This window comes from Curtobacterium sp. MCSS17_011 (genome assembly GCF_003224275.1).
In the GTDB taxonomy this organism is placed as follows: Bacteria; Actinomycetota; Actinomycetes; order Actinomycetales; family Microbacteriaceae; genus Curtobacterium.
In genome coordinates this window covers 1-56077 of record NZ_QKLE01000003.1, presented here as the reverse complement: position 1 = coordinate 56077, position 56077 = coordinate 1, and the positions used below count along the sequence as shown (strand labels likewise).

55 protein-coding genes (1 of these 55 cut by a window edge) are annotated in these 56077 nt (G+C 71.9%); 25 read left to right on the top strand and 30 right to left on the bottom strand.

Annotated elements, in window-relative coordinates:
- On the bottom strand, positions 1 to 249 hold the 5' portion of the coding sequence (purF, locus tag DEJ17_RS02900; RefSeq protein WP_027465037.1) for an amidophosphoribosyltransferase. It extends 1209 nt beyond the left edge of the window; the window shows 249 of its 1458 coding nt (coding positions 1-249); it begins with the start codon at positions 247 to 249; its stop codon lies beyond the left edge, outside the window.
- 73 nt (positions 250 to 322) lie between these two features.
- On the opposite strand from purF, the gene purM reads away from it, so the two are divergent.
- Positions 323 to 1438 (top strand): phosphoribosylformylglycinamidine cyclo-ligase, encoded by a 1116-nt coding sequence (gene purM / locus DEJ17_RS02895; protein WP_110891986.1) that lies wholly within the window; start codon positions 323 to 325, stop codon positions 1436 to 1438.
- Between the two features lie 490 nt (positions 1439 to 1928).
- Here the strand turns inward: purM and DEJ17_RS02890 are convergent, their stop codons facing one another.
- Positions 1929 to 2147 carry a DUF3073 domain-containing protein gene (locus DEJ17_RS02890; protein WP_017886249.1) on the bottom strand — a complete coding sequence of 73 codons (219 nt, stop codon included), beginning with the start codon at positions 2145 to 2147 and terminating at the stop codon, positions 1929 to 1931.
- A 158-nt stretch (positions 2148 to 2305) separates the two neighbouring features.
- On the opposite strand from DEJ17_RS02890, the gene DEJ17_RS02885 reads away from it, so the two are divergent.
- Positions 2306 to 3448 carry an NAD(P)-binding domain-containing protein gene (locus tag DEJ17_RS02885; protein ID WP_110891985.1) on the top strand — a complete coding sequence of 381 codons (1143 nt, stop codon included), beginning with the start codon at positions 2306 to 2308 and terminating at the stop codon, positions 3446 to 3448.
- Between the two features lie 127 nt (positions 3449 to 3575).
- Here the strand turns inward: DEJ17_RS02885 and DEJ17_RS02880 are convergent, their stop codons facing one another.
- The 4 genes from DEJ17_RS02880 to DEJ17_RS02865 form a co-directional block, all read right to left on the bottom strand.
- Positions 3576 to 4016, bottom strand: coding sequence for a DoxX family protein (locus tag DEJ17_RS02880; RefSeq protein WP_110891984.1), 441 nt, complete (start codon positions 4014 to 4016; stop codon positions 3576 to 3578).
- Positions 4017 to 4125: 109 nt separating this feature from the next.
- Positions 4126 to 4401 carry a DUF3072 domain-containing protein gene (locus tag DEJ17_RS02875; protein ID WP_110891983.1) on the bottom strand — a complete coding sequence of 92 codons (276 nt, stop codon included), beginning with the start codon at positions 4399 to 4401 and terminating at the stop codon, positions 4126 to 4128.
- Positions 4402 to 4517: 116 nt separating this feature from the next.
- On the bottom strand, positions 4518 to 5270 hold the full coding sequence (locus DEJ17_RS02870) for a hypothetical protein (RefSeq protein ID WP_110891982.1): 753 nt from the start codon (positions 5268 to 5270) through the stop codon (positions 4518 to 4520).
- An 11-nt stretch (positions 5271 to 5281) separates the two neighbouring features.
- Entirely contained in the window at positions 5282 to 7507 is a 2226-nt protein-coding gene (locus DEJ17_RS02865; RefSeq protein ID WP_110891981.1) for an APC family permease, read from the bottom strand.
- 130 nt (positions 7508 to 7637) lie between these two features.
- Here DEJ17_RS02865 and DEJ17_RS02860 point away from each other — a divergent pair, with 130 nt between their 5' ends.
- Positions 7638 to 8090, top strand: a complete 453-nt coding sequence (locus DEJ17_RS02860; protein ID WP_110891980.1) for a MerR family transcriptional regulator — start codon at positions 7638 to 7640, stop codon at positions 8088 to 8090.
- Between the two features lie 142 nt (positions 8091 to 8232).
- Here the strand turns inward: DEJ17_RS02860 and DEJ17_RS02855 are convergent, their stop codons facing one another.
- From DEJ17_RS02855 to DEJ17_RS02845, 3 genes are all read right to left on the bottom strand, one after another.
- Positions 8233 to 8814: a PadR family transcriptional regulator gene (locus tag DEJ17_RS02855; protein ID WP_110891979.1), complete on the bottom strand. Its 582-nt coding sequence runs from the start codon at positions 8812 to 8814 to the stop codon at positions 8233 to 8235.
- Positions 8811 to 9677, bottom strand: coding sequence for a DUF4097 family beta strand repeat-containing protein (locus DEJ17_RS02850; protein WP_110891978.1), 867 nt, complete (start codon positions 9675 to 9677; stop codon positions 8811 to 8813). Before DEJ17_RS02850 ends, DEJ17_RS02855 begins: the two co-directional genes overlap by 4 nt.
- 145 nt (positions 9678 to 9822) lie before the next feature.
- Entirely contained in the window at positions 9823 to 10527 is a 705-nt protein-coding gene (locus DEJ17_RS02845; protein ID WP_110891977.1) for a YitT family protein, read from the bottom strand.
- 61 nt (positions 10528 to 10588) lie between these two features.
- Here DEJ17_RS02845 and DEJ17_RS02840 point away from each other — a divergent pair, with 61 nt between their 5' ends.
- The 3 genes from DEJ17_RS02840 (at position 10589) to DEJ17_RS02830 (ending at position 16445) form a co-directional block, all read left to right on the top strand.
- Complete coding sequence (locus DEJ17_RS02840) at positions 10589 to 12040, top strand: PLP-dependent aminotransferase family protein (protein WP_181421011.1); 1452 nt, start codon at positions 10589 to 10591, stop codon at positions 12038 to 12040.
- Between the two features lie 123 nt (positions 12041 to 12163).
- Positions 12164 to 12838, top strand: a complete 675-nt coding sequence (locus tag DEJ17_RS02835; protein ID WP_110891975.1) for a DUF6518 family protein — start codon at positions 12164 to 12166, stop codon at positions 12836 to 12838.
- A 139-nt stretch (positions 12839 to 12977) separates the two neighbouring features.
- On the top strand, positions 12978 to 16445 hold the full coding sequence (locus DEJ17_RS02830; protein ID WP_110891974.1) for an efflux RND transporter permease subunit: 3468 nt from the start codon (positions 12978 to 12980) through the stop codon (positions 16443 to 16445).
- Here DEJ17_RS02830 and DEJ17_RS02825 read toward each other — a convergent pair.
- Positions 16442 to 16738 carry a hypothetical protein gene (locus tag DEJ17_RS02825; RefSeq protein ID WP_110891973.1) on the bottom strand — a complete coding sequence of 99 codons (297 nt, stop codon included), beginning with the start codon at positions 16736 to 16738 and terminating at the stop codon, positions 16442 to 16444. The genes DEJ17_RS02830 and DEJ17_RS02825 overlap by 4 nt on opposite strands.
- A 97-nt stretch (positions 16739 to 16835) precedes the next feature.
- Positions 16836 to 17852, bottom strand: coding sequence for an alpha/beta hydrolase (locus DEJ17_RS02820; protein WP_146239589.1), 1017 nt, complete (start codon positions 17850 to 17852; stop codon positions 16836 to 16838).
- 106 nt (positions 17853 to 17958) lie between these two features.
- Between DEJ17_RS02820 and DEJ17_RS02815 the strand changes: the two genes are divergently transcribed.
- The gene (locus DEJ17_RS02815) at positions 17959 to 18813 is read left to right on the top strand and encodes a polyphosphate kinase 2 family protein (protein WP_181421010.1); all 855 of its coding nucleotides are present in this window, start codon (positions 17959 to 17961) and stop codon (positions 18811 to 18813) included.
- A 270-nt stretch (positions 18814 to 19083) separates the two neighbouring features.
- On the top strand, positions 19084 to 21099 hold the full coding sequence (locus tag DEJ17_RS02810) for a DEAD/DEAH box helicase (protein WP_110891971.1): 2016 nt from the start codon (positions 19084 to 19086) through the stop codon (positions 21097 to 21099).
- Between the two features lie 185 nt (positions 21100 to 21284).
- On the opposite strand, the gene DEJ17_RS02805 is transcribed toward DEJ17_RS02810, so the two are convergent.
- On the bottom strand, positions 21285 to 21794 hold the full coding sequence (locus tag DEJ17_RS02805; protein WP_110891970.1) for a DinB family protein: 510 nt from the start codon (positions 21792 to 21794) through the stop codon (positions 21285 to 21287).
- Positions 21795 to 21830: 36 nt separating this feature from the next.
- A complete protein-coding gene (locus DEJ17_RS02800) occupies positions 21831 to 22409 on the bottom strand; it encodes a MarR family winged helix-turn-helix transcriptional regulator (protein WP_110891969.1) in 579 nt (192 codons plus the stop codon).
- A 208-nt stretch (positions 22410 to 22617) separates the two neighbouring features.
- Between DEJ17_RS02800 and DEJ17_RS02795 the strand changes: the two genes are divergently transcribed.
- The 4 genes from DEJ17_RS02795 (at position 22618) to DEJ17_RS02780 (ending at position 28719) form a co-directional block, all read left to right on the top strand.
- A complete protein-coding gene (locus tag DEJ17_RS02795; protein ID WP_110858866.1) occupies positions 22618 to 23217 on the top strand; it encodes a hypothetical protein in 600 nt (199 codons plus the stop codon).
- A 68-nt stretch (positions 23218 to 23285) separates the two neighbouring features.
- Positions 23286 to 24485 carry a S24/S26 family peptidase gene (locus tag DEJ17_RS02790; RefSeq protein ID WP_110891968.1) on the top strand — a complete coding sequence of 400 codons (1200 nt, stop codon included), beginning with the start codon at positions 23286 to 23288 and terminating at the stop codon, positions 24483 to 24485.
- 62 nt (positions 24486 to 24547) lie between these two features.
- A complete protein-coding gene (locus tag DEJ17_RS02785) occupies positions 24548 to 25711 on the top strand; it encodes an exonuclease SbcCD subunit D (RefSeq protein WP_110891967.1) in 1164 nt (387 codons plus the stop codon).
- Complete coding sequence (locus DEJ17_RS02780) at positions 25711 to 28719, top strand: AAA family ATPase (protein WP_110891966.1); 3009 nt, start codon at positions 25711 to 25713, stop codon at positions 28717 to 28719. Before DEJ17_RS02785 ends, DEJ17_RS02780 begins: the two co-directional genes overlap by 1 nt.
- Before the next feature lie 12 nt (positions 28720 to 28731).
- Here DEJ17_RS02780 and DEJ17_RS17650 read toward each other — a convergent pair whose 3' ends face one another.
- Together DEJ17_RS17650 and DEJ17_RS02775 are read right to left on the bottom strand one after the other, a co-directional pair.
- Positions 28732 to 28908 carry a hypothetical protein gene (locus DEJ17_RS17650; protein ID WP_156463787.1) on the bottom strand — a complete coding sequence of 59 codons (177 nt, stop codon included), beginning with the start codon at positions 28906 to 28908 and terminating at the stop codon, positions 28732 to 28734.
- Entirely contained in the window at positions 28905 to 29714 is an 810-nt protein-coding gene (locus tag DEJ17_RS02775; RefSeq protein ID WP_258366630.1) for a class E sortase, read from the bottom strand. Before DEJ17_RS02775 ends, DEJ17_RS17650 begins: the two co-directional genes overlap by 4 nt.
- 94 nt (positions 29715 to 29808) lie before the next feature.
- On the opposite strand from DEJ17_RS02775, the gene DEJ17_RS02770 reads away from it, so the two are divergent.
- Positions 29809 to 30267, top strand: coding sequence for a GNAT family acetyltransferase (locus tag DEJ17_RS02770; RefSeq protein WP_110891965.1), 459 nt, complete (start codon positions 29809 to 29811; stop codon positions 30265 to 30267).
- A 40-nt stretch (positions 30268 to 30307) separates the two neighbouring features.
- Here the strand turns inward: DEJ17_RS02770 and DEJ17_RS02765 are convergent, their stop codons facing one another.
- On the bottom strand, positions 30308 to 31234 hold the full coding sequence (locus tag DEJ17_RS02765; protein WP_110891964.1) for an EamA family transporter: 927 nt from the start codon (positions 31232 to 31234) through the stop codon (positions 30308 to 30310).
- Positions 31235 to 31270: 36 nt separating this feature from the next.
- Here DEJ17_RS02765 and DEJ17_RS02760 point away from each other — a divergent pair, with 36 nt between their 5' ends.
- The 6 genes from DEJ17_RS02760 (at position 31271) to DEJ17_RS02730 (ending at position 37506) form a co-directional block, all read left to right on the top strand.
- Positions 31271 to 32419: a CPBP family intramembrane glutamic endopeptidase gene (locus tag DEJ17_RS02760; RefSeq protein WP_146239588.1), complete on the top strand. Its 1149-nt coding sequence runs from the start codon at positions 31271 to 31273 to the stop codon at positions 32417 to 32419.
- A gap of 9 nt (positions 32420 to 32428) precedes the next feature.
- A complete protein-coding gene (recQ, locus tag DEJ17_RS02750; RefSeq protein ID WP_110891962.1) occupies positions 32429 to 34297 on the top strand; it encodes a DNA helicase RecQ in 1869 nt (622 codons plus the stop codon).
- 87 nt (positions 34298 to 34384) lie between these two features.
- Positions 34385 to 35131, top strand: a complete 747-nt coding sequence (locus DEJ17_RS02745) for a 1-acyl-sn-glycerol-3-phosphate acyltransferase (RefSeq protein ID WP_110891961.1) — start codon at positions 34385 to 34387, stop codon at positions 35129 to 35131.
- Positions 35132 to 35263: 132 nt separating this feature from the next.
- Positions 35264 to 35608: a hypothetical protein gene (locus DEJ17_RS02740; protein ID WP_110891960.1), complete on the top strand. Its 345-nt coding sequence runs from the start codon at positions 35264 to 35266 to the stop codon at positions 35606 to 35608.
- Positions 35609 to 35972: 364 nt separating this feature from the next.
- Entirely contained in the window at positions 35973 to 36596 is a 624-nt protein-coding gene (locus DEJ17_RS17645; RefSeq protein WP_181421009.1) for a M23 family metallopeptidase, read from the top strand.
- Positions 36597 to 36657: 61 nt separating this feature from the next.
- Positions 36658 to 37506 (top strand): NAD(P)-dependent oxidoreductase, encoded by an 849-nt coding sequence (locus DEJ17_RS02730; RefSeq protein WP_258366628.1) that lies wholly within the window; start codon positions 36658 to 36660, stop codon positions 37504 to 37506.
- A gap of 32 nt (positions 37507 to 37538) precedes the next feature.
- Here DEJ17_RS02730 and DEJ17_RS02725 read toward each other — a convergent pair whose 3' ends face one another.
- Positions 37539 to 37742, bottom strand: a complete 204-nt coding sequence (locus tag DEJ17_RS02725) for a hypothetical protein (protein ID WP_110891957.1) — start codon at positions 37740 to 37742, stop codon at positions 37539 to 37541.
- A 10-nt stretch (positions 37743 to 37752) separates the two neighbouring features.
- Positions 37753 to 38271 carry a MarR family winged helix-turn-helix transcriptional regulator gene (locus DEJ17_RS02720; protein WP_110891956.1) on the bottom strand — a complete coding sequence of 173 codons (519 nt, stop codon included), beginning with the start codon at positions 38269 to 38271 and terminating at the stop codon, positions 37753 to 37755.
- 132 nt (positions 38272 to 38403) lie between these two features.
- Here DEJ17_RS02720 and DEJ17_RS02715 point away from each other — a divergent pair, with 132 nt between their 5' ends.
- On the top strand, positions 38404 to 39297 hold the full coding sequence (locus DEJ17_RS02715; RefSeq protein WP_181421008.1) for an alpha-E domain-containing protein: 894 nt from the start codon (positions 38404 to 38406) through the stop codon (positions 39295 to 39297).
- Between the two features lie 169 nt (positions 39298 to 39466).
- Here the strand turns inward: DEJ17_RS02715 and DEJ17_RS02710 are convergent, their stop codons facing one another.
- Complete coding sequence (locus DEJ17_RS02710) at positions 39467 to 40804, bottom strand: MFS transporter (RefSeq protein WP_375342552.1); 1338 nt, start codon at positions 40802 to 40804, stop codon at positions 39467 to 39469.
- The gene (locus DEJ17_RS02705; protein WP_110891953.1) at positions 40801 to 41211 is read right to left on the bottom strand and encodes a MarR family winged helix-turn-helix transcriptional regulator; all 411 of its coding nucleotides are present in this window, start codon (positions 41209 to 41211) and stop codon (positions 40801 to 40803) included. The genes DEJ17_RS02710 and DEJ17_RS02705 overlap by 4 nt, the downstream gene beginning before the upstream one ends.
- A 95-nt stretch (positions 41212 to 41306) precedes the next feature.
- Here DEJ17_RS02705 and DEJ17_RS02700 point away from each other — a divergent pair, with 95 nt between their 5' ends.
- The gene (locus DEJ17_RS02700; protein ID WP_110891952.1) at positions 41307 to 42059 is read left to right on the top strand and encodes an SDR family NAD(P)-dependent oxidoreductase; all 753 of its coding nucleotides are present in this window, start codon (positions 41307 to 41309) and stop codon (positions 42057 to 42059) included.
- A 180-nt stretch (positions 42060 to 42239) separates the two neighbouring features.
- Here DEJ17_RS02700 and DEJ17_RS02695 read toward each other — a convergent pair whose 3' ends face one another.
- The 3 genes from DEJ17_RS02695 to DEJ17_RS02685 form a co-directional block, all read right to left on the bottom strand.
- Complete coding sequence (locus DEJ17_RS02695; protein WP_110892145.1) at positions 42240 to 43202, bottom strand: acetamidase/formamidase family protein; 963 nt, start codon at positions 43200 to 43202, stop codon at positions 42240 to 42242.
- A gap of 111 nt (positions 43203 to 43313) precedes the next feature.
- The gene (locus tag DEJ17_RS02690; protein WP_110891951.1) at positions 43314 to 43583 is read right to left on the bottom strand and encodes a hypothetical protein; all 270 of its coding nucleotides are present in this window, start codon (positions 43581 to 43583) and stop codon (positions 43314 to 43316) included.
- Positions 43584 to 43594: 11 nt separating this feature from the next.
- Positions 43595 to 44752 (bottom strand): inorganic phosphate transporter, encoded by a 1158-nt coding sequence (locus DEJ17_RS02685; RefSeq protein ID WP_110891950.1) that lies wholly within the window; start codon positions 44750 to 44752, stop codon positions 43595 to 43597.
- Between the two features lie 87 nt (positions 44753 to 44839).
- On the opposite strand from DEJ17_RS02685, the gene DEJ17_RS02680 reads away from it, so the two are divergent.
- From DEJ17_RS02680 to DEJ17_RS02670, 3 genes are all read left to right on the top strand, one after another.
- The gene (locus DEJ17_RS02680; protein WP_110892144.1) at positions 44840 to 45709 is read left to right on the top strand and encodes an alpha/beta hydrolase; all 870 of its coding nucleotides are present in this window, start codon (positions 44840 to 44842) and stop codon (positions 45707 to 45709) included.
- A gap of 131 nt (positions 45710 to 45840) precedes the next feature.
- The gene (locus tag DEJ17_RS02675; protein WP_027465073.1) at positions 45841 to 46890 is read left to right on the top strand and encodes a biotin/lipoate A/B protein ligase family protein; all 1050 of its coding nucleotides are present in this window, start codon (positions 45841 to 45843) and stop codon (positions 46888 to 46890) included.
- A 234-nt stretch (positions 46891 to 47124) separates the two neighbouring features.
- Positions 47125 to 47388 carry a hypothetical protein gene (locus DEJ17_RS02670; RefSeq protein ID WP_146239586.1) on the top strand — a complete coding sequence of 88 codons (264 nt, stop codon included), beginning with the start codon at positions 47125 to 47127 and terminating at the stop codon, positions 47386 to 47388.
- A gap of 37 nt (positions 47389 to 47425) precedes the next feature.
- Here the strand turns inward: DEJ17_RS02670 and DEJ17_RS02665 are convergent, their stop codons facing one another.
- Positions 47426 to 47716, bottom strand: a complete 291-nt coding sequence (locus DEJ17_RS02665; protein ID WP_027465074.1) for a GNAT family N-acetyltransferase — start codon at positions 47714 to 47716, stop codon at positions 47426 to 47428.
- Positions 47717 to 47809: 93 nt separating this feature from the next.
- Between DEJ17_RS02665 and DEJ17_RS02660 the strand changes: the two genes are divergently transcribed.
- Positions 47810 to 48694, top strand: a complete 885-nt coding sequence (locus DEJ17_RS02660) for a site-specific DNA-methyltransferase (protein WP_110891948.1) — start codon at positions 47810 to 47812, stop codon at positions 48692 to 48694.
- A gap of 193 nt (positions 48695 to 48887) precedes the next feature.
- Here DEJ17_RS02660 and DEJ17_RS02655 read toward each other — a convergent pair whose 3' ends face one another.
- The 6 genes from DEJ17_RS02655 to DEJ17_RS02630 all read right to left on the bottom strand — a co-directional run bounded on the left by DEJ17_RS02655 (position 48888) and on the right by DEJ17_RS02630 (position 55784).
- Entirely contained in the window at positions 48888 to 51347 is a 2460-nt protein-coding gene (locus tag DEJ17_RS02655; protein ID WP_110891947.1) for an MDR family MFS transporter, read from the bottom strand.
- A gap of 222 nt (positions 51348 to 51569) precedes the next feature.
- On the bottom strand, positions 51570 to 53189 hold the full coding sequence (gene pgm, locus DEJ17_RS02650) for a phosphoglucomutase (alpha-D-glucose-1,6-bisphosphate-dependent) (RefSeq protein WP_110891946.1): 1620 nt from the start codon (positions 53187 to 53189) through the stop codon (positions 51570 to 51572).
- A gap of 145 nt (positions 53190 to 53334) precedes the next feature.
- On the bottom strand, positions 53335 to 53580 hold the full coding sequence (locus DEJ17_RS02645; RefSeq protein WP_110891945.1) for a hypothetical protein: 246 nt from the start codon (positions 53578 to 53580) through the stop codon (positions 53335 to 53337).
- Between the two features lie 121 nt (positions 53581 to 53701).
- Complete coding sequence (locus tag DEJ17_RS02640; protein ID WP_110891944.1) at positions 53702 to 54364, bottom strand: bifunctional 2-polyprenyl-6-hydroxyphenol methylase/3-demethylubiquinol 3-O-methyltransferase UbiG; 663 nt, start codon at positions 54362 to 54364, stop codon at positions 53702 to 53704.
- Positions 54361 to 55038: a DUF2064 domain-containing protein gene (locus tag DEJ17_RS02635; protein ID WP_258366626.1), complete on the bottom strand. Its 678-nt coding sequence runs from the start codon at positions 55036 to 55038 to the stop codon at positions 54361 to 54363. Before DEJ17_RS02635 ends, DEJ17_RS02640 begins: the two co-directional genes overlap by 4 nt.
- The gene (locus DEJ17_RS02630) at positions 55035 to 55784 is read right to left on the bottom strand and encodes a glycosyltransferase family 2 protein (RefSeq protein WP_027465082.1); all 750 of its coding nucleotides are present in this window, start codon (positions 55782 to 55784) and stop codon (positions 55035 to 55037) included. The genes DEJ17_RS02635 and DEJ17_RS02630 overlap by 4 nt, the downstream gene beginning before the upstream one ends.
- Between the last annotated feature and the right edge of the window lie 293 nt (positions 55785 to 56077).

The window sequence follows — 56077 nt, the reverse complement described above, 5'->3', positions numbered from 1 at the left end:
TTCGTTCGTGGCGGCGCCCTTGGTGGCGTAGCGGACGTGTCCGAGACCCATGGTGCCGAGGAGGGCACGCATGTCCCGGGTCCGGAACGCCTCTCGCACGTGGCCGCGGGTCTTGTGCATGTGGTGCACGTGACCCTCGACCGTGGCGATGCCCGTCGAGTCCTGCCCGCGGTGCTGCAGGAGGAGCAGTGCGTCGTAGATGGATTGGTTGGCGGGGCCCTGCGCAACAAGGCCGACGATGCCGCACATTCGCGGGTGTGCTCCAGACCGTAGAATCGGGGGGTACCGAACAAGTCTGCCATGTCACCGCGAAGGACTCCGCATGCCCAACCCGTACGCCGAAGCCGGAGTGGACACCGCTGCCGGTGACCTGGCCGTCGAACTGATGAAGTCCGCGGTCGCGGCCACCCACAACGCCTCGGTCCTCGGTGGCGTCGGCGGGTTCGCCGGGCTCTACGACGTCTCGTTCCTGAAGGAGTTCTCACACCCGTTGCTCGCGACCTCGACCGACGGCGTCGGCACCAAGGTCGCCATCGCGCAGGCGATCGACAAGCACGACACCATCGGGCAGGACCTGGTCGGGATGGTCGTCGACGACATCGTCGTGGTCGGCGCGAAGCCGCTGTTCATGACCGACTACATCGCGTGCGGTCGTGTGGTGCCGGGCCGGATCGCCGACATCGTCGCCGGCATCGCCCGTGGCTGCTCGGAGACCGGCACCGCCCTGGTCGGTGGCGAGACCGCCGAGCACCCGGGGCTGCTCGGCCCGGACGACTACGACGTGGCCGGTGCGGCGACCGGTGTCGTCGAGGCCGACGCGCAGCTCGGCGCGCACCTGGTGCAGGACGGCGACGTGGTCCTGGCGATCGAGTCGTCCGGCCTGCACTCGAACGGGTACTCGCTCGTGCGGCACGTCCTGGCCTCACGGGGCGTCGGGTTCACGGACCAGCTGCCGGAGCTGAGCGGCACCGGGTTCGGCGGCGCGGTCTCCGTCGGCGAAGCCCTGCTCGAGCCGACCCGCCTGTACACCGCACCGCTCCTGGCGCTCCTCGAGCAGCACCCGGGCGCAGTGCACTCGCTCTCGCACGTGACCGGTGGTGGCATCGCCGCGAACCTGGCGCGCGTGCTGCCCGTCGGCTCCTGGGTCGAGGTCGACCGTTCGACCTGGCAGCCCCTCCCCGTCTTCCGGGTCCTGGCCGACATGGCCGGCACCCCGATCGAGGACACCGAGGGAACCTGGAACCTCGGCATCGGCATGTTCGCCGTCGTCTCGGCCGGGGCTGCCACCGAGGTCATCGCGTCGCTCGGCGCCGCCGGCATGCCCACGTGGCCCGTCGGCACGATCGCGACGTCCGCGCGTGACCTGACCGGGTTCGAGCAGGGCGCCAAGGGCGTCGACGGCGGAGCCGTCCGGCTCGTCGGGAGCTACGCGGGCTGACCGGCTCGGCCGGCTCCTCCGGATCTGCCGGCTCCTCCGCGCCGTTGTGCGTGCGGTGAGTGGTCGCGAACCGTCGTCTGCCCGGCCTGCAACCGACAGTTCGTGACCACTCGGCATCATGCACGCGGTGAGCCGTGACCACTCGAACTCGGGACTCGGGCGCAGTAACGGGCGTGGTACCGGGGCGTGTGGCGAGTGCGGGCTGGCCCGTGCCGCCGGCGCGGATGTGCCGGGACTCGCCGTGGTGCGTGCGGTGAGTGGTCACGGACCGTCGCCTGGCGGGCCCGCATCCGACAGTTCGTGACCGCACGGCGTCATGCGCGCGGGGAGTCTTGACCGCTCGAGGCCGGGACCCGAGCGCGCTGCGACGTGCCCTGGCGGACCCAATGGGTGCCTTGGCACGCCCTGCGGGTGTCCGGGTGTGCCCTGTGTCCGCGCACGCGGAAACGCCGCGCGGCCCGAGGGCTGCGCGGCGTGACTACGAGAGAAGTCAGGCGGACTTGTTCTGGTCTGCCTGGGTCTCGAACTCGTCTTCGTCCTCCGCCGGTTCCGGACCGTACTGGTCCGCCCAACGGTCGACGTAGTTCTCGTCGGAGTGTTGTCCGGCGGAGAGCTCCTGCTCGAGCGCACCGTAGTTCGTCTGCGGGCTGAAGTACTTCAGCTCACGGGCGACCTTGGTGTGCTTCGCCTTCTGACGGCCGCGCCCCATGCGTGACCCCCTCGTTCGGCTCTGGTCCGGTCCTGGCGAATGACGGAAGATCACTCGGGGAACCAGACGGTTCGTGGTTTGAAATCTGCCGATCACTCTACCATGTACCTCGATCTGGACGTCGCGCGACGGCTGGCCCGCACAGCAGAATCGAAGTGATGACGGAACCCCTCGAGACCCTGGCCGACCAGCACGCCCGCGTGGTGGTGATCGGTGCGGGGCAGGCGGGGCTCTCGGTGGGATACCACCTGCGTCGCCTGGGGCTCGTCCCCGGGAGTGACCTGGTGATCCTCGACCGCGCGCCGAGCACCGGGGGTGCATGGCAGTTCCGGTGGGAGGCACTGCGGCTCGGGGCGGCGCACCGGGTGCACGACCTGCCCGGCATGCGCGCGATGAGCCTGGAGTTCGACGACGCCGACCGGTCGCGGCCCGCGCGTGACGTCGTCGGGGAGTACTACCGTCGCTTCGAGCAGCACTACGACCTGCGGGTCCGGCGCCCGGTCGCGGTGACGTCCGTCTCGCGCAGCGACGGCGACGGCGGCGTGGCGGGCGACGCCCCGGCGGACGGCGGCCTGTGCGTCACCACCCGGAGCGCCGACGGCACCGTCACGCGTGTCCGGGCAGACATCGTGGTGAACGCGTCCGGTACGTGGGGCACCCCGTTCGTACCGTGGTACCCGGGACGTGACGTGTTCCGCGGCCGCCAGGTCGACACGACCGAGTACCGCAGCGCCACCGAGTTCGCCCGCCAGGACGTCGTGGTGGTCGGTGGGACGAGCGCGATCGGGTTCCTGCTCGAGCTCGACGGCGTCGCCCGCTCGACGCGGTGGTTCACCCGGCGCCCGATGGTCTGGGCCGGGACCGCGTCGCTCGACGTCGAGTCGGCGGTGGCGGCCGTCGACGAGCAGGACCGTGCCGCCCGCGCCGGCGAGGTCCTGCCGAGCATCGTCAGCGGAACCGGGGTCCCGGTCTCGCGGCGGATCAGGGCGGGCATCGACCGTGGCGTCCTGCGCGACGAGCCGATGTTCACCCGGATGGACGAGACCGGCGTGGTGACCGCGGACGGCACCCACGTGCACGCAGACGCCGTGCTCTGGGCGACGGGGTTCCGGGCCGATCTGCGGCACCTCGCCCCGTTGCACCTGCGGACCGCGGCCGGCGGCGTGGTGGTCGAGGACGGACGGTCGGCGGAGGAGCCGCGGTTGTTCCTCGCCGGCTACGGCCCCCAGGCGTCGACCATCGGCGCGAACCGGGCCGGACGGCGCATCGCCCGCCAGGTCATGGACGCACTGGCGGGCTGAACGGCCGCGCGGCCCCTCGCACGGTGCGAGCGGCCGCGTGAGCGGTGCGAGTTCCCGTTCCCGGCGCGGCCCTCGTGAGCTCGCAGGGGCGACGGAACCTCGCACCGGTCGGACCGGGACGCGCGGCTCAGGCGGGCAGCGGCTCCTCGACACCACGACGACGCCGCGACGACCGGAGGAACAGGGCGTCGACCGAGAACCGCCCGGGGCCGGTCAGCGACACGGCGAGCGAGGCCACCGCGAGCACGAGCACGAACTCGAACCCGCCGTCCTGCGAGTAGAAGCCGGCGGTGCTGTGGGCCAGGAACCCGGCGACCACCATGTCGACGGCCAGCAGCACGCCGATGACACGGGTGGCGACGCCGAGCACGAGCAGGATGCCACCGACGAACTCGAGGCCGGCGACCAGGGGTGCTGCGACCTCGGCGAGGGGAACGCCCATGCCGGAGAAGCCCTGCGCCACCTCGGGGAGGCCCTGCGCGAACTTCTGGGCGCCGTGGGCGATGAACACCACCCCGAGGACAATGCGGAGCGCGGCCAGGCCGATGGAGGTCGATGTCGTTCGCATGGCCACGAAGGTAGCCGGTGACGCGTCATCGATCGTCCTCGAACAGGGGAATGACCGCGCTTCGCCAGAGCATGCCCAGACAACGGTCCGCCGAAGGGCGGACTGCTTCTCAGGAACCGGCGCCGCGGCCGGTCTGCTGCTGGAGGCGGTCGATGTGCTCCGACGCCTGCGCCTTGGTGAGGTCGGCGGGGAGTTCCTCGCCGGCTTCACGGGCCAGGGTGTCGAGGTAGCTGCGCTGCGGTCCGGTCATCGGCTCGTCGCCGGTCACCCACTGCTCGGGGTCCTTGCTCGCGTCGGTGGAGGGGTCGGGTCGGGGGCCGCCGAGGGTCTCGCCCTGGATCGGTGCGTCCGGGGTCTGCTGCTGGTCGCGGTCTGCGTCACTCATGTCCGCGACGGTACGCCGCACCCCCGTCACGGCACGCAGCAGCGGCGTCCCCCGACACGGCGCACAGCGGGACGCGGCGCACCCGGAGACGGCACGCAGCCGCACCCCGGCACGGCTCAGACCGCGGTGGCGGCGTACCGCACCAGGTCGGGCCCGACGGCACTCGTGGCGATCGGCACGACACGGTCGTCGCGGCGGATCCAGATGGTCGCCGCACGCTCGTCGATCCGGTCGACCTCGTGCAGTTCGCCGTCGAGCAGCACCGACGCCGTGACCCGGACGCGGCCGCTCGCCGGACGCGGCGGCACCCCCACCACGTCGTCGTACGCCGGGTGCTCGCCGGGCTGCAGGAACGGTGACACCGGTGCGGTCACGACCGCGAGCCCCTCGTCGACCGTGGTCACCGCCACCAGGCGGACGGCCTGGTCGGTCGGCAACGGCACGTCGACGACGGGTTCGTCGGTGGGGCCTGCCAGTGCGCGGAAGGCGGGCCGACCGTCGGGGGCGAGGTGGGCCTCCAGGCCGTCGATCCGGACGCGACCTCGCCCGCGGGAGTCGGCGTACAGGCCGGGCTCGATGCCGGACTGCCGGGCCTCGAGCCGGGTGAGGACGACGCGGTCGGGGCGGTACCAGTCGCGGAGCGCGGCGGGGTCCACCCACCCGACGCTCGGGACGCCGCGGGAGAGCGCGGCGGACTCGTCGGCGGCGCGCTCGTCGAGCGCGCCGAGCGGGTGCTCGCCGCGCACGGCGACGAGCCCTTCGAGCGGGCTGCCGGCCGGCGGCTCGTGGTCGAGCACCTCGACGCGCTTCGAGACCTTGCCGCCGTGTCCGTCGAACGTGGCGAACGTCCGCAGGTCACTGATGGTCATGGGGCCACATGCTACGACTCGTCGGCTCCCCGTCGCGGAGGCGAGGGGACGAGGGCGTGGATCTCGCCGGTGCAGAGTGCGGGGTCGACGCCTTCCGCGGGGCCGGCCGGACGGGTCGCGCGGCGCGGCTGGATGCTGTTGCGCTCGGCGGACCGGAGCAGGCGGTCGTCGGTCGCGGCCTCGGCCGGCGACCCGGGCTGCGCGGGGCGGCGGAGCGGGGGCCGGACGGGCTCGCCACGGCGATCCTGGCCGGGCAGGGGGCGGGAGCGGCGGCCGTACAGCAGCTCGGACGAGTCGAGCAGCCACGGCACCAGGGCAACGGTGACGCCGTGCACGAGCAGCAGCTTCTTGCGGATGCGGCGGCCGCGGTGGTTGTGGAGCAGGCTCTCCCACCAGTGCCCGACGATGAAGATCGGGGTGTACACGGTGACGACCTCGGAGCCGTGCTCGGCCCGATGCGCCTTGATGTACTTGATCAGCGGCATGGAGATGTCGCGGTAGGGGCTCGGCACGATCGTCAGGGGCACCTGGATGCCGTACTCCGCCCACTGGTCGCGCAGACGCTGGGACTCGGCGTCGTCGATCGCGACGTGCACCGCCTCGATGCTCGCGTGCTCCGCGGCGACGGCGTAGTCGAGCGCCTTGAGCACGGGCTTCTGCAGCTTGTTCACCAGGACGATCGCGTGGTCGCCGGTGGCACCGAACTTCGTCTCGACGTCGGCCTCGATCTCGTGCGAGACGTCGCGGTAGTAGCGGTTCACGCCGAGCATGAGCACGTACAGCACCGGCATGATCAGGAAGACCAGCCAGGCGCCGTGGGTGAACTTCGTGATCGTGACGATGACGAGCACCACGAGGGTGAAGGTCGCGCCGATCGCGTTGATCGTGCGGGAGCGGACGACCTGCCCGCGGTTCACGGCAGGGTCACCCGCGGGCACCGTCCCGTCCCGGTCTGCTCGCAGCAGCCGCGTCCAGTGCACGACCATGCCCGTCTGGCCGAGCGTGAACGACACGAACACGCCGATGATGTAGAGCTGGATGAGGCTCGTGACGTTCGCCCGGTAGACCACGAGCAGCGCCGCGGCGACGAGCGCGAGGACGATGACGCCGTTCGAGTAGATGAGCCGGTCACCGCGGGTCGACAGCGCCTTCGGGGCGTACGAGTCGCGCGCCAGGATCGAGCCGAGCAGCGGGAACCCGTTGAAGGCCGTGTTCGCGGCGAGGAGCAGGACCGCGGCCGTCGTCGCCTGGATCACGAAGAACAGCACGGAGTTGTTGCCGAACGTCGCGGCCGCGATCTGCGCGATGAGCGAGCGCTGCGGTGTGGTGGCACAGTTCGCGAAGCCCTGCAGGTCGCAGGCGCGCTCGGCGTAGTGCACGTGCGACACGAGCGCCAGGGTGATGAGCCCGATGAACAGGACGATCGCGATGCCGCCCATCGCGACCAGGGTGGCCTGCGCGTTCTTGATCTTCGGCCGGCGGAACGCCTGCACGCCGTTCGCGATGGCCTCGACGCCGGTCAGGGCCGAGCAGCCCGAGGCGAAGGCGCGGAGGAGCAGCAGGATGAACGCCGCCTGCGTGGTGTGCTCCACGTTCTGCACGGTGTACGCAGCAGACTCGGCGACCGGGGCGTTGCCGGCGGCGACCCGGACGAGCCCGGTGACGACCATCACGAAGACGCTCGCCACGAACAGGTAGGTCGGGATCGCGAAGGCCTTGCTCGACTCCCGCACACCGCGCAGGTTGGCGGCGGCGAGCAGCACGACGAACAGCAGGGCGAGCTCGACGCGGAAGTGGTCGAGCATCGGGAGTGCCGAGATGATGTTGTCGACACCGGAGGCGACCGACACCGCCACCGTCATCACGTAGTCGACGAGCAGCGCGCTCGCGACGACCAGCCCGGCCTTCTCGCCGAGGTTCCGGTGCGCCACCTCGTAGTCGCCACCGCCGGACGGGTACGCCTTGATGAGCTGCCGGTACGAGGCCACGACCACCACGAGCAGCAGCACGACGAGCGCGGCGACCCACGGAGCGAACGTCAGGAAGGCCATGCCGCCGAGCAGCAGGATCATCAGGAGTTCCTGCGGCGCGTACGCGACAGAGGACAGCGGGTCACTCGCGAAGATCGGCAGGGCCAGGTGCTTCGGGAGGAGCTGTCCTTCGAGCTTCTCAGAGGGGAGGGGATCCCCGATCAGTCGTGCTTTCAACGACCGGATCTCGTTCGTCACGAGCGGCAAACCTACTCAGTTCCGGGCGCGAGTCAACACGGTTCGCCTGCCGCATATTCCCGGGTGCCCACGGGCGCTCCACCCTGGGTGCCGCCAACCCCTTGTAGTTGACGCAGCGTCAAGCAATACAGTCGCCAGCATGAGCGCATCGACAGGCCCGGACGACCCAGCTGCGAAAGCTCCCCACGTCATCACCGAGGTGGCGCGTTCCGCCGGCGTCTCGAGTCGGACCCTGCGGCACTACGAGGCCGTGGGACTGCTGCCGGCCACCGCCGTCGGGGTGGGCGGCCTCCGGCGCTACGACGACCGCGCCCTTGTCCGGCTGCAGCGCATCCTGCTGCTGCGCGGGCTCGGACTCGGGCTGCACGACATCGCGCGACGGCTCGACGACGAGGGTGACGACGTCGTGGCGCTCACGGCGCACCTGACGTGGCTGGAGCACGAACGGGACCGGCTGGCCCGGCAGCTCGCGGCGGTGCGCACCACCGTGGCGCACGTCGAGCACGGGGAACCCCTGATGGCGGGCGAGGCGTTCGCCGGCTTCGCGTCGACGCGGCTGTCGGCTGCCGATCCGCCGAGTGCGGGGCGCTGAGGAACCAGGTTCCGGACACCGCACCGCGGGTCTGCACGGTGCTGTGTCCGGAACCTGGTTCCGGGGGCGGTCCCGGTTCCGCAGGCGGTCCCGGTGACGGCCGGGAGGCCCGTGGTCGCGACCGCCTGTCGGCCGCCGGCCGTCAGAGCGACTTGCGTAGGGCCTCCAGGCCGTCACGCAGCCGCGTCACGGTGTCCGCACCGAGCGTGCCGCGGGTCGCCCGTCGTTGCAGGTCCGCGCGCACCTGCTGCCGGAACGACGACAGTGCCATCTCGAGCTCGCGCAGGGCGCGGGCGCTGTCCGACGGAACGGACACGGGCTCCTCGGCGGAACCGGTCGCCGGGCTCTCGGCGGCGGCGGCCAGGTCGGCACGGAGCGAGCGCATGGCCTCGCCGACCGAGGCGCGCACGCCGTCGGCCAACGACTTCACCGAGTCGCTCACGCCGGACTCGACCGTGGCGATCTCGTCGGCACGCGCCGCGAGCTCGGCACGGCCGGCGTCCGTGATCGCGTAGACGGTCTTGCGGCCGTCGGCGGTCTTGGTGACCAGGCCGTCGTCCTCGAGCTTGGCGAGTCGGGGGTAGACGGTGCCGGCGCTCGGCACGTAGGTGCCGCCGAAGCGGTCGCCGAGAGCCTGGATGAGCTCGTAGCCGTGCATCGGGTGGTCGGCGAGCAGGACGAGCAGGTAGAGGCGCAGGTGGCCGTGGGCGAAGACGGGGCTCATTCGGGCACCTCGCTCTCGTTCGTCGGGGCGGCGGTCGGCGGTGTCGTCGGCGGTGTCGGTTCGCTGGTCGGCGGGGCGTGCAGCACCGCGATGTCCCCGGAGACCGAGTTGACCTTGAGGTCCAGCCACTGGCCGGACAGCTCGCCGCCCTGCTTGACGTACGAGCCGCGCACACCGCGGATCTCGGCGTCGTCGAACTGCAACTTGCCGGTCGCGGTGTTCACGGTGCACTTGTAGGCGACGCCGTCTGCCAGGCGGACGCTCACCGACCCGGACACCGTGTTGACGCGGGCGGACTCGGGGACCCCGTGCAGGTCGAGCACGACGTCGGCTGAGACGCCGTCGGCCTGGAACCGCGGGATCTCGCCGGTGGCCACGACGTCGCCGGAGACGGTGTGCACCGCGAGCGCGCCGTCGAGGTCGCGGATCGTGGTGGCACCCGAGACGGCGTTGACCGTGACGTCTCCCGCGACGCCGTCGACGACCAGGTCACCGGACACCGTGTTGAGCGTTGCGCCACGGTTCGTGCCGGACAGCAGCGCACCGGCCGAGACGACGCCGAGCGTGATGCCGGCGTCGCGGGGGACCAGGATGCTGACGTCGGCGTGGGCCTTGCCGCGGAAGGACTTCAGGAACCCGATGGGGTCGTCCCACCGGACCTGGGGGTGGTCGACGGTGAGGGTGTCACCGTCGACCTCGATGAGCATCTGCTTGCCCGACACGCTGTGGATCTCGACCCGGGCCGTGGGTTCGTCGTGCGCGACGACGTCCACCTGCCCGCCGACGAGGCCGACGCGCACGGTGCGCACGATGCCGGTGTCGATGACCTTGGGCTCGTCGACGAGCCACTTCTCCTGCGCCATGTTGCCTCCTGGAACTCGCGATGTATCGCGTCTGTGGCGGTCACGCTATATCGCGTTCGTCCCAGCCGCAAGGGGTCGCATGCGATCGCCGGGCGATCGTGAGCGGGAATGGTCGGGTCGGGGCCGTGGACCCGACCGTTCCTGCTCACGAAGCGGGCGTGGCGGGGGTGGGGCGAGCCTCCAGGGCGGGTGCGGCGGTGGGTGCTGCGACGGCGGGTGCTGCGACGCCGGGCGCTGCGGCCGTGCGCTCAGGGCTCCACGGGAACCGGCGGAAGTGCGGCATGAGCGGCTGGACCATCGGGCCGATCGCGAACGCCGCGATGACGGTGCCGGCACCGACGTCCCCGCCGAGCACCCAGCCGACGATCACCACGGTGACCTCGACCAGGGTCCGTGCGAGCCAGATCGGCCAGCCGAGCCGCTGGTGCAATCCGACCATCAGGCCGTCCCGTGCCCCGGTGCCGAACCCCGCACCGATGTAGAACGCCGTCGCGATCGCGAGCAGCACGAGTCCCGCGGCGAACAGCCCGATCCGGGCGACGATCCCCGACGGCTCCGGCATCAGCCAGAGCACCAGGTCGGCACTCGGCCCGATCGCCAGGGCGTTCAGCAGCGTCCCGATGCCCGGCTTCTGGCGCAACGGGATCCACAGCAGCAGGATGACGCCGCTCGAGACGACCGTGATGACGCCGAACGACCACGGCACGACGTTCTCGAGTCCCTGGGTCAGCACGGTCCACGAGCTCACGCCGACCACCGCTCGGACCTGGAGTGCGGTCGAGGCGCCGTAGAGGAACAGTCCGACGAAGAGCTGGACGAAGCGCAGGGTGAGGGCGGTGCGGCGGGGCATGTGGCCATCGTCCCGGCAGATTGGCCTGCTGGTCGAGAGCCAATCGCGCTACCGTGGACCCGTGCCCCCTGTCCTGATCAGTGCCCGCGCCGCGTCCCACCTGCTGACCGACTGGCGCGCGAGCACCGACGCTCCGGCCTACGAGGCGCTCGCCGATGCCCTCCGGGTCCTCGTCATCGACGGACGGGTCGCCCAGGGTGTCCGGCTGCCGGCCGAGCGCGGGCTGGCCGCAGCCCTCGGTGTCTCACGCACCACCGTCGCCAACGCCTACGCCCGCCTGCGCACCGACGGGTTCCTGGTGTCCGTCCGTGGCTCCGGCAGCGTGGTCCACCTGCCCCGTGACCTGGTCGGCCGGCCCGACCCCGAACGCCTGGGCGGGGTCGTCGAAGGGGACCTCCTCGACCTGCGCAAGGCGGCCCTGCACGCGGCCCCCGGCATCGACGAGGCGGTCGAGCGGGCGGTCCGGCACGTGCCCGCCGCGCTCGCCGGGATCGGCTACGACACCGTCGGCGACCCCGGCCTCCGCGCCGCGATCGCAGCGCGCTACACCGAGCGCGGACTGCCGACGGAGCCCGCCCAGGTCATCGTCACGATCGGCGCGCAACACGCGATCGCCCTGCTCGCGCGCGTGCTCGTCCGCCGTGGCGACGCCGTGCTCGTCGAGTCCCCGACCTACCCGCACGCGCACGAGGCCTTCCGCGAGGCCGGCGGCCGCCTGGTCGGCGTCCCCGTCGATGCGCGGACGGGGTGGGACGCCGCCGCGCTCGAGACGACGCTGCGTCGCACCGCGCCCTCCGTCGCGTACGTCATGCCCGAGCTCCACAACCCGACCGGTGCGACCATGTCCGCATCGACCCGCCAGCTCCTGCTGTCGGTCGCGTCCTCGGTCGGCACGACCGTCATCGCCGACGAGACGATGGGGGAGCTCCGGATCGACGGTTCGCCGTCGCCGCCGTTGGCAGCGGCCGACCCGTCGGGGGCGTCGGTCGTGATGATCGGTTCCGCCGCCAAGGTCTTCTGGGGCGGGCTGCGGATCGGATGGATCCGTGCCGACCCGGCGCTGCTGCAGCGGCTGCTGCTCGCCCGCCCGACGGGCGACCTCGGCACCCCCGTGCTCGACCAGCTGGTCGTGCGCGAGCTGGTCCCGCGCACGGCGGCCGTCCTGGAGGCGCGGCGTGCGTCCCTGCGCGAAGGTCGCGACGCGGTCGTGGGGGCGCTCCGAGCGCGGCTCCCGGAGTGGGACGTCCCGGCGCCGGCGGGCGGGTTGACGACGTGGGTGGGGCTCGGCCGGCCGGTGTCGAGCGCGCTCGTGCTCGCCGCGCGGGCCGAGGGCGTGGTGCTGGCCTCGGGCGGGGTGTTCGGGCCGGACGGTGGGTTCGAACGGTTCCTGCGGGTGCCGTTCACGATGGCCCCGGGTGATCGGGGACGGTTGGTCGACGTGCTGTCGCGGTCGTGGGAACGGGTGGGCGGCGAGACGACCGGCGTGCGGGGGTCGTTGGCGGCAGTGGTCTGAGACGTCGTGCGGGCTCGGTGTCATCGGCCAGGGCTCGGTGTCATCCTCCGGGGTGAGGTCCGGTCGGGTGTTCTCGCTCCTCGGGGTGATGCGGCACCGGTGGGGTGCGGCGAGGCTGGAGCCATGAACGCGACCCTGTCCGCCGGAGCCCGCTCCGCTGTGCCGACGCCCGTCGATCCGCCCGCGGCGGTCCCCGCCGTGGTGCGGGTCACCATCGCGCTGAGCGGGGCGTTCCTGGCGGGCGTCCTGACCTCGTTCGGGCAGTCCGTGCCCGCTCTCGCCTCCGTGTCGAACTCGGCCGGACCGTGGTTCCTCGTCGCCGCGCTGCTGTGCCTGGTGGCGGGAGTACGAGGGGGCCGGGTCGCCCTGCCGCTGGCGATGGTGCTCGGCGTCGTGCTCCTCGAGCTCATGCACGTCGGGTACTGGGCCGCGACGGTGCTGCGCGGGTTCCCGGACGTCCTGTCGATCACCAACCCGTGGGTGCTGCTCGGGGTGCCGGCCGGGCTGCTCGCCGGGGCGGTCGCCGTGGCGGTGCGGTCCCACGATGCCCGGTGGCGGGCGGGGGCCCTCGGTGTCACCGCGGCGGTGCTCGTCGGCGAGGGCATCCGTGGCCTGCTGCAGGTCGCTGCGACGACGGGGAGCGCCACCTGGGTCGTGGAGATCGTGGTCGGCGTGCTGTTGCTCGGAATCGGGGTCGTCGGCGCCCGCTCGGCGATCGGACGCGTGGTGGCGCTCGGCACGGGGGTGGTCGGGACCGTCGCGGTCCTCGGGGCGTACCTGTTCCTCGGCGGGTTCTGATCCCACGGTCCTGATCGTCCGGCCCTGATCGGTCCTGATCGTCCGGTCCTGATCGGTCGTGATCGTCCGGTCCTGATCCGACGGCGGGTTCTGGCCCGCAGCCGAACGTTCGTCGGTCGCTCCTGCGAGGATCGATGTCGTGCACCTCCTCTCGGTCTTCAGCCTGCGCAACCGGGCCCTCATCGCGCTCGTCACGATCGTCGTCGCGGTCTTCGGCGGCATCGCGCTCTCGAGCCTCAAGCAGGAGCTGATCCCGAGCGTCGAGTTCCCGCAGGTCGCGATCGTCAGCGCCTACCCCGGGGCCACGCCCGAGGTCGTGTCGAACGACGTGTCGACCAAGATCGAGCAGGCGATCCAGGTCGTCCCCGACCTCGAGTCGACCAGCGCGACCTCGTCCACCGGACAGAGCGTGGTGTCGGCGTCGTTCCAGTACGGATCGAACCTGGCCAGCGCCGAGGACAAGATCCAGACCGCGGTGAACGCCCTGTCGCTGCCCGACTCGGTGCAGACGCAGATCGTCACCGGGTCCTTCGACGACCTGCCGGTGCTGCAGGTGGCGGTCTCGGCGTCCGGCAACCAGGAGCAGCTCGTCGACCGGCTGCAGGCCTCGGCGATCCCCGACCTCGAGAAGCTCGACGGCGTGCGGCAGGCGGACGTCTTCGGCAACCCGGGTCGTCGCGTCGTCATCACGCCCGACCAGGACGAGCTCGCCGCCCGCGGCCTCAGCCAGACGGCGATCTCGGACGCGCTCGACGACAACGGGACCCTGATCCCCGGCGGCACCATCACCGAGGACGGCTCGACCCTGTCGGTGCAGACGGGCGAGCGGATCGCCTCGCTCAAGGACATCCGTGCCCTGCCGCTGACGAGTTCGTCGGGTTCGGACGGATCCGGGGCGGGGGCCACTGGTGCCGACGGGACGACATCGTCCGCTGACGGCACGGCTGCGGGTGCCCCCGGTACCGGTACCGGGGCGACCGGTGCCGGTGCAACCGGGGCCGGCACGGGCGCGACCGGAACCGGGGCGGCCGGCACCGCTCCCGCCGGCGACGCCGCGACGGGCGGGTCCACGACCGTGGCCACGCCGACGGACACCACCCTGGGCGACGTCGCGAAGGTCGCCATCACCGAGTCGCCGCGCACCTCGATCAGCCGCGTGGACGGTCAGCAGGCCCTGACGATCTCGATCACGAAGACGCAGGAAGCCAACACCGTCGACGTCTCGACGACCGTGCGCGACGCCCTGCCGGGCATCGAGGACAAGATCGAGGGCGACCCCCGCTTCACCGTCGTCTTCGACCAGGCGCCCTACATCCAGCAGTCCATCGACTCCCTGGCCGAGGAAGGCCTGCTCGGGCTCGCCTTCGCGGTGATCGTCATCCTGGTCTTCCTGCTGTCGTGGCGCTCCACCCTCGTCACCGCGATCTCGATCCCGACGTCGGTGCTCCTCGCCGCGATCGGTATGCGCGCCGCCGGGTACACGCTCAACATCATCACGCTGGCCGCCCTCACGATCGCGATCGGCCGCGTGGTCGACGACTCGATCGTCGTCATCGAGAACATCAAGCGGCACATGCTGCCGGGCGTCGACCGCGGCCGTGCCGTGCGGGACGCCGTGCGCGAGGTCGCCGGTGCGGTCACCGCCTCGACGCTGACCACGGTCGCGGTGTTCCTGCCGGTCGCCTTCGTCGCCGAACTCGTGGGGGAGCTGTTCCGGCCGTTCGCCGTGACGGTCACCCTCGCGCTCGTCGCGTCGCTGTTCGTCTCGCTCACCATCGTCCCGGTGCTCGCGTACTGGTGGCTGCGCCCGCCGAAGGCGAAGCCGGGCGACGCCACCGCAGCAGCGGACACGGACACGGACACGGACACGGCCGCAGAAGCGGCAGCTGCACCGTCGGCGGTCGATGCCCACCACGATCGCTCCGAGGGTGCGCTCGCCTCCGCCGCGGACCTGCACGACGCCGGCACCGCCGACCGTCTGCGCCGCATCTACCTGCCGGTGCTCCGGTGGGTCGTCCGGAAGCCGGTCGTGGTCCTCCTGCTCGCCGTGATCGTGCTCGGCGGAACGGTCGCCACGCTGCCGTTCGTCACCACGAACTACCTCGGCGACTCGGGCCAGAACACGTTCACGGTCACGCAGGACCTGAAGGCCGGTTCCAGCCTCGCCGTCCAGTCCGAGTCCGCACGCAAGGTCGAGCGGGCGCTGCAGGACGTCGACGGCGTCCAGACCGTGCAGACCACCATCGGCACGAGTGGCCAGTCGATCCAGGCGGCGTTCGGCGGTGGCGGCAGCGCCTCGGTGCAGTACGCCGTCACGACCGACGCCGAAGCCGACCAGCCCACGATCCAGGCCGATGCCCGGAAGTCGATCGGGGCCATCGACGGCGTCGGCGAGGTCACCATCGCGTCCTCCGGTGGCGGGTTCGGCGGCAGCAGCGACATCGAGGTGGACGTCACCGCGCCGACCCAGTCGCAGCTCGAGACCGCGTCGCGCCAGGTGCTGAAGACCATGCGGTCGGTCCCGGACACCACGGGCGCCACGAGCAACCTGTCCGCCGCGGAGCCGTTCCTCGCCGTCCGGGTGGACCGCCAGGAGGCCGCGTCCCTCGGCCTCACCGAGACCCAGGTGGGTGGCCTCGTCGCGGCCGCGGTCTCACCGCGGGACACCGGCAGCATCGAGATCGACGACGCGACGCTCGACGTCTACATCGCCGACCCGGAGCCGCCGACCACCATCGCCGCGCTCCGTGCCCTCGACGTCCCGACGAGCACCGGCACCGTCCCGCTGTCCGACGTCGCCACGGTCGAGGAGTCCGAGGGCCCCACCACCGTCACCACGACGAACGCGGCCCGCACCGCCACGATCACCGTGACGCCGGACGCCACCAACCTCGGTGCGGCAGTGCAGTCCGTCACCACCGCCGTCGACGAGCTCGACCTGCCGAAGGGCGCGACCGCCTCGATCGGTGGTGTCGCCGCCAGCCAGTCGTCGGCGTTCTCGCAGCTCGGGCTCGCGGTGCTGGTCGCCGTGCTGATCGTCTACGTGATCATGGTCGCGACGTTCCGGAGCCTGCTCCAGCCGCTGCTGCTGCTCGTGTCGGTGCCGTTCGCGGCGACGGGCGCGATCCTGCTGCAGATCGGTTCGGGCGTCCCGATCGGTGTCGCATCGCTGATCGGTCTGCTCATGCTCGTCGGCATCGTCGTGACGAACGCGATCGTGCTCATCGACCTCGTGAACCAGTACCGACGGCGTGGGTTGCGGGTGCGCGAGGCGTTGATCGAGGGTGCCACACGACGCCTCCGTCCGATCCTGATGACGGCGATGGCGACGATCTTCGCGCTGCTGCCGATGGCGATCGGGCTGACCGGCAAGTCCGGCTTCATCTCGCAGCCGCTGGCACTCGTCGTGATCGGCGGCCTGGTGTCCTCGACGCTGCTGACGCTCGTGGTGCTGCCGGCCCTGTACTTCGTGGTCGAGCGGGCTCGCGAGCGCAACGACGACCGGATCGCTGCGGGGAAGACCCGCAAGCAGGCGCGCGCTGAACGACGCCAGGAACGCGCGGAACGACGGCGGCGACGAGCGGCGCGTTCCGGCAGCGCTGCCTAGCGGCGGTACTCGGCGTCGATCACGGCGAGGGGCGGGACGACGATGCGCTCGGCACGCTCCTCGCGCTCAACGGCCCGGAACCAGGACACCAGCACCAGGGTCAGCGTCACGAGGAACACCACGGCGGCACCCTGCGACACGACGGCCAGCTGCCCGGTGACCGAGGCGTACCCGCCGAACGACACCGCGGCGACGAACGACAGCCCGAGCAGCAGCTCCGCGGACGTCTGCAGCGCCGGGCGGTCCCAGCGGGTCGCAGCGGCGCGGGCAGGGCGGGTCGAGGTGTCGGTCACCCCCGAAGTCTGCGGCCAGGGGGTCGGCAGCGGCAGTCCCGACTCCGGGTGGCACCCACCCGGGGCACGTCGTCGGTCGCCTGACGCGGTCGGCCGATCAGCCCAGCTGCGTCCGCAGGAACGTGACCACCCGGCGGCTCATCGCCTCGTCGAGCTGGGCGATCGAGTGCGCCGTGCCCTCGACCGCCACGAACGTCACCGGGACGTCGTGGGACCGGAGCGTCGCGGCGAACTCCTGCGACTCCCACATCGGGATGAACTCGTCGGTGGAGTGCCCGATGAAGAACGGCGCGGTGTCCGAGGTGACGTGGAACTCCGGCGACGCCCGAGTGGCCGCCGGGCACCTGGCGTACGACCGGCACCCGAGGTAGAGCAGCTGCTTGCGCTGGAAGGACGCGGACACCCCGTCGGCCTCGGTGGACCGGGTGGTCAGGTTCGTCGGCCCGCTCAGGTCGACCACGGCACGGATCCGGTCGCCGTCGGCGTACGCGGCGGAGTCGTGGTCGGTGACGGCGAGCATCGCGGCGAGGTTGCCACCGGCGCTGCCGCCGAACACGCCCACGCGCTGGGAGTCGACGTCGTAGGTCTCGAGCGTCGCCGGGCGGAACACGTAGTCGAGCGCACGCCGGACGTCGTCGAGCCCGGCCGGGAACGGGTCCGTCGGCGCCAAGCGGTAGTCGACGTTGAAGGTCACGAAGCCCTCGGACGCCAGGTACTTGCACACGGACCGGTACGCAGCGGTCGCCTTGTCGCCGTGCGACCAGCTGCCGCCGTGGATCATCAGGACCGCCGGGCGTCCGGTGGTGGCCTCGACCGCCTCGGCGTCGGGGTCGGCGGTGGCCGAGGCGGACGGCGTCGCGGTGGGCGTCGCCGTCGTCGCGGGATCGCTGTCGGCGGGCAGGCACACGTCGAGGCGCTGCAGCGGGTCGGTGCCGTAGGGCACGTCGGCCACCACGTCGATGCCGTGGTACCGCAGCGACAGCGGGTAGATGATGCTGTCCGCGGTCACCGTGGCGTTCTCGTCACCGACCGGGTCCGTGCTGCAGGACGCCATCGCGCCGAGCGCCACGACCGCGGCGACGAGCGCGAGCACTGAGCGGCGGCCGGACTTCATCACGTCCACGCTAGCCGCACCGGCAGCCGCCCACGTCACCCGAGCGGAGGATGGCGGTGCGAGTATGAGCACGGCAGTCGCCGACCGGAGCACCGCAGGAGGACCCGTGAGCAGTCGCAAGGCCTGGAACGCCGATCCCGAACCACTGCTCCGCGTCGAACCCGGGTTCCGTCTCGACCAGGTGGACCCGGACGGCACCCCGGGCTTCCCCGGGCGCAAGATCGATGGTCTCGAAGCCCTCGCCGCCGGCGCCTCCCGTCTCGCCGCCCTGCAGGAGCGCCTGTACGCGGCATCGACGGCCGGCGACGAGCGCCGGGTGCTGCTCGTGCTCCAGGCGATGGACACCGCGGGCAAGGGTGGCATCGTCTCGCACGTCGTCGGCGCAGTCGACCCGAACGGCGTGCACTACGCCGGCTTCAAGGCCCCGACGGCCGAGGAACGCGAGCACGACTTCCTGTGGCGCATCGAGAAGCAGTTGCCCGCAGCCGGGCAGCTCGGCGTGTTCGACCGCTCACACTACGAGGACGTGCTCGCCCAGCGGGTCCGTGGGCTCGCCGAGCCGGACGAGATCGAACGCCGCTACGGCGCGATCACCGCCTTCGAGGACGGCCTCGCCGCCGCCGGCACGACCATCGTCAAGGTGATGCTGCACATCTCGAAGGACGAACAGCGCGAGCGCCTCGGCGATCGGCTGGACCGCCCCGACAAGCACTGGAAGTTCAACCCGGCCGACATCGACGACCGCCTGCTCTGGGACCGCTACCAGCAGGCGTACCAGATCGCCCTCGACCGCACGTCGACCCCGCAGGCGCCCTGGTACGTCGTTCCCGCGAACCGCAAGTGGTACGCGCGCCTCGCCGTGCAGCAGCTCCTGCTCCGGGCACTGGAGGACATGCACCTGTCCTGGCCGAAGGCGGACTTCGACGTCGCCGAGCAGCGTCGTCGCCTCGCGGAGTCCTGAGCGCGCGACCACCGGCCTGGAGGCCCGTCCCGCCCCCGTCGCGCATCGCGCGTCCGGCAGGGGGCTGGCATCACGGCGCGGGCTCGCGTAGACTCGCTCGGTCGGCCTTCGACGTCGTGACATTGTGATCACGGAAATTCTGCTGGGTGTGTGTTGCTCGAGGGCTGGAATCACGTCGACTCGCGACGGGATGAACCCCCTCTCCGCAAGCAGCCCCCGCCGATGTCGCTGTCGGGCGCTGCGGTACGTTGCGCACCCGAGAAAGCAGCCATGGCCCCGTACAACAAGGGCGGCGCGGACAACCGCGCCTCCGACCGCGTCCGCCACCCGAACGGCACCCCCGCCGCCCGCAGCAGCAAGCACCGCGGGTTCCGCGCCGCCGACTCCTCGCAGCCGCGCCAGAAGCAGCGCTGGGACGCCGAGGAGCGTCGCGGTCGCGCGTCGCAGGGCGAGCGTCCGGCCCGTCCGAACTGGGAGCCGCGCGACAGTGGCGGCCAGCGTCGCCCCGACCGCGACGACCGTGGTGGTCGCGGCTACAACCGCGACGATCGCGCCCCGCGTCGCTTCGATCGTGACGACCGTGCTCCGCGTCGCTTCGACCGTGACGACCGTGCGCCCCGTCGTGACAACGACGACCGCCCGCGTCGCTCGTTCGACCGTGACGACCGTGCACCGCGCAGCTTCAACCGTGACGACCGTGCGCCGCGTCGTGACAACGACGACCGTCCGCGTCGCTTCGACCGTGACGACCGTGCACCGCGCTCGTTCAACCGCGATGACCGTGCGCCCCGTCGTGACAACGACGACCGCCCCCGTCGTTCGTTCGACCGCGACGACCGTGCGCCCCGTCGTGACAACGACGACCGCCCCCGTCGTTCGTTCGACCGCGACGACCGTGCCCCGCGCAAGTTCGACCGTGACGACCGCGCCCCGCGCAAGTTCGACCGTGACGACCGCGCCCCGCGCAAGTTCGACCGCGACGACCGCACCGACCGCGCCCCGCGCCGCTCGTTCGACGAGCCCGAGCGCGGCAAGTTCGTGCCGGCCGACGACGTCAAGCTCGAGAAGCTCCAGGCCGAGGCCACCATCGCGGCCGACGTCGAGGGCGTGACCTTCGGCGACCTGGGCATCGGCGGCAACATCTCCCGCGCCCTGCAGGAGCTCGGCGCCTCGAGCCCGTTCCCGATCCAGGCGGCGACGATCCCCGACGTGCTCGCCGGCAAGGACGTCCTCGGCCGCGGCCGCACCGGCTCCGGCAAGACCATCGCCTTCGGTGCGCCGCTGGTCGAGAAGCTCATGGAGCACGGCGGCGGCACCAAGCGCAAGATGGGCCGCGCCCCGCGTGCGCTCATCCTCGCGCCGACCCGTGAGCTCGCCCTGCAGATCGACCGCACCGTGCAGCCCATCGCGCGTTCGGTCGGCCTGTTCACGACGCAGATCTACGGCGGCGTGCCCTACGGCCGTCAGGAGGGCGCGCTCGAGCGCGGCGTCGACATCATCGTCGGCACCCCCGGTCGTGTGCAGGACCTCATGAACAAGGGGAAGCTCGACCTCAGCGAGGTCATCATCTCCGTGCTCGACGAGGCCGACCACATGTGCGACCTCGGGTTCCTCGAGCCGGTGCAGGAGATCCTCTCCGCCACGGCCGAGGTCACCCCGCAGGGCAACCGCGCGCAGAAGCTGCTGTTCAGCGCGACGCTCGACACCCAGGTCGCGGCGCTCGTCGAGCAGTTCCTGCACGAGCCGAGCGTGCACGAGGTCGCGGGTGAGGACCAGGCGTCCTCGACCATCGACCACCGTGTCCTCGTCGTCGAGCAGCGCGAGAAGGACCGCCTCCTCGAGGAGCTCGTGGCCGGCGACGGCAAGACCATCGTCTTCGCCCGGACCCGCGCCTACGCCGAGCGTCTGGCCGACCAGTTCGAGGACGCCGGCATCCGCGCGACCTCGCTCCACGGTGACCTGAACCAGTCGCGCCGCACGCGCAACCTGCAGCTGCTCACGAGCGGCCGCGTCAACGTGCTCGTCGCCACCGACGTCGCCGCCCGCGGCATCCACGTCGACGACGTCTCGCTCGTCGTGCAGGCGGACGCACCGGACGACTACAAGGCGTACATGCACCGCTCCGGCCGCACTGGTCGTGCGGGCAAGGAGGGCACGGTCGTGACCATCGTCCCGCGCGGCCGCATCCGCAAGATCGAGGGCATCCTCGAGCGCGCCGAGATCGAGGCGGACCTGGTGCAGGCCGCACCCGGTGACGGCATCGTGTCGGAGCTCGCCGCGCGCTAGTCGCGACCACACGACGGACGGGAGGTGGGCCCCACCCGCCGGTACCGGCGTGACGCGCCAGCGGCACGACGGCCGTGACGGGAGGGGCCCACCTCCCGTCCGTCACATGGTGAGCACCAATGGTCGGGTCGCGACGTCGGACCCGACCATTCCTGCTCACGAAGCGGCCGCACGGCCGCGCGCGCTCAGCGGTTGAAGAACAGCAGCCCGCGCACGAAGCCGGCCTGCCCGGCGTGCTGCGTGCAGTCGTCCAGGATGCTCACGAGTCGCGCGCCGGCCGTCACGGGCGGGTCCCACGCGTCGTCGACGACGGGGTCGAGGTCGTCCGGGCCGAGCGTGCCGAGGTACGCGACCGTCCGCTCGTGCACCGCGCGCAGGTACCCGGTGAGCAGCTCGGCAGAGGCCCGCACCCGACCGACGTCGTCGCGGGACATGCCGTAGCCCAGCGCCTCGGCCGGGAACGGCAGCCCGAACCGGTCGTACCAGCCGTCCGCCGTCCAGACCTGCTCGGAGCCGGCGAGCTCGGCGACCTGCACGTCCTGGCCGCGGGCGATGTGCCACGCGAGCCACGCCAACGTGTTCGCCCCGGCGGCCGGTCGTGCCGCGAGCTGGTCTTCGGAGAGTCCGTCGACGGCCCGCTCGACCGTCTCGGGGACGCGGGAGAACGCTTCGGTGAGGAGTTCAGAGGGGGTCATGGGGCTCACGCTACGCGCGGGCCACGACACCCGCTGTCACACGGCGGCGCTGCGGTGGTGGCGCTCCAGGGCGGCACCGAGCCCCTCGAACGCGGCGGCGACCACGGCGCAGTCGGACGGTGCGACGACCTGCCGGAACGCGTCGGAGTAGACGGCGCCGACCTCGCGGGCGACCGCCGTGCCCGACGGCGTGAGGTGCAGCAGCACGCTCCGTCGGTCCTCGGGGTTCGGGCGACGCTCCAGGTGTCCGTGCTTCTCGAGCCGGTCGATCAGCGACGTCATCGCGCCGGTGGTGAGTTCGAGGTACTCACCGGCCTGCTTCGGGGTCACGCCGTGGCCGTCGGCGGCGCTGAGGAAGAACACGAACCGGGTGTCCGTGGCGTTCAGCCCGCGGATCGAGCTCTCGTGGTGCAGGACACGCGCGTGCTGCATCTGGAGCACCCGGAAGGCGGTGAGCAGTCGCGGCAGGTCGGCATCGGGGTCCGTGTCGGCGGTGACGGGGTCGATCGCCGTGACGACGGGCGACATCGGTGCCGGCGGCGTGGTGGGGGCGACGCGCGCCGCGGGGACGGCGGGTGCGTGCGGGGGGAGGACGACCGGGTCGGTGTCCGTCATGGGAGCTCTTCTCGGGTACAGGGTGGGAACCTCAGTCAACAAGTAACTCACTCGTCAAGACACCCCCATCAGTGGGGACATCTCAGGTCTTGTGAGCTGCTCGAGGGCCAAGTAGCTTGATCGTCGTACCACCTCGGCACGTAGCGCGACCAACCACCGCGGGCCCGGCCGAACCACCGATCAGATCTCTTCCTCACGGAGTCCAACCATGTCTCGTGTCACGCCTCGTGCTGCCCGCCTCGCCGCCTGGATCGCCATCCCCGCCGCCCTCGTCGCCTCGGGGGTCGTCGTCTCGACGGCCTCGTACGCGGCCTTCTCGTCGACCACCGTCAACCCGACGAACAACTGGACCGCCGGCAGTGTCGCCCTGTCCGACGACGACAACAACACCGCGCTGTTCACGGCGAACAACCTGAAGCCCGGCTCGACCGGCGCGAACTGCATCGCGGTGACCTCGACCGGTTCGCTGCCCTCGGCCGTGAAGCTCTACGGCACGAACGTCTCGACCACGAAGGACCTGGCGGCGAACGTCAACCTGACCATCGAGCAGGGCACCGGCGGCGGCTTCGGCTCCTGCTCCGGCTTCACCCCGGCCGCCACCGGTGGCTCGCTCTACAGCGGCACCGTCGCGGGCTTCGGCGCCGCTTCGACCAACTACGCGACCGGCGTCGGCACCTGGGCCCCGACCGGCACCGCGTCCGAGACGCGCGTCTACCGCGTCACCTACACGGTCTCGAGCACCGCCCCGAACACCGTGCAGGGCGGCACCGCAGCCCTCGGCTTCACCTGGGAGGCCCAGAACAGCTGAGCCGGGCCCGGGGCCGAACCAGCCCCGTTCGTTCCCTCCCCGCAACGCGCCCCCGGTCGAAGGCAGTCATGAGCAGCATCGCAGTGCACGGTGGTCCCGCACCGCACGCAGCGGTCCGTGACGCCGTCGACTGGGGGCGCGTCGTCGTCGCCACCCTCGCCCGGGGCGTGGTCGCGACGCTGCTCGGGCTCGCGCTCTGGGCGGCCGCGCCGGCGCTCATCGGCTGGCAGCCGACCACCGTGATGACCGGTTCGATGGAGCCGCGGATCGTCCCCGGTGACGTGGTCGTCTCGCGTCCGGTCGGGTCGGGCGAGATCGCGACGGGCAAGGTCCTGCTCGCCGACGACCCGGACCAGCCGGACCACCTGCGCATGCACCGGTACGTCGAGGACGGCCCCGGCGGCACCATGGTCACGAAGGGCGACGCCAACCCCCAGCAGGACTCCACACCGATCGAGCGCTCCGCCGTGCACGGCGTCGCCTTCCTGCGCATCCCCTTCATAGGCACACCGATCCGGTGGATCAGTGCGGGGGAGTGGGGCCTGGTCGCGATGCTCGCGCTCGGCCTGACCGCGGTGCTCGCGCTGTGCACGATCGACGGGTCGCTCCGGCGGCTCGTGGAGGCCGACGACGACACCGACGGTGCGGCCGGTGGTGCGGACGACGCGGCTGGTCCGGACGACGCCGCCGGTCCGGCAGACGGTGCCGACGACGGCCTGGAGGCGCGGGACGGCACCACCACGGGCCTCCCGGCCGCTGCGTCCACCGTCCTCACCCGTCGCGCCCTGCGCCGACGAGCCCGTCGCGTGCGGCGGCTGCGCCGCGTCGGCGGGGGCGCAGCGGTGCTCGTGCTCGCGGCGGCCGCCGGCGTCCTGCTGCCCGGAGCGGCGGACGCGGCCCCGTGGTCACGGACCACCGTCGCACCGACCGCGAACCTCACGGCGGGCACGGCGACCGGTGTCCCCACCCTGACCTGCGCCCCGGCCGGGTCGAACACGGTGACGATCGCCTGGACCTACGACGACGGCGCGGCCGTGCCGGTGTCGTTCGACCTGATGAACGGGACGACGCAGGTGGCCAGCACGACCACCGCCGGTGCCCGTTCGATGGTCTACGGGGGCGCCGGCCTCCTGAACCTCGGCACGACGTACACGCTGCACCTCCGCACGAACCTCGGGGGCAGCTGGACCGCTCTGAGCACACCGACGGTCAGGGTCCGGGTCGTCTCGGTGCTGGGCCTGGCGTCCGCGAGCTGCGTGACTGCCTGAGCCCTCCACAGGGCACCGCGAGGTGACCCGTGGATGTCCCCGGCCGGCGTTACCGTGGCCGCATGCGCATCCTGCACTCCGGCGACTGGCACCTCGGCCGCACACTGCTGGGTGCCGACCTGCTCGAGCACCAGGCCGCGTTCACCGACTGGCTCGTCGACCTCGCCCGCGACCGCGCGGTCGACCTCGTCGTCATCGCCGGCGACGTCTACGACCGCGCGATCCCGCCGGTGGACGCCGTCCGCATGCTCTCCCGCGTGCTGGAGCGCCTCGCCGAGACCACCACGGTGGTGCTCACCCCGGGCAACCACGACTCGGCCGCGCGGCTCGGCTTCGGGGCCGGGGTGATGGGACAGCGCGTGCGCATCCTCGCCGAGCCCGCACACGTGGCCGATCCGGTGCTCGTGACCGACGACGACGGCCCGGTGGCGGTGTACGGCATCCCGTACCTGCACCCCGACCTGACGCGGTACGCCTTGGCGGCGGTCCCCGACGAACCCCTCGCCCGCTCGCACCACGCCGTCGTGCACGCCGCCACCGAACGGATCCGCGCCGACCTGGCGACGCGGGCAGACACCCGCAGCGTCGTCGTCGCGCACGCCTTCGTCGGGGGCGCCGACCCGAGTGACAGCGAGCAGGACATCCGCGTCGGCGGGGTCGACCGCGTGGCCGAATCGGTGTTCGACGGGTTCGACTACGTCGCCCTCGGGCACCTGCACGGCCCACAGCGCGTCGGCGACGACGACCGGATCCGGTACGCCGGGTCGCCGCTGGCGTTCTCGTTCGGCGAGCGGCACCAGCGGAAGTCCGTGACCATCGCCGAGCTCGACGCGGGCGGTGCCGTCACCGTCGAGCTCGTACCGACGCCGGTGCCGCGGCGGCTCGTCGACGTCCGGGGCAGCATCGACGCCATCGAGTCCGGGGACTTCCGGGCCGATGCCGATGCCTGGGTCCGTGTCGCGGTGACCGACACCGTGCACCCGGAACGCATGTACGCCCGCGTGAAGGACCACTTCCCGCACGCCCTGGCGATCACGCACGAACCGGCGGACCGGCCGGCCGCCACCGCCGCGCGGGCCGTCACCGCGACGTCCGACCCGGTCGAGGTCGCCGGCGACTTCGTGGCCTTCGCCACCGGCGGGCTGCCCGACGACGACGAACGGGCGGTGCTGACCGAGGCGTACGAGGCCGCGGCACTCGCCCTGCAGCGTGAGGGGGACCGCTGATGTACCTGCACCGACTCGAACTCCGCGCAATCGGGCCGTACCCCGACCTCGTGACGATCGACTTCGCGGCCCTCGCCGCGTCCGGGGTCTTCCTGCTCGAGGGGCCGACCGGCTCCGGCAAGTCCACGATCATCGACGCCGTCGTGTTCGCCCTGTACGGCGGACTCGCCGGCTCCGACGCCAGCTCCGACCGGCTGCACAGCCAGCACGCCGACCCCGCGGTCGAGCCGTTCGTCGAGCTCGTGTTCGAGACCGGTGCGGGCACCTACCGGGTCCGGCGCACCCCGCAGTACGACCGCCCGAAGCAGCGGGGAACCGGCACGGTGAAGCAGCAGGCGTCCGCGCAGCTGTTCCGGCTCGCCGCGCCCACCGACGTCGCCGGCGAACCGATGTCGTCCCGCATCCCCGAGGTCGGGGTCGAGATCGCCCGGATCGTCGGACTCGACCGCGCGCAGTTCCTGCAGACCGTGGTGCTGCCGCAGGGCGAGTTCGCACGGTTCCTCCGCTCCCCGGGGGAAGACCGCCGGAAGCTCCTGCAGTCACTGTTCGGCACCCAGGTCTACGACCGCACCGCCGACGAGCTCGCCGCTCGCCGCCGAGCCGTGCAGGCCGAGGTCGAGGGGGCCGACGACCGCGTCCGCGACGCCCTGGCCCGGTTCGCGCAGGCGGCCGACCTCGCCGAGGCCGACGAGTCCGTCGTCCCCGGCACGGTGGCGTCCCTCCGTGCGACGGCCGATGCCACCGGGGCGGCCCGGACGGCTGCGGCTGCCGCTGCGACGGCGGCGACCGAACACGAACGATCGGTGACGGCCCGTGCGGCCGCCCTCGAGCGACGAGCGGCGCTGCTGCGGCGGCAGGCGGTCCTCGACGACGATGCCCCGGCGATCGAGCAGGCACGGGCCGCGGTCGCGATGGCCGAGCGCGCCGCCCGGGTCGCCGCGGTGGCCGACGGCCTCGACGCCGCAACCGTCCGGGCGGACGACACCGCCGCGGCAGCCGCCCGACTGCGCGATCAGCACGCGCTCGGCGCCGTCGACGTACAGGAGGTCGCCCGGCGCCGCGACAGCCTGACCGACGCGCTGTCGGACGTCCGGCACCTCGTCGCGGTCGAGGCCGGTGCTGCCGCCAGGCGCTCCGTGATCGACGAGGCCACCGCGACCGCATCGCGGCTCACCGACGACCTCGCCGCCCTCGACACCGCGCTCGAAGCCAGGCCGACGGAACGAGCCCGGATCGTCGAGGCCGCGCGGACCGCCTCGACGACTGCTGCCGACGCCGACGCCGCCGCGCACGAGGTCGCCCGGGTGCAGTCGCTCCGCGCCGACCTCGCCGCCCGCGACCGCGCCGAGCAGCGCGTCGCCGATGCCGAACGCATCGTGGCCGATGCCCGGCGCCGGGCCACCGAGGCGCTCGACGCCGAACGCTCCCTGCGCGAGCGGCGGATCGCCGGGCTCGCCGGAGAGCTCGGCGCCGCGCTGACCCCCGGCGACCCCTGCCCGGTCTGCGGATCGATGGCGCACCCGTCGGTGGCCGCGCCGCAGGACGACCACCCGACCATCCAGGCGGTGGAGTCAGCGGGTGACGCCACGCGTCTGGCCGACCAGCAGCTCGCCGACGCCGCGGCCGACCTGGCCGTCGAGCGCGCCGAGCACCTCCGACTGACCGACGTCGTCGGCGCCGTCGACAGCGTCGCCCTCGACGCCATGGCGGTGGCTGCCGACGAGCGGGTCCGAGCGGCGCACGACGCAGCGGCGCTGGTGCTCGAGCACGAGCGCGAGCGGACGGCGCACGACACCGCGACCCGGGCGCTCGAGCGTGAGCGGAACGACCTCGACGCCCGGCGCACGGTGCTCGCGTCGACTGCGGCCTCCGATGCCGAGCGGCTCGAGACCGACCTGCGATCCGTGCACGAGGCGATCGGCCGGCTCGCAGCACTGCTCGACAGCGACAGCGACAGCGACAGCGACAACGGCAGCTCGCCTGTGTCACTCCGGGCCGTGGTCGACGAGCTCGACGGACGGCTGACGGTGCTCCGCGCCGTCGCCGATGCCGACGACCGCGCATCCGCCGCTGTCCGAGCCCGCGACGAGCGCAGCGCCGAGGTCGCCCGGGTCCTCGATCAGCAGGGGTTCCCCGACGTCGACGCCGCACGAGCCGGCCTGCTCGACCCCGACACCGTCGCACGCTTCCGCAGCAGCATCAGCGCAGCCGAGGCCGAACGCGCCGTCGTGCGGGCAGGGCTCGACGACCCCGCGGTGGTGCAGGCCGCTGACGACGATCCGGAGCAGCTCGACGTGCCGGCGGCCCAGGCCGAACGAGTCCGTGCGACGGCCGAGCTCGACGAGGCCACCCGGGTCGCCGTCACCGCTGCCCACCGTGCCGAGGCCGTCGAGCAGTGTGCGACCGAGGTCGACCGCACCGTCCGTGCGCGACAGGAGACCTCGGCCCGCAGCCGCGCGGTCGTCCGGCTCGCCGACGTCGCGAACGGTGTGGCATCGGTGAACCCGAGCGGCATCACGCTCGGCACCTACGTGCTCATGCGGCGCTTCGAGGACGTCGTGGCAGCGGCGAACGACCGCTTGCGCGGCATGCTCGCCGGTCGGTTCACCCTCGAGACCTCCGACGAACGGGAATCCGGGTCACGCTCGCGACGGACGGGGCTCGCCCTCGCCGTGCACGACCACACGACCGACACCGTCCGCGATCCCCGTAGCCTGTCCGGCGGCGAGACGTTCACCGTGTCGCTGTGCCTGGCGCTCGGGCTGGCCGACGTCGTGCAGGCCGAGGCCGGCGGGGTCTCGCTCGGCACCCTGTTCGTCGACGAGGGGTTCGGCACGCTCGACCCCGAGACCCTCGACGACGTCATCGGGCAGTTGTCGCGACTGACCGCGGGCGGGCGACAGGTCGGGATCGTCAGTCACGTCGAGGAACTCAAGCAGCGGATCCCGGAGCGGATCGCCGTGCGACGCACCCCGGCCGGCGGGTCGCAGGTGACGACCACGGTCTGAGCAGAGCAGACGCTACGGGGTCGGCGTCGACTCCACCGTCCCGTCCGGCGGCGGCAGGATGTCCGCAGCGATCCACGGGAACACCCACTGGAACAGCACGAACACGATGGCGACGAGGAGCACGAGCAGCTCGAGCACCTTCAGGGCGGTGGGGCCGGGCAGCAGCCGCCAGACCAGGGGGAAGATCACTTGGCGGTCTCCGAGAGTTCCTTCGGGGTGCCCTCGGACGCGGGCATCCAGTAGTCGAGCTTCGCGTGCGTCACGAACCGCTCCGCCGCCGACCACATCGGGTGGCAGGCGGTCAGCGTGAGCCAGCGGTCCTGGGGGGTCGGTTCCACGCCCGGCTTGTTCGGCACCGGCGCGATCGTCTCGATCTTGTCGGGCGTGACGATCTGGCTGTCGGTGACCTTGTAGACGTACCAGACGTCGAACTTCGTCTTCGCGTCGGTGACCCGGACCACGACCGAGTCGCCCTTCTTGAGCTCCGCGATCTGGTTGAGGGGCTTGCCGTAGGTGACCCGGTGTCCGGCGACGGCGAAGTTGCCGGGTGCGCCGGGCATCGCGGTGTCCTGGTAGTGGCCGAGCCCGATGGTGTTCAGGACCTGCTCACGGTCCGTGCCCTCGCCGATCGGTCGGTTGTAGTCCTTGCCGAACCGGGGGATCTCCATCGTGCCGAACACGTCCGACAACCCCGGCGGTTCGTCCAGCACGGGTGCGGTGCCGCGGTGCTCGGTGCCCTCGACCTTGGGGGTCTTGACCTGGTCGAGGCCCTGCACGAGCTTCGTCTGCTCGTTCACGGCGACCACGTCGGTCCACCATGCCGTCCACACGACGTACAACCCGGTGCCGGCGCCCGCGATGATGAGCAACTCGGCGATGAGCGACACGATCGCACCGCCGACCGTCTGCCGTCTGCGGGGGGAACGCCGGGACCGCGAACCGGCTTCGTCGTCCCGTGCGCTGCGGCGCGACGGGAGGGTGTCGTGTGCGGTCACGGGGCTCCTGATCGGCTGGGTGGTCGGACAGGTCTATCAGATCACGACGACAGGCCGGTGACGACGTTCTCCCCACCCCCGTTAACGTGGGGTCATGGAGTACCGGATCCGTCCCTTCCGCACCGAGGACACCGACGCGGTCGTCGCCCTGTGGGAATCGTGCGGGCTCGTCCGACCCTGGAACGACCCCCGACGTGACATCGCCCGCAAGCTGACCGTCCAGCCCGAGCTCTTCCTGGTCGCCGAGCCGGACGGCACCGACGGCGATGACACAGACACCGCCGACACCGACGTGGTCGCCGCGGGCATGGCCGGCTTCGACGGGCACCGCGGCTGGGTGAACTACCTCGCCGTGCGCCCGGACCTGCAGGGTTCCGGCCTCGGTCGCACCCTGATGGCCGAGTTCGAGCGGCTCCTGACCGACCTCGGCTGCCCGAAGCTCAACCTGCAGGTGCGTGCGGGCAACGAGCAGGTGCTCGGGTTCTACGCGTCCCTCGGCTACACCGACGACCGCACGGTCTCGCTCGGCAAGCGCCTCATCCCCGACGCCTGACCGCTCCCGCGCCCGCTCCCGCCCGCCCGGCCCCCGCGCGCTACGCCAGCGCCAGCGCCACCGACGCGACGAACGCCAGCACGATGCCGATCCACTGCTGCGCGGTCAACCGTTCCCGGAGCACCACCCCGGCCAGCACCACCGTGCCGATCGGGTAGAGCGCGTTGAGCACACTCACGACGGGCAGGGTCGCCGGGTCGTCGCTGCTGTGCAGCCCTGCCTGGATGAAGACGTTCGCCATGGCGTCGAAGACGCCGCACACGGCCACGGTGACCAGCAGCCGAGGACCCCATCCGCGACCGGACCGACGCCCGGACGCCGCGGCAGCCCCGTCGGGGCGGGCCGTCGTCGTCGGGGCGTGCACCGGGCCTCCCGTCCGGAGCACGACGACGATCGCCGCCGCACCCAGCAGCACCGCCTGCAGCACCCGCGCGACCACGAGGGGTGCGACGCCCGAGTCCGACGGCGTCATGTCGTAGGCGAGCACGATCCCACCGAAGCCGCAGCCGGCGACGGCGGCGGCGGCCACGCCTCGGGCGGTCAGCCGTGCGCCCGAGGCGTCCCGGACCACCGCGACCAGGACCACCGCGACGACCGCGACCACGAGCGCCCCGGTGGCCACCGGCGACAGCACCGTGCCGCGGAACACGGCGACGAGCACCGGCACGACGGCAGCGAAGACGGCGGTGACGGGGGAGAGCACGCTCATCGGTCCGATCGCGAGTGCCGCGTAGAGCAGCAGCACCCCGACGCCGCCCGAGAGCCCCGCGACCGCACCCCAGACCGCGGCCGGCCACGAGAACACGCCACCGAGGACCACCAGGCCGACCAGCAACGGGACGATCCCGATCGCGGCCGCCACCGCGGCGACGACGACCGGTCGGACCCGGCGCGACGCGAGTCCGCCCAGGAAGTCGGCGAACCCGTAGACGATCGCGCCGGACAGGCCGAACAGGACGGTGAGCACGGCTCCCATCCTGCCCCGCGCGGTAGCCTGCGGTGCGTGAGTGTTCCCTACCAGCGCCTGCCCCGGATCGACGCGCGCTGGAGGTGGTGGCGGCCGCTCGTGGCGCTCGCGTTCCTGGCGGGGTGGTACCTCGTGTCGCAGATCGTCATCGCGGTCGCGTACTTCGTGCCGATCCTCCGCGCGCAGGGCGCCGACGGCCTGATCCAACTGCAGAACGACCTGGCGAGCGGGGCACTCGACCCCACCGACCCGGTCGTGCTCTCGATGTCGCTGGTGTCGCTCGTGGTCCTGCTGCCGGGGATCCTGCTCGCCGTCAAGATCGCGCGGATCGGACCGGCCGGGATCCTCTCGTCGACGCGGTTCCGGGTCCGGTGGGCCTGGACGGCGTGGTGCCTGCTGCCGACGCTCGTCATCGCCGCGGTCATGTTCGTCGTCCAGACCGGCCTGTTCTGGGACGGCGGGATGATCACGACCGACGGCGGCTTCGCCTGGAACCACGACGCGATCGGCCAGTCGACGGTGTCCCTCGGCACCCTCACCCTGACGATCGCCCTCGTCGTCCTGCTCGTCCCGTTCCAGGGCGCGGCCGAGGAGTACATCTTCCGCGGTTTCCTGATGCAGACCGTCGCGTCGTGGATCCCGCGTCGCGTGGGCACGATCATCGCGGTGGCGATCTCGACGGTCGTGTTCGCGGTGCTGCACATCCCGAACGGCTACAACGTCTGGGGCATCCTCGACGTCGGGTCGTTCGGCCTGATCGCGGCGATCATCGTCCTCCGGACCGGTGGGCTGGAGGCCACTGTCCTGCAGCACGCCTTCAACAACATCATGATCTTCGTGCTGCAGGCGCCGGGCTGGTCGGGGATCGACCTGACCTCGTCGGACGCCAACGGCACACCCGGCGGCTGGCTGGTCACGCTCGGCACGTCGCTCGCGTTCTGGGCCATGGTCGAGTTCCTGGCGTGGTGGCGGGGGCTGGACCGCCGGTTCGCCGGGCACGAGGCGCCCCGGTTCCGCGGTGTGACCCCGGCCTGGGCGGGCGGCACCCGTTGGCTCCGGCCTGGAGGCACGGGCTGGGCGACCACGCCGGCCCGCGCCGACGACGTGGCCGGCTCCGACCACCGCGCCGGCTCCGGCACGGACGGTGCTGTGGACAGTGCGGTGGGTGTCGCCGGTCGCCCGTAGGCTCGTGGCATGAGCACCACGCCCGCGCCCGCTGCCGTGTCTGCTCCCGCCGCCGTGTCCGCACCCCGCGCCGCTGCGCTCGACGTGCTGCACCGCGTGTGGGGCTACGACGCCTTCCGCGGTGAGCAGGCGGCCATCATCGACCGGGTGGTGGCCGGTGGCGACGCCCTCGTGCTCATGCCGACCGGTGGCGGCAAGTCCCTGTGCTACCAGGTGCCCTCGCTCGTCCGCGACGGCGTCGGGGTCGTGGTGTCGCCGCTCATCGCCCTCATGCAGGACCAGGTCGACGCCCTGGCCGCGAACGGTGTGCGCGCCGCGTTCCTCAACTCCACGCAGGGCCCCGACGAACGGTCCCGGGTCGAGCGTGCCGTGGTGCAGGGCGAGGTCGACATGCTCTACCTCGCGCCCGAGCGGCTCCGGCTCGAGTCCACCCGTGCGCTCCTCGACCGGGCGCGCGTCTCGCTGTTCGCCATCGACGAGGCACACTGCGTCGCCCAGTGGGGTCACGACTTCCGCCCGGACTACCTCGAGCTGAGCGTCCTGCACGAGCGGTGGCCGACGGTGCCGCGCATCGCCCTGACCGCCACCGCGACGCCGCAGACCCACCGCGAGATCTCCGCACGGCTCGGCCTCGACGACGCCGCGCACTTCGTCGCCGACTTCGACCGGCCGAACATCCAGTACCGCATCGAGCCGAAGACCGGCGCACTGCAGCAGCTGCTCACCTTCATCCGCACGGAGCACAGCGGCGACGCCGGCATCGTGTACTGCCTGTCCCGCAACTCCGTCGAGCGCACCGCGACCGCACTGGCCGAGCAGGGCATCAACGCCCTGCCGTACCACGCGGGCCTCGACGCCCGGGTGCGTGCTCGCAACCAGTCGACGTTCCTGCGCGAGGACGGCGTCGTGATGGTGGCGACGATCGCGTTCGGCATGGGCATCGACAAGCCCGACGTCCGGTTCGTGGCGCACCTCGACCTGCCGAAGTCGGTCGAGGGCTACTACCAGGAGACCGGCCGTGCGGGTCGTGACGGGCTGCCGGCCACCGCGTGGCTCGCGTACGGCCTGAACGACGTCGTGCAGCAGCGGCGGATGATCGACCAGTCCGAGGGCGACGCCGCGCACCGTCGGCAGCTCAGCGCCCACCTCGACGCCATGCTCAGCCTGTGCGAGACGATCGAGTGCCGCCGGGTGCGGCTGCTCGCGTACTTCGGGCAGGAGAGCACGGCGTGCGGCAACTGCGACACGTGCATCGCGCCGCCGGAGTCGTGGGACGGCACCGTCCCCGCGCAGAAGCTGCTGTCCACCGTCGTGCGGCTCGAGCGTGAGCGTCGCCAGCGGTACGGCGTCTCGCACCTCGTCGACATCCTGATCGGCAAGCGGTCGCCCCGCGTGCAGGAACTCCAGCACGACACCCTGGCGACCTTCGGCATCGGCGCCGACCTGTCCGAGGGCGAGTGGCGCGCGGTCGCACGACAGGTGCTGGCCCAGGGCTACGCGGCGGTGTCGGGCGACGGCTTCGGCACGGTCGTCCTCAGTCCCACGAGCGCCGAGGTCCTGACGGGCAAGGTGCAGGTGCGGATGCGTCGCGACCCGGTCAAGGCGCCGCGGGCCGGACGCAGCAGTCGACGGACCGTCGTCACCGACATGCCGCAGGAAGCCGTCGGCCTGTTCGAGGCCTTGCGAGCCTGGCGTGCTGCCGAGGCCCGCGAGCAGGGCGTCCCCGCGTACGTGGTCTTCAACGATGCGACGCTCCGGGGCATCTCGGCCGTCCGTCCCGCCGACGTCGACCAGCTCGGCGAGATCTCCGGCGTCGGCGCAGCGAAGCTCGAGCGGTACGGGCGCGCGGTCCTCGACGTCGTCGCCGCGGCCGACTGACGCCCTGCCGCCACTGCATGCCGTTCCGGGCATGTGCTCTCCGCGCGCCTCATTACACTCGGTAGCTCGTCACCACGAGGAGGTCCGGTGTCCGGTTCGACGAAGTTCGCCACCGTCCTCAGTCGCGCGGTGGTGACCCCGCTCGCCCGGTTGCTGTGGCGCCCGCGGATCATCGGTCGTCGGAACGTCCCGAAGCGCGGCCCGGTGATCCTCGCGAGCAACCACCGCTCCTTCATCGACTCGCCCGCGATCACGCTCATGGCGCCGCGCAAGGTGTCGTTCCTGGCGAAGCAGGAGTACTTCACGGGCTCGGGTCTCAAGGGAGCCGTCTCGCGGGCGTTCTTCGGTGGCATCGGCGCCATCGGGGTCGAGCGTGGCGCGGGTGCGGCGGCCCAGCAGGCCCTCGACCTCGGGCTGGCACGCCTGCAGGAGGGCGAGGCGTTCGCGATCTACCCGGAGGGCACGCGCTCGCTCGACGGCCGGATCTACAAGGGCCGCACGGGTGTGGCATGGCTGGCGCTGACGAGCGGCGCCCCCGTGGTGCCCGTCGCGCTCACCGGCACCGAGGACGTGCAGCCGGTCGGGTCCCGGCTGCCGAAGCTCGCCCGGGTGACGATCGAGTTCGGGCAACCGATCGACCTGTCGTCCTACGGCGACGCGTCGTCCGGTCGTGCTCGGCGCCACGCGACCGATGCGGTGATGGCGGCGATCCAGGAGCTCAGCGGCCAGGAGTCGGCGAACGCCTACAACAACCCGCCCGCGACGATCGTGGAACGGGTCCGTCGTGCGTTGCAGCCGGACGACCCCACCGCGGCCGCCGTCGATCCCGACTGATCGCAGCCGTCCGGTCACTATTGCACATCTGAAATATCGATGGTTGAATGGTGGTCGTGCCGCTCGGCACCCCACCATCGCCGGTCGCCCGAGAACGACCAGCCACGAGATCCAGATCGGACCGTCCGCAGCATGTCCTCCACCCCGCTCTTCGACTCCATCGCCCAGCGTCGCGATCAGGCAGACGTCCCCCACTCCACTCCGTCGCCGGCGCTCGCCGTCGTGACCCCGGCGCCGACCTCGCCGATCTCCGCGCCCGTCCGTCCGGGGGACTCCACGCTGGTGCCCGCCGCCCTCGTCGCCGCGATCGACGAGATCCCGGTGCGGGTGGCATCGGCTCTGGTGACCGAGGTCACGATCCGTCCCGAGCACCTCGTCCTGGTCGAGACCGTCGCCGACGCGATCACCCGCGCGGTCGTCGACGCCGTCGTGTGCGAGTTGGACCGGATCGCCCGTGACGGCGTCGTCCGCGTCTGACCGGTCCGGTCACCGCACGATGACGACCCTCGACGACGGTCTGCCCCGGCGCCCGCGCGGTGCCGCGCGTTGCGCCGCCGACCGACCGACCGAGCCCCCGCTGCGCCGTGCCAGGCACGCTGCACAGCCCGGGCCCCTCCGAGCCGCCGGGGTGGCGGTGCCCCCTCCCGCCACCCCGGCTTCCACCCGAACCACCCGAACCACCCGAACCACTCGAACCACTCGAACCACTCGAACCACCCAGACCACCCGGCGCACGCAGCCCTCGCCGTCGTCGGAGCCCGCACGGCCCGCCGCGCCCACCGGTCGCCGCCGCCCCGCGTTCTTCCGGACCCCCGCCCGGCGGACCCTGCCTGCTGCGGCAGTGACCGCCGTCACGTGCCTGTTCGTGGCGGTCGGCTCCCCGAACAGCGCCGTCGCTGCTCCGGCCGCTCAGGCCGCTCCGGCCTCGACGTCGCCGGCCGCCGGCAAGCAGTACTTCGTCGCCGACGGTTCGACGGGGCCGACGATCGGCCGCGACGACTTCTCGGTGGGTCGTACTGCGGCAGCCCTCCGGGTTCCCGGTGGCTCGGGCCCGACCGGTGGAGCCGTCCGCCCCACGGCCGGTGCGATCCCGGACGCCGGTGGCTTCGGCTCCCGCTGGGTCGTCGGTTGCGCTGCCTGCTCGTCGAACCACCAGGGGGTCGACTTCGCCGCGGCCATCGGGACCCCGGTCGTCGCCGCGCTGCCCGGCCGGGTCGTCTCGGCGGGTGTGCTCGGAGGCTACGGCAACCAGGTCCTCCTGCGGCACGCCGACGGCACCGCGACCCGGTACGGGCACCTGTCGGCGATCGACGTCCGCCCGGGCCAGATCCTTCGCGTGGGGGAGCGCCTCGGGGCCGTCGGCAACACGGGCGTCTCGACCGGCGCCCACCTGCACTTCGAGGTCATCGTGGCCGGCACCCCGATCGACCCGGCCGCCTGGCTGCAGGCTCGCGGGCTCCTCTGACGGCGTCGGGCGTAGCGTCGGGACGGTCGCGGCACGGAGCCGCGCCAGGACGGAGACGCACGTGCGAGTGACGGTGTTGGGGACGGGTGCGATGGGCGCCGGCGTGGCTGGATCACTGCTCCGCGACGGCCACGAGGTGACGGTCTGGAACCGGAGCGCCGACAAGGCCGCACCCCTGGGTGACCGCGGCGCGACGGTGGCGAGCGACCCGGGCAGTGCCGTCGAACACGCCGAGGTCGTCCTGCTCACCCTGTTCGACACCGATGCGGTCGTCGACGTCCTCGAACAGGCTGCAGGCGACGCCCCGACCGACGCCGTGTGGGTGCAGGCCTCGACGATCGGGGTCGACGGCACCGCGACGATCGTGCAGCTGGCGGAGCAGTACGGCCTCACCCTGGTCGAGGCGATGATGCTCGGCACGAAGGCCCCCGCCGAGCAGGGGAAGCTCACGATGCTCGCGGCCGGACCGGCAGACCTGCTCGACCGTGTCGACCCCGTGCTCGACGCGATCGGCGCGAAGACCGTCCGCGCCGGCGACCACGTCGGCGACGGTACCGCACTGAAGCTCGCCGCCAACGCCTGGATCGCGTCGATCACCGCGGCGACCGGGCAGTCCCTGGCCCTGGCGGCGGCGCTGGGGCTCGACCCCGCGCTGTTCCTGCAGGCCATCGAGGGCAGCGCGAGCGACTCCGCTTACGCCCACACCAAGGGCGCCGCGATGATCGCCCGGGAGTTCCCCGCCCAGTTCGCACTCGACGGGCTGCGGAAGGACATCGGGCTCATCACCGATGCCGCCCGGACCGCCGGGGTGTCCACCACGCTGCTCGAGGCACTCGGGCGCATCTACGCCGACGCCAGCGCAGCCGGGCACGGGGGCGACGACATCGCCGCTGTCGGCACCGCGTTCTGACGCACAGCCGCACGCACGGATCGACCGACCGATCAGCCCCGACGGAACAGCTGCCGAAGGCGCTTCGTCAGCCGCCCCACGGCCTCGTCGTTCATGGTGTTGGCGAGGTCGAACGCCTCACGAGCGGGATCGGAGCCGGACTGGATCCGTCGGAGCGCGGCCTCGGCACGGGCCCGCGAGTCGAGCTCGGCGAACGGCATGTCGTCCTCGGGGTGGTGCTCGCCGCGAGGTTCCATGCGGTCCAGGCTACGCGCGACGGGAGTGGTCCGACCCGGCGTCGAGCTCGTCCACGACCCGGACCATCTCGTCCAGGAAGTCCACGACGACGGCCATCTCGTTGCTCGGCAGGTGCTCGGTGACCTCGAGCGCACGGGCGTCGAGCTCCTCGATGACACGGAGTGCGTGCCGCATCGAGGTGCCGGTTGCGGTGAGGATCACGCCACGGCGGTCGTTCGGGTCGGCGTGGCGTTCGACGTGGCCGCTGCGGACGAGCCGGTCGACGAGCGCCGACGTCGACGCCGCCGTGATCTCGAGCCGCTCGGCGAGGTCCTTCGCGTTGACGGTGCGTCCGTCCTGCTCGGCGTCGATCAGGAACCGGAGCGCCAGCAGGGCGTTCTCGCCGATCCCCAGTGCCTCGCGCGCTCGGCGCTGGGCAGCGCTCTCGGCCGTTCGGTACCGCCGCAGGGCGTTGAGGACGTCCACGGCGGAGACCGCGGAGTCCTCGTACCAGTACCCCGCGGTGCTGGTCATCACCTCGGTCGTCATGGCCCCAATGCTAGACGCTCTAGTTAGTTTGTCTAGCGAGCGCGGAGACGGGACACCTGCAACACCCGTGACGCGGTCCCGTAACACCGCGGCAACGCCGGCTCGTTAGGTTCTCCGCATGCAGGAGCAGTGGTGCTGAGCCGACTCGCGGGGAATGTCTTCCACGTGGGGAGCGCTGTCGAGCGCACCGACGTGGTCGCACGGTTGCTCGACGTCTACGTCGCTCGCCGAGAACCAGGCACCCTCGACGACGACCGGCTCGTGTCCACGGAGCTCCGCAGCGTCATCGGGACCACCGGCCCCGCGAACGACCCGGACCGCGCCGCCACCGTCGACGCCCTCGCGCTCGACCGGCACGAACCCGCATCGATCGCGGCCGCCGTCGCCGTCGCTCGCGACCACGCACGCCGTGCTCGCGAGGTCGTCTCGAGCGAGCTCTGGGACTGCCTCGACGTCACGCGGTCGCGGATGCCCCGGAAGATCGCACCCGATCGGGCGCACGAGTTCCTCGGCTGGGTGCGGGAACGCAGCGCCCTGGCCATCGGGGTGGTCGAGGGGGACGCGAGCCGTGACGAGGTGTGGGAGTTCTTCACCCTCGGGCGCTCGCTCACCCGCTGCGCCTCCACAGCACGGCTGTTGGCGTCGCGGCTGCTCGAACCGGACGCGGTCACCTCGTGGACGGCCGCGCTCCGTGCGTGCGGCGCGGGCGAGGCCTTCCTGCGCGGACGCGACCACCATCCGGTGCCGTCGGACGCCGCCGCCTTCCTGCTCCTCGACGCACACAGCCCACGGTCGTTGCGCTTCACCGTCCACCGCGCGGCGGAGTGCCTGGCCGACGTCGCCCCGTCCTGCATCGCGGACGAGGTCGCCGGGTTCGATGAGGTCCGCACACTGCTCGACGCGATCCCGGAAGAGTCGGCGCTCGCCGTGGCGGGTGACGTCGGGGAACGGCTGGCGGTGGCTGCTGACCGCGTCGCCGCGGCACTCGACGAGCGGGTCTTCGCGTCGTCCGCACCCGTGCTCTGACCGACGGCGCGCGGGCCCGGAACGGGGTCGGTCCGTGCCTCGCGACCGCGGCCGTGGGCGGGGGTGGCGTCGGACGGGAGGCCCGTGGCGGCGCCGGTGCGGGCCTCCCGTCCGATGGTCGGTGGCGTCCCGGGCCGTCGGCCGACAGGCAGGTCGTCCCGCCGGTCCGTCAGACGGCGCTGGAGCGGTCGGCGAGCGTCTCGTCGCGTTCCAGCTCGCGGCGGAGCGCCGCGCGCGAGCCGACCACCGGCACGGCGTGCGTGATCGCCAGGTGCAGCCGCGAGTCGGCGTCGTAGCGCAGCCGGACCCGCTGGTACCGGACGAGCCACACGAGCGCGATGCCGAGCGCCACGAAGCCCGAGGCCGCTCCGACCACGATCGCCCAGCGGGGGCCGAAGGCGTCGGCGACGGCACCGACGAGCGGGGCGCCGATGGGCGTGCCGCCAGCGAAGATCGCCATGTAGAGCGCCATCACGCGGCCGCGCATCGCGGGTTTCGTCGTGGTCTGCACCAGGGCGTTCGCGGTGGTCATGAACGTCAGCGAGGCGAGTCCGACGAACATCAGCACGATCGCGAAGGTCCAGTACGTCGGCGCGAGGGCCGCGGCCGTGCAGGCGAGCCCGAACCCGCCGGCGGCGAGCACGAGGGTGCGCATTCGCGGCTTGTCACGGCGGGCGGACAGCAGCGCGCCGAGCACCGAGCCGACCGCCATCACCGAGTTGAGCAGCCCGAACTCGCCAGCGCCCTGGTGGAACTCGACCCGCGCCATCGTCGAGGTGAAGATCGGGAAGTTCACGCCGAACGTGCCGACGACGAAGATCATGCAGAGCACGACGACGATGTCCGGTCGGGTGCGGACGTACCGGAAGCCGGCCACGATCTGCCCCTTGCCGCGGCCGGCCCGGACCCGTTCGGCGAGCTGGGCTGGGTCGACGAAGCGGAGTGCGAGCAGGACCGCCAGGAACGACCCGGCGTTGATGACGAACACCCATCCGGAACCGATCGCCGCGATGAGCACCCCGGCGACCGCGGGGCCGATCAGGCGTGCGGCGTTGAACGACGCGGAGTTCAGGGCGACGGCGTTCGACACGTCCTCGCCCTGCACGACGTCGGAGACGAAGGCCTGCCGGATCGGGGCGTCGAACGCGGCGACGATGCCGAGTGCCAGGGCGAAGCCGTACAGCGCGAGCAGGGTGGCGGTGTGCGTGAGGACCATGACGCCGAGTCCCAGCCCGAGCAGTCCCATCAGGCCCTGGGTGAGCATGAGCATCTTCCGGCGGTCGAACCGGTCGGCGGCGAGCCCGGTGAGCGGCAGGAGCAGCAGCTGTGGGCCGAACTGCAGGGCCATCGTGATGCCCACGGCGACGGCGTTGTTGTCCGAGAGCTGGGTCAGCACGATCCAGTCCTGGGCGGTGCGCTGCATCCAGGTGCCGACGTTCGACACCAGTGCCCCGGCGAACCAGATGCGGTAGTTGCGTCCGGCGAGGGAGCGGAACATGGCGGTCACTGCTGGGCCAGCCTCCTCATGATCTCGGTGGCGTCGGCGAGGGTGCTCCGCTCGTCGGCGGTGAGTGCTGCGAGTCGCGGGGTGAGCCATCCGTCGCGGCGGCGTCGCGTCTCCTCGACGAAGGCGGCTCCGGCGGGTGTCGCGCCGAGCAGCACCTTGCGGCGGTCGTCGCCGTGGCCGCACTTCGACACCAGGCCCCGCTCCACCAACACGGCGACGGTCTTCGTCATCGAGGGAGGGGTCACGCCGTCCTGTCGACTCAGGTCGGCCAGGGTCATGGCGCCGTCGCGGTGCAGGCGGGCGAGGGCGGAGAACTGTGCGTCGGTGACGCTCGAGTCGGCCTTCTGGGCACGCAGGGTGCGGGACAGCCGGTTCACCGCGATGCGGAGGTCGGTGGCGTCGGTCATCGACCGTTAGCCTATCTCATTAGTTCAGCGAACGAACTTGATTTCGGGTGTACCGTGCTCTTAGACAACATGTGTTGCCGAGAGAGAAGGAGAACATGTCCGAGTTCGAGGGCAAGGTCGCCGTCGTCACCGGTGGTGGCAGCGGCATCGGCGAGTCCGTCGCGAAGGAGCTCGCCGCGGCGGGTGCCACGGTGGTCGTCGCCGACATCAACCTGGCGGGCGCCGAGCGCGTGGCCGCGTCGATCGTGGAGGCCGGTGGGACCGCCAGCGCGTTCGAGGCCAACTCCGCGGTCGCCGCGGACAACGAGCGCATGGTGCAGTTCGCCGTCGACACCTACGGCGCGCTGCACCTCGCCGTGAACAACGCGGGCATCGGTGCAGCACCGCAGCCGATCGGCGAGTACGACATCGCCGCGTGGGACCGCGTCCGTGCGGTCGACCTGGACGGCGTCTTCTACGGGCTGCGCTACGAGATCCCCGCGATGGTGGCCGCCGGCGGTGGCGCGATCGTGAACATGGCGTCGGTGCTCGGCACGGTCGGCATGGCGCAGAACGCGGCCTACGTCGCCTCGAAGCACGCGCTCGCCGGGCTGACCAAGGTCGCCGCGCTCGAGTACTCGTCGCAGGGTGTCCGCACGAACGCCGTCGGCCCCGGGTTCATCGACACCCCGCTGCTCCGCAACTCGCTGTCGGCCGAGGCCATCGCGGCACTCGAGGACGAGCACGCCTCGAAGCGGCTCGGCACCGACGCCGAGGTCGCCGCGCTCGTGCTGTTCCTGCTGAGCGACAAGGCCTCCTTCATCACGGGCAGCTACCACCTGGTCGACGGCGGTTACTCCGCGCACTGACCGGTCCGGTGCACCTGGTCGTTCCGGGCGTACCTGGTCGAAACGGGCGTACCTGGTCGGTTCTTTCGACCAGGTACGCCCGTTTCCTCTTTCCAATGCGGGTGCGATGGGAAGGAACGTCGGACGGGAGGCCCGCCCAGCGTGCGCCGATCGGCTCACGTGGGGCGGGCCTCCCGGCCTTCAGTGCCGCGCGCCCGTGAGGATCGCGTCGTGCGGGAGCAGGGCGTGCACACCCCACGTGCGGTTCGCGACCTGCGTGACGCGCATGCTCACCGCAACGCTCGCCATGGCGAGCGCCTCGGCGCGGCCGATGCCGTGCAGCCCGGCGATCCAGTCGACCATCCGGTCGAGCGCCGTGGCGGTCGCGACGTTGAGGTCGGCGTCGAAGCCGAAGGTGATGCGTCCGGCCGGGGTGTCGGCGTGCACGCCCGCGACCGGTGCCGCGTCGAGGAGTGTGAGGGTCATCGTCGTGGTCATCCCGCACTCGACCGCGGTACCGGAGACCTCGCCGTCGCCCTGGGCCGCGTGCCCGTCGCCGACGTGGAGCAGGGCGTCCGGCACCGTCACGGGCAGGTACAGGGTCGAGCCGGCGACGAGCTCCCGGCAGTCGATGTTGCCGCCGCCGACCGTGCGGGGCGGGATGGTCGAGTGCTCCCCGGTGGCCTCGGGTGGGACGCCGACGACGCCGAGGAACGGCGCCGTACGCACCCCGAGGCCGAGCTGGTTCACCGCGACACCGGCGGGGACGTCGATGTCCCAGAGGAGCGGCCCGCGCGACGCCGGGTCGGTCAGCCCGAGTGCGCGGTTCACCGGGGAGTCGACCCCGCCCGACGCCGTGTACCCCCAGTCGTCGGGTACGAGGTCGTCGAAGTGCACCGCCAGGACCATCCCCGGACGCGCACCCGCCACGGCGATCGGCCCGACCAGACAGTGGCCCCGGCGCGGGTCGATCAGGGTCGGGGCGTCCAGGCCCGGGCCCGGCTGGCGTTCCGTGTAGCCCGCGGCGCTCAGGGTGCGCACGGTGACCGTGTCGCCCGGTTCGACGGTCAGGACCGGCTGGCGTTCGGCGGTGAAGACGTCGACGGCGGAGGCCACCGTGGCGTCGAGGTGGTGGTGGGTGGTCGCGTTCGTGTGGTCGGTCACCACTCGATCATTCCGGGCGTACCTGGTCGAAACGGGCGTACCTGGTCGGAACTTTCGACCAGGTACGCCCGATTCCGCTTCCCAGCGCGGGCGCTCTGGGAAGGAACGTCCTCAGTGGAACTGGGGGATCGTCAGCCAGATGCCCGCCAGGACCGCGGCGACGCACACGGCGAAGCACACCACCGCACCCGCGAGGGCGACGGGCGGGGTGTGCCCGGAGCGCGGGGTCTCGTCGGAGTACTGCGTGCGCTCGCCACCCGCGTCGTCCGGCTGCCCCGTCCCGAGCAGCCGCAGGCCGAGCGTGTACACGAGCACCAGACCCACGGCGGCCACGAAGCCGACGCCGGCGACCGTGCCGATCGCGGTGAAGTCGATGTCCATCGTCGTTCCCCTCAGTTCGTCGCGCTGGTCGCCTGCGGCTCGGGCTGCTCGGCCGGCCCGGACTCGGTGGTGATGTCCTCGTGCGAGATCGGCTTGCGCTTGGCGAGGACGGAGAAGGTGAGCCCGCCGGCCAGGGCGAGGACCGCGACGAGCACCAGCCCGAACGCCGAGGTCGACGCGAGCCAGGTCGCGAGCGCCCCGACCACCGCAGCGGCGGGCAGCGTGATCACCCACGCGACGACGATGCGGCCGACGACCGACCAGTGCACGTCGGCGAGCTTCTTGCCGAGGCCCGAGCCGACGACCGCGCCGCTCGTCACGTGGGTCGTCGAGAGCGCGAAGCCCAGGTGCGACGAGATGAGGATCGTCGCGGCGGAGCTCGTCTCGGCGGCGAAGCCCTGCGGCGACTGCACGTCGGAGATCTTCTTGCCGACGGTCTGCATGATCCGCCAACCGCCCGTGTAGGTGCCGAGGCCGATCGCGAGCCCGCAGGCCAGGATCACCCAGAGCGCCGGACCGGTGCCGGCGGCCTGGTAGTTCGCGGCGATGAGGGTCAGCGTGATGACGCCCATCGTCTTCTGCGCGTCGTTCGTGCCGTGCGCGAGCGACACCAGTGACGCCGAGATCGTCTGCCCGTGCCGGAACCCGGTCGCCGCACCGTGCGTCGTCGCGTTCTTCGTGAGCACGTACGCCAGGTACGTCGCGACCAGGGCGATCACCCCGGCGATGACCGGGGAGAGCAGCGCCGGCAGCACGACCTTCGACACCACCGTCGCCCAGCTGATCGAGTTCAGGCCCGCTCCGATGATCGAGGCGCCGATGAGTCCGCCGAACAGCGCGTGCGTGGAGGACGACGGCAGCCCGAGGTACCAGGTCGCCAGGTTCCAGAGCACCGCGCCGACGAGGCCGGCGAAGATCATCGTGGGGGAGATGTGGATGCCGTCCTGCCCCTCGCGGATGATGCCCTGCGACACGGTCTTGGCGACCTCGGTGGACAGGAACGCGCCGACCACGTTGAGCACCGCGGAGATGAGCACGGCGGTCCGGGGCTTGAGCGCTCCCGTGGCGACCGACGTGGCCATGGCGTTCGCGGTGTCGTGGAAGCCGTTCGTGAAGTCGAACACGAGGGCCACGACGATCACCAGCGTGACGATGACGATGACGTCCATGCGCAGGACGGTAGGCCCGCCCGGAACCCCCTGCGTGAACGCCGGGTGAACAGGTCCGGGATGGAGCGCGTCTGCGAAGATGCGGGTGTGCCCACCTTCTCCGCCGCTCGCGGCGACGCCTCGTTCACCGACGCCCACGGCGTCGAGATCGTCTACTCGACCTGGCGTGCGGCGCGGCCGAAGGGTGTCGTGCAGATCGCACACGGCGTCGGCGAGCACGGGCTCCGGTACGAACCGCTCGCGCAGGACCTGGTGCGCGCCGGTTACACGGTGCACGCGAACGACCACCGCGGGCACGGTCGCACCGGCCTGACCCAGTGGGACGGCGACCACGCCAAGCTCGGTCGGCTCGGTCCCGGCGGGCTGCGTGCGGCGATCGCCGCGGTCGAGCAGATGAGCGCGGTCGCCCGGGCCGACGAGCCCGGGCTGCCGCTCGTGCTGCTCGGGCACTCGTGGGGGTCGCTCATGGCGCAGCGGATCGTGAACACCTCGTCGGACCGCTACGACGGCGTCGTCCTGTCCGCGAGTGCCTACCGGCTGCCCGGCTGGATGAACAGCGGCGACCTCAACGCACGGCACGCGGGGTCCGGGCCCACCAGGTACGAGTGGCTCACCCGCGACCGGAAGATCATCGACGCCGTCGCGATCGATCCCCTGGCGGTCGAGGCCGACGTCATCGGGCTGTTCGGGCTCGCCGACACCCTCCGACTGCTCGGGGTGCCGCGGCGGGGTATCCCGCACGACCTGCCGATGCTGCTGCAGGTCGGCTCCGACGATGCCCTCGGCGGGCCGCGCTCCGTCGAGCGCCTGGCACAGGCCTACCGTCGACGCGGTCGGCTCTCCGACGTGACCGTGCAGGTGTACGAGGGCGCGCGGCACGAGGTCTACAACGAGACGAACCGCGACGAGGTCGTCGGCGACCTGGTCGCGTGGCTCGACCGGGTGACGGCGCGCTGACGGCGCTCGCCGGGTCCTGGGGCGCGACCGGTGACGGACTGGAGGCCTGTGGCGGCCCCGCCACGGGCCTCCAGTCCGTCGCCAGGCCGGCTCACTGCCGGGCCGTCGGCTGTCCGGAATAGGGTGGCGGCATGCACGGTGAGTACAAGGTCCCCGGAGGCAAGCTGGTCGTCGTCGACCTCGAGGTCGTCGACGGCACGATCCAGCAGTTCCGACTGGCGGGTGACTTCTTCCTGGAACCCGACGACGCGCTGCCGCTCATCGACGCGGCCGTGAACGGGCTCCCCGCCACCACCGATGCCGCGGGCATCGCCGCAGCCGTGCGCGCGGCCCTGCCGACCGATGCGGTGCTGCTCGGCTTCACGCCCGAGTCCGTCGGCGTCGCGGTGCGCCGCGCGCTGTCGCGGGCCTCGACCTGGCGCGACCACGACTGGCAGATCGTGCACGAGGGGCCGATCAGCCCGAACGAGCACCTCGCGCTCGACCAGGTGCTGACCGAAGAGGTCGGTGCCGGCCGTCGCGGTCCCACGCTGCGCATCTGGGAGTGGGACCAGCCGGCCGTCGTGATCGGCTCGTTCCAGTCGCTCAAGAACGAGGTCGATCCCGCCGGCGCCGAGAAGTACGGCGTGCAGGTGGTCCGACGCATCTCCGGCGGCGGCGCGATGTTCATGGACGCCGGCGCCGTGATCTCGTACTCGCTGTACGTGCCGTCCGACCTGGTGCAGGGCATGACCTTCGCCGACTCGTACGCGTTCCTCGACGAATGGGTGATCGAGGCGCTCAAGTCCCTCGGCATCGAGGCGTACTACCAGCCGCTCAACGACATCACCTCGACCAAGGGCAAGATCGGCGGGGCGGCACAGAAGCGCCTCGGTACCGGCTCGCTCCTGCACCACGCCACCATGAGCTACGACATGGACGGCGAGAAGATGGTGCAGGTCCTGCGCATCGGGCGCGAGAAGATGAGCGACAAGGGCACCACCAGTGCCGCCAAGCGCGTCGACCCGCTCCGCTCGCAGACCGGGTTGTCACGCGCCGAGATCATCGAACGGCTGATCGGCACCTTCACCCGCCTGTACGGTGCGACCGAGGGGCACGTGACCGAGGCCGAGCGTGAGCGGGCGCAGGAGCTGGTGCGGACGAAGTTCGCGACGAAGGAGTGGCTCGAGCGGGTGCCGTGAACCCCATTCGGATCGACGGTGGACGCGGCGGCCGGAGCTGAGGGGGGACGTCCCGGCCGCCGCTGCTGACGAGTGTGCGCCTCGACCTCATGAACCAGACGTGTGGATGATGAGAATCCCCCGCGCGGCTGATCCGCTCGCCGCGCGGCCCACGTAGCGTCGCTGCCGTGAACTGGTTGATCTTCCTGGGGGGCGGTGGCCGTCGTGGCCGTCGTGGTGTGGATCGCCGATCGCATGGGGTGGATCGACCTGTCGAACAAGTCCCAGCGGAGCGGTGGATCCGGAGGCATGGTCGGGATGCTGGACGAGGTGTTCGCACCGACCCGGCACGAGACGCAAGCCGAGTACGAACGGCAGGCGCGCCTGCCGAGACAGGCCCCATCGCCGGCGGATGACGACCACGACCTGCTCAGCGGCAGTGTGCTCATCCGGGTGCCGACGGTGCGGAGCGCCGGGCGGCACGAGGCGCGCGCGGGGACGCACGACCGCTCGTACTGAGCGGACGGGCGCCGCGCTCGTCCGTGCGTCGCCCGCGTCAGCGCGTCGTGAGCTCCTGGTAGTCCGGGTGCCGCTCGATCCACGCGTGCACGTAGCTGCACTGCGCGACGACCCGGCGTGACGAACTCGCGCGCACGTCGTCGAGGGCGTGCTGCACCAGGATCGACGCGTGCCCACCACCGCGGTGCTCGGGATCGACCTCGGTGTGCACGAAGCGGATCTCGTCGCCGTCGATCTCGTACGCGGCGAGGCCGATGACCTCGCCGTCCTCGATCAGGGAGTACTGCTGCTTGTCGGTGTCGTTGCGGACCTCGGGTGCTGCTGCCATGCACTCGACCGTACGCCGGGGCCTGGGGGTGCGCTCTGTGCTGCACGCCTGCTTCGTGCGCTGCGCGTCCGCTCGGTGCGCGACAATGGGTCCGTGCGCAGGGGAGACGACCGAGGCCCGGACCGCGTCGTCCTCGGCGACGCCCTCGACGTGGTCCCCGCGTACCCGGACGGCTCCTTCACGCTGGTGTACCTCGACCCCCCGTTCAACACCGGCCGGTACCAGCGCCGGCACGCGACCTCGGCGGTGCCGAAGGCCGATGGCCCCGTGATGGGGTTCCACGGCCGGACCTACGAGCGGGTGCGCGGCGACCTGATGCGCTTCGACGACCGGTTCGAGGACTACTGGTCGTTCCTCGAACCCCGACTCATCGAGGCCTGGCGGCTGCTCGCCGTCGACGGCACGCTGTACCTGCACCTCGACTACCGCGAGTCGCACTACGCCAAGGTGCTGCTCGACGCGCTGTTCGGCCGCGAGTCGTTCCTGAACGAGATCGTGTGGGCCTACGACTTCGGTGCCAAGTCCAAGACGCGCTGGCCCACGAAACACGACACGATCCTGGTCTACGTGAAGGACCCGTCGCGGTACTGGTTCGACTCCGAGGCCGTCGACCGCGAGCCGTACATGGCGCCGGGGCTCGTCACCCCTGAGAAGCGCGAGCGCGGCAAGCTGCCCACCGACGTCTGGTGGCACACGATCGTCTCGCCGACCGGCCGAGAGAAGACCGGCTACCCCACGCAGAAGCCCGAGGGGGTGCTGCGGCGGATCGTGCAGGCGTCCTCCCGCGAGGGGGACTGGGTGCTCGACTTCTTCGCGGGCAGTGGGACCACGGGTGCGGTGGCACAGGCGCTCGGGCGGCGGTACGTGCTGGTGGACGACAACCCTTCGGCGATCGACGTGATGCGGAAGCGGTTGCCGGGTGCGTCGTTCGAGGTGGCCGGAGCCGCGGCGGCTGGGGGCGCGGCGCCGGCGGTCTGAGGCGAGCGGGGGCGGCGGCCGGGGCGCGTGGTGCATACGGGTGCATCGTGCGACGTTTCACGAGGTGATCGACGCGCGTTCTGTCGGAAGATGCCCGCGCACACGATGCGTGTGCATGCTGCGACGATCCACGAGTCGTTCGACGCGTGGATCGTCGGAACATGCACACGCACCGAGCGAGCGCCCGCGCCGACTACTCCGCGGAGTGCCGCCCGTGTGCATGCGCGTCGCCAGCGTCCGGCCGGGAGGCCCGGCTCGCCTCCGCCGGGTCCGCCCCCGTCGCCGGGGCGTCCGGGTCCACAGCCGCTGCCACATGGGCAGCCCGGGTCCGGATGGCACCGGTCGTCGTCGGGGGCTCGTCGACCGGCACAGCCGCCGAGTGCGCACCGTGCGTCGTGGCGTTCGGCAGCGGCGCCCTGGTGTCGTCGACTCCGTTCGGCAACACCGAGACGTCCGACGCCCCGGCGGCCCGGGCGGACCGAGGCTGCACGTCCGGCGACGTCGGCACCTCGGGCGAGGTCGGCACTTCGGCGGAGGACGTCGCCGTCGGCACCGGCCCGGCGCCCGGTGCGGCGGCGGCAGCGGCTGCAGCGGCGCTCCCATCGGACTGCGCACCCGCCGCCGTCCGTGCAGCGTCCGCCTGCTCCTGCAGCGCCGAGGTCTTGCGGAGCGGCGGCACCCGGAAGAACCACGTCAGCACGAACGCGAGCAGGATCACCGCGAGACCGACGTAGTAGACGCGGACGGCCGAGTCGCTGAACCCGACCAGGAACGGACGGCTGAGCCGGGGGTCCGCCCCGTTCAGGAACGACGTGTCGCTCGTCGCCGAGTCGGTGGACGAGCTCGCGGCAGAGTCACCGCTCTTGAGCTGCTTGATCAGCGTCGGGGCGACCTGGTCGACGACGTTCTCCCGCTGCGCCTCGTCCGAGTAGTCGATCTGCAGCTTGCCGTCGACGACCGAGGCGTTCGCCTTCGTGGCCGCCGTCTCGAGCGCCTGCTGCTCGGCGGCGGGCTTCGCGTCGTCGACCTGCTGGGCGATGATCGTGTCCGCGGCGGCGGCGGGGACGGTGCCCGCGGCGACCTGCCGCTGCACGGCTGCCGTCACCTGCTTGGTCACGGCGGCGTCGGCTGCCTGCTTCGCCTGCGCGGTGCCCTGGTCGAGACCGTCCTGCACGTTCTGCTGCACCGGGTCGACGATCTTCGTCCAGATCTCGTCCATCACGCCCTGGTTCTTCGAGGCGTTCGCGACCGAGGGCGTCATCGCGGCGTTGAGCGCGCTCTTCAGATCGGACTCGTTCTGCATCGCGGCGCTGATGTTCGTCGGCATCAGGGTGAACAGCACGGAGAGCAGGACAGCGGTGCCCATCGTGCCGCCGATCTGGCGGAAGAACGTCGCGGCGCTCGTGGCGACACCGATGTCCCGCGGTGACACCGAGTTCTGCGCGGCGAGGGTCAGCGTCTGCATGAGCTGTCCGAGTCCGAGCCCGATGCCGAACATGCCGAGCATCAGGAACCACAGGGGCCGGTCGGCGGTCAGGAACGTCAGGACCGTGAAGCCGATCGCCGTGAACGCCGTTCCGGTGATCGGGAAGACCTGGTAGTTGCCGGTGCGGGAGATGATCTGGCCGGAGGCGATCGACGAGATCATCAGGCCGAGCACCATCGGCAGCATGGCGAACCCGGACTCGGTCGGGGTCACGCCCTTCACGATCTGCAGGTAGAGCGGGATCGTCAGCATCGCGCCGAACATGCCGAAGCCGACGAGCACGGACAGGATCGCGGACATCGAGAACACCCGCGACCCGAACAGCTTCATCGGCAGGATCGCGTCGTCGCCCATGGCCCGCTCGACGATGATGAACGCGATCAGGCCGAGGGCGCCGATGGCGTAGCAGGCGAACGCGGCGGGGGAGTCCCAGCCCCACTCGCGGCCCTGCTCGGCGATGAGCAGCAGCGGCACGAGCGTGACGATGACGAGCGTCGCGCCCCACCAGTCGATGCGGGGCTTGCCGCGGTCGCCGAACTTCGGCAGGTGCAGGAACGTCAGCACCATGAACAGGGCGATGATGCCGATCGGCACGTTGATCAGGAACACCCAGCGCCAGCCGGCGATGAAGAGCAGCTGGTCCGCACCGGCGAAGACGCCACCGACGAGCGGCCCGATGACGGACGAGATGCCGAAGACCGCCAGGAAGTAGCCCTGGTACTTCGCCCGCTCGCGCGGGGCGAGCATGTCGCCCATGATCGCCAGCGGCAGGGACATCAGACCACCGGCACCCAGGCCCTGCAGCGCGCGGAACCCGGCGAGCATGAGCATCGAGTCGGAGAACGACGCGGCGAACGACCCGACGATGAAGATGCCGATCGCGGTGATGAAGAGCGGCCGACGACCGAAGATGTCGGAGAGCTTGCCGTAGATGGGGGTCGTCACCGTCGATGCGATGAGGTACCCGGTGGTGACCCAGGCCTGCTGGTCGAGCCCGTGCAGGTCGTCGCCGATGGTGCGGATCGCGGTGCCGACGATCGTCTGGTCGAGGGCACCGAGGAACATGCCGGCCATCAGGCCGTAGATCACCAACAGGATCTGTCGGTGGTTCATCACGACGTTGGACGCCGTAGTGGGGGCCGCGGGTGCGGTCGCCGTCTGGGTCATGAGCAGGGTCTCCCGGGTACCGATGCGCTGGCAGGACGATTTTTGCGCTGCCTGCAAAGTTACAACTGCCGCAAGTGCCCGGTCACACCGGGACGGCTTCCTGAGTGGATCGGCAGTCACCGTACGCCCGGTGCGCCCCTGCTGCACACGGCCTGGAGGCCCGGCTGGGGTCCGTCGGACGGGCTGCTGGATCCGTGTCCCGCAGCCCGTCCGACGAGGGCGCTACGCGCCCAGTGCCGCGTCGACGATCTCCTTGGCCTCGCGCTGCACCTGCTCGAGGTGCTCCTGCCCGACGAAGCTCTCCGCGTAGATCTTGTAGACGTCCTCGGTGCCTGACGGCCGCGCGGCGAACCACGCCTTGTCGGTCACGACCTTCACGCCGCCGACGGCCGCTTCGTTGCCCGGGGCCTTCGACAGTTTCGCGGTGATCGGGTCGCTGGCCAGGGTGTCAGCGGTGATGGCGTCGCCGTCGAGCTTTCCGAGACGGGCCTTCTGCTCCTTCGAGGCCGCGGCGTCGACGCGCTGGTAGACCGGGGCGCCGAAGCGCTCGGTCAGCTCGGCGTAGAGCTGCGAGGGGGTCTTGCCGGTGACGGCGACGATCTCGGACGCCAGGAGCGCCAGGATGATGCCGTCCTTGTCGGTGGTCCACGCGGTGCCGTCGGTGCGCAGGAACGACGCACCCGCGGATTCCTCGCCGCCGAAGGCCACCGAGCCGTCGATCAGGCCGGGGACGAACCACTTGAAGCCGACCGGGACCTCCCACAGGCGGCGGCCCAGGGACTCGGCGACGCGGTCGATGATGCTCGACGACACCAGGGTCTTGCCGATCGCGGCGTCGTCGCGCCACTCGGGCCGGTGTGCGTAGAGGTACTCGATCGCGACCGCGAGGTAGTGGTTCGGGTTCATCAGCCCACCATCGGGCGTGACGATGCCGTGCCGGTCGGAGTCGGCGTCGTTGCCGGTCAGCACGTCGAAGTCGTCCTTGCGCGCGAGCACCGAGGCCATCGCCGAGGGGCTCGACGGGTCCATCCGGATCTTGCCGTCCCAGTCGAGCGTCATGAACGCCCACGTGGGGTCGACCTCGGGGTTCACGACGGTGAGGTCGAGGCCGTAGTGGTCGCGGATGGCGTTCCAGTACGGCAGCGAGGCGCCACCGAGCGGGTCGGCACCGATCTTCACGCCGGCACGCTTGATCGCGGCGATGTCGATGATGTTCTCGAGGTCGGCGACGTACGTGTTCAGGAAGTCGTAGCGGTCGGGCTCCGCGTCCTCGGTGCGCTGCACCTCGGCGTTGCCGCCCTCGATGATCGCGTTCGCCCGGTTCGCGATCCAGCTCGTGGCATCGCTGTCGGCGGGACCACCGTGCGGCGGGTTGTACTTGAAGCCGCCGTCACGGGGCGGGTTGTGGCTCGGCGTGATGACGATGCCGTCGGCCGTGTCCGGGTTGCCGGCGCGGTTGTAGCGGATGATCGCGTGGCTCAGCGCGGGCGTCGGCACGAACCCGTCCTCGCTGTCGGCGAGCACGCGCACGCCGTTCGCCGCGAGGACCTGCAGAGCCGTCTGCTCCGCCGGTGCCGAGAGTGCGTGGGTGTCGCGGCCGATGAAGAGCGGGCCGTCGGTGCCCTGCTCGCGGCGGTACTCCACGATCGCCTGCGTGATGGCGGCGATGTGGGTGTCGTTGAAGGCGGTGTCGAGCGACGATCCGCGGTGTCCGGACGTGCCGAACACGACCTTCTGCTCGGGGACCGAGACGTCGGGCACTCGGTCGTGGTAGGCGGCGAGGAGCTCGTCCAGGTCGACGAGGTCGTCTGCGGTCGCTGGGGTGCCGGCACGGTCGTTCATGCGTCCATCCTGGCATCGGCGGCCCTGGCGCGTTCGGGGGAAGCGACTCGTGCCTCGGCGGAACGTGAGCGAGCGGCCGTCCGACCCGGGATGAGGGGGGACCCCCGGGGCGGACGACCGCTCGCAGTCTGGGGAGGCAGGTGCCTCAGGCGGTGCGGAACGAACCCGTCGCCGTGCGGAACGAACCGGTCACCGTGCGCGTCGAGGACGTCGCGGTGCCGGGACGGCGGAACTGCGTGTCGACGAAGCGGCCGAGGGCACGGCCGACACCGGTGCCGGTGTAGCTGCCGATCGGGTTTCGGGTCGCGTCGCCGGTGAAGGCGCCGAGCTCGGCGCGGGCTTCGAGGCCGGTCACGTAGGCGCCGCCCAGGGGGTTCTGACGGTTCTGCATGGGTGCTCCTCGTCGTCGTGCCGAGGTCCGCAGGTCACCGAGCCGGCGACCGCGACGCCGTCGGCTGGATGCACCACCCTACGCGCTTGTATTGCATGATGCAAAAGAGCACGTGTGGGAGTCAGGCGAGCAGCTCGCAGAAGTTCCGACCCTCGGCCGTCCAGCTCTGCCGCGCGACGAGCCCGGCGTCGGCCGCGTGCCGGTGCAGGGCGTCGAGGCCGACCTCGGCCCACGGGAACCCCGCGCTCTCGTTGCCGTCGGCGTCGACCACCCGGGCGGTGTACACCCGGTCGGCCGCGGTCTCGGGGTTCGTCTCGACGATGATCCGGCCGCCGGCGCGCACGATCTCGCGGCAGCGGACGAGCAAGGCCGTGGGGTCACCGCCGATGCCGATGTTGCCGTCGATCACCAGCGCGGTGTCCCAGTGACCCTCGTCGGGCACCGCGTCGAACACGGAGCCCTGCAGGGCCGTGCCGCCGGCGCGCTGCGCGATGGCCACGGCCTCGGCGGAGACGTCGACGCCGAGCGCCGGGATGCCTCGGGAGCGTGCGGCGACGAGCATCCGACCCGGCCCACAGCCGATGTCGATGACCCCACCGTCGACGTCGTCGAGCAGCGAGCGATCGACGCGGTCGGCGGCGGCGCTCCAGCGGCCGACGTCCATCGTGGTGACGGCGTCGGGGCGGTCGGGGTCGGTCAGGCGCAGGTGGCCGTCGGTGCGCAGGGCACGGGCGTACGGTTCGCCGCCGCCGGCACCGAACGAGACGGGTGCGTGCATGGTCATCGGGTGCTCCCCACGGTCTCGGCACGGAGTGCCCTGGTGAAGTCGGAGTCGGGTGCGAGGTCGGCGACCCGCTCGGCGTCCGCGATCGTGTCGACGTCGAGCAGCTCCCCGAGCACGCCCACGTCGAGTCCGGCGTCGGTCAGGCGTGCGAGCTGCACGGCTCCGGTGTCGTCACGCGACATCGGGACGCCGCGCAGCAGGTCGCCGGTGGGCTGTCGCAGGAACAGCGACCAGAAGCCGCCGTCCTCGGCCGGGCCGAACCAGGCATCGCGGGCGGCGTCGTCGAACACCGGCGCGAGGTCCGCGGTGGACACCTGCGGGGTGTCCATGCCGACGAGCAGCAGCGGACCGTCGACGGCGTCGAACAGGAACCCGAGGCGCTCGTCCAGGCCGCCACCGGGCTGGTGCAGCACGTCGAAGCCCTCGGCCGACGCCGGCACGACGTCGCCGTCGAAGAACAGGACCCGACGGGCCGCGGGCAGGGCCCGGACGGTCGCCAGGGTGTCGGCGAGGCTCGCGGAAGCGACGCGCGCGGCGCCCTCGGGGGAGAGCGCCGGCGTCAGCCGGGTCTTCACCTTGCCGGGCAGGCACTCCTTCGCCACGACGGCGACGGTCACCGGGACGGGGACGCCGTCGGCCACAGCGTCGCTGGCGTGGGTGGGGTCGGCGGTCACGAGCGGGCCTCCTCGACCACGGGGGTGGACTCGGCCGCCTGGCGGAGCGGTCCCGGTGCGACGACCCGGACACGGGCCTCCCGGCGGTAGGCACGGAGCAGACGGGACATGTCCCGCACCGCGTTGATCGTGCCGCGGAGCGTGCCGGTGACCTTGCTGTCACCGATGCGCTGCGCGTACCCGATGTCGGACTCGTCGACGCGCCAGCCGGCGGCGTGGGCGGCCAGGACCATCTCGAGCGGGTAGCCGCTGCGGCGGTCGCGCAGGTCGAGGGAGACGAGGTCCTCGCGGCGCATCACGCGCATCGGGCCGAGGTCGCGCAGGCGGTAGCCGGTCGCGCGGTGCATGAGGACGGCGAGGACGCGGTTCGCGAAGCGCGCGTGCGGAGCCCATGCACCGCGGCCGGTCGGGACGCGGCGGCCGAGTGCCAGGTCGACGCGGCCGCTGGCCACGCGGTCGACCAGGGGCGGGAGTTCGGCAGGGTCCATCGAGGCGTCGGCGTCGCAGAACGCGACGAAGTCGGCGGTGGCCGCGGCGACCCCGGCGGCGCAGGCCGAACCGAAGCCCTTGACCGGTTCCGTCACGACGAGGGCACCGTGGGCGCGGGCGACGTCGGCCGACCCGTCGGTCGATCCGTTGTCGACGACGATGGCCCGGTAGCCCGTGGGGAGCCGCGCGATGACCTTCGGCAGGGCGTCCGCCTCGTCGAGGCACGGCAGGATCACGTCGACAGTCATGTCCGTCATTCGGTGCGGTCGGTCGGATCGACGGGTCTGTCCTGGCATGCACTCGACGTAACACGACGACGCGCTGCGGGGTACAGGAAAGTGCCGGGTCCTGGTCGTTCAGCGCGTTCTGCGGGCGCCCGGTCCCCAGAACGGGGGACAGTGCGCGCGCGTCGGTCGCGCGAGTGGGTGTCGCACGACGCCGTCGTGTCGTCGAGACGCCGCCGAATGCGGTGGCGTCTCGCGCGCCAGGGGGCGTGTTGCCGACACGACGGCGTCCTGCGGGGCCGTGGGGCTGTCTCTTATACACATCT

Excerpts from the sequence above, each read along its gene's own strand:
- DEJ17_RS02850 (WP_110891978.1), bottom strand. The coding sequence starts at position 9,677 with ATGGCGCAGGAGAAGTGGCTCGTCGACGAGCCCAAGGTCATCGACACC.
- DEJ17_RS02630 (WP_027465082.1), bottom strand. The coding sequence starts at position 55,784 with ATGACGGACATGACTGTCGACGTGATCCTGCCGTGCCTCGACGAGGCG.
- DEJ17_RS02685 (WP_110891950.1), bottom strand. The coding sequence starts at position 44,752 with ATGGACGTCATCGTCATCGTCACGCTGGTGATCGTCGTGGCCCTCGTG.
- DEJ17_RS02855 (WP_110891979.1), bottom strand. The coding sequence starts at position 8,814 with ATGAGCCCCGTCTTCGCCCACGGCCACCTGCGCCTCTACCTGCTCGTC.
- DEJ17_RS02675 (WP_027465073.1), top strand. The coding sequence starts at position 45,841 with ATGCACGGTGAGTACAAGGTCCCCGGAGGCAAGCTGGTCGTCGTCGAC.
- DEJ17_RS02880 (WP_110891984.1), bottom strand. The coding sequence starts at position 4,016 with ATGCGAACGACATCGACCTCCATCGGCCTGGCCGCGCTCCGCATTGTC.
- purM (WP_110891986.1), top strand. The coding sequence starts at position 323 with ATGCCCAACCCGTACGCCGAAGCCGGAGTGGACACCGCTGCCGGTGAC.
- recQ (WP_110891962.1), top strand. The coding sequence starts at position 32,429 with ATGAGCACCACGCCCGCGCCCGCTGCCGTGTCTGCTCCCGCCGCCGTG.
- DEJ17_RS02645 (WP_110891945.1), bottom strand. The coding sequence starts at position 53,580 with ATGCAGAACCGTCAGAACCCCCTGGGCGGCGCCTACGTGACCGGCCTC.
- DEJ17_RS02720 (WP_110891956.1), bottom strand. The coding sequence starts at position 38,271 with ATGACGACCGAGGTGATGACCAGCACCGCGGGGTACTGGTACGAGGAC.
- pgm (WP_110891946.1), bottom strand. The coding sequence starts at position 53,189 with ATGAACGACCGTGCCGGCACCCCAGCGACCGCAGACGACCTCGTCGAC.
- DEJ17_RS02705 (WP_110891953.1), bottom strand. The coding sequence starts at position 41,211 with ATGACCGACGCCACCGACCTCCGCATCGCGGTGAACCGGCTGTCCCGC.
- DEJ17_RS02860 (WP_110891980.1), top strand. The coding sequence starts at position 7,638 with ATGAGCGCATCGACAGGCCCGGACGACCCAGCTGCGAAAGCTCCCCAC.
- DEJ17_RS02655 (WP_110891947.1), bottom strand. The coding sequence starts at position 51,347 with ATGACCCAGACGGCGACCGCACCCGCGGCCCCCACTACGGCGTCCAAC.
- DEJ17_RS02835 (WP_110891975.1), top strand. The coding sequence starts at position 12,164 with ATGAACGCGACCCTGTCCGCCGGAGCCCGCTCCGCTGTGCCGACGCCC.
- DEJ17_RS02770 (WP_110891965.1), top strand. The coding sequence starts at position 29,809 with ATGGAGTACCGGATCCGTCCCTTCCGCACCGAGGACACCGACGCGGTC.
- DEJ17_RS02845 (WP_110891977.1), bottom strand. The coding sequence starts at position 10,527 with ATGCCCCGCCGCACCGCCCTCACCCTGCGCTTCGTCCAGCTCTTCGTC.
- DEJ17_RS02800 (WP_110891969.1), bottom strand. The coding sequence starts at position 22,409 with ATGACGGACACCGACCCGGTCGTCCTCCCCCCGCACGCACCCGCCGTC.
- DEJ17_RS02790 (WP_110891968.1), top strand. The coding sequence starts at position 23,286 with ATGAGCAGCATCGCAGTGCACGGTGGTCCCGCACCGCACGCAGCGGTC.
- DEJ17_RS02670 (WP_146239586.1), top strand. The coding sequence starts at position 47,125 with ATGGGGTGGATCGACCTGTCGAACAAGTCCCAGCGGAGCGGTGGATCC.
- DEJ17_RS02795 (WP_110858866.1), top strand. The coding sequence starts at position 22,618 with ATGTCTCGTGTCACGCCTCGTGCTGCCCGCCTCGCCGCCTGGATCGCC.
- DEJ17_RS02690 (WP_110891951.1), bottom strand. The coding sequence starts at position 43,583 with ATGGACATCGACTTCACCGCGATCGGCACGGTCGCCGGCGTCGGCTTC.
- DEJ17_RS02700 (WP_110891952.1), top strand. The coding sequence starts at position 41,307 with ATGTCCGAGTTCGAGGGCAAGGTCGCCGTCGTCACCGGTGGTGGCAGC.
- DEJ17_RS02820 (WP_146239589.1), bottom strand. The coding sequence starts at position 17,852 with ATGAAGTCCGGCCGCCGCTCAGTGCTCGCGCTCGTCGCCGCGGTCGTG.
- DEJ17_RS02785 (WP_110891967.1), top strand. The coding sequence starts at position 24,548 with ATGCGCATCCTGCACTCCGGCGACTGGCACCTCGGCCGCACACTGCTG.
- DEJ17_RS02885 (WP_110891985.1), top strand. The coding sequence starts at position 2,306 with ATGACGGAACCCCTCGAGACCCTGGCCGACCAGCACGCCCGCGTGGTG.
- DEJ17_RS02890 (WP_017886249.1), bottom strand. The coding sequence starts at position 2,147 with ATGGGGCGCGGCCGTCAGAAGGCGAAGCACACCAAGGTCGCCCGTGAG.
- DEJ17_RS02780 (WP_110891966.1), top strand. The coding sequence starts at position 25,711 with ATGTACCTGCACCGACTCGAACTCCGCGCAATCGGGCCGTACCCCGAC.
- DEJ17_RS02805 (WP_110891970.1), bottom strand. The coding sequence starts at position 21,794 with ATGACCCCCTCTGAACTCCTCACCGAAGCGTTCTCCCGCGTCCCCGAG.
- DEJ17_RS02640 (WP_110891944.1), bottom strand. The coding sequence starts at position 54,364 with ATGACCATGCACGCACCCGTCTCGTTCGGTGCCGGCGGCGGCGAACCG.
- DEJ17_RS02810 (WP_110891971.1), top strand. The coding sequence starts at position 19,084 with ATGGCCCCGTACAACAAGGGCGGCGCGGACAACCGCGCCTCCGACCGC.
- DEJ17_RS02870 (WP_110891982.1), bottom strand. The coding sequence starts at position 5,270 with ATGACCATCAGTGACCTGCGGACGTTCGCCACGTTCGACGGACACGGC.
- DEJ17_RS02740 (WP_110891960.1), top strand. The coding sequence starts at position 35,264 with ATGTCCTCCACCCCGCTCTTCGACTCCATCGCCCAGCGTCGCGATCAG.
- DEJ17_RS02725 (WP_110891957.1), bottom strand. The coding sequence starts at position 37,742 with ATGGAACCTCGCGGCGAGCACCACCCCGAGGACGACATGCCGTTCGCC.
- DEJ17_RS02875 (WP_110891983.1), bottom strand. The coding sequence starts at position 4,401 with ATGAGTGACGCAGACCGCGACCAGCAGCAGACCCCGGACGCACCGATC.
- DEJ17_RS02665 (WP_027465074.1), bottom strand. The coding sequence starts at position 47,716 with ATGGCAGCAGCACCCGAGGTCCGCAACGACACCGACAAGCAGCAGTAC.